Annotated in this window: 49 protein-coding genes, 3 tRNA genes and 2 pseudogenes (1 of these 54 running past the window's edge); 31 read left to right on the top strand and 23 right to left on the bottom strand. The window is 73.6% G+C overall.

From position 1 onward, the window contains the following. Positions 1-214 carry the end of a DUF4429 domain-containing protein gene (locus ABT106_RS04340; RefSeq protein ID WP_351272079.1) on the top strand. The gene continues 623 nt to the left of window position 1, outside the view, so 214 of the gene's 837 nt are visible here — the last part of the coding sequence; the start codon falls outside the window, past its left edge; its stop codon occupies positions 212-214. A 68-nt stretch (positions 215-282) separates the two neighbouring features. On the opposite strand, the gene ABT106_RS04335 is transcribed toward ABT106_RS04340, so the two are convergent. Further along, the gene (locus ABT106_RS04335; RefSeq protein ID WP_351272076.1) at positions 283-1,305 is read right to left on the bottom strand and encodes an aldo/keto reductase; all 1,023 of its coding nucleotides are present in this window, start codon (positions 1,303-1,305) and stop codon (positions 283-285) included. After that, positions 1,302-1,760: a MerR family transcriptional regulator gene (locus ABT106_RS04330; protein WP_351272073.1), complete on the bottom strand. Its 459-nt coding sequence runs from the start codon at positions 1,758-1,760 to the stop codon at positions 1,302-1,304. Before ABT106_RS04330 ends, ABT106_RS04335 begins: the two co-directional genes overlap by 4 nt. 78 nt (positions 1,761-1,838) lie before the next feature. Here ABT106_RS04330 and ABT106_RS04325 point away from each other — a divergent pair, with 78 nt between their 5' ends. Continuing rightward, positions 1,839-2,663, top strand: coding sequence for a serine hydrolase domain-containing protein (locus ABT106_RS04325; protein ID WP_351272168.1), 825 nt, complete (start codon positions 1,839-1,841; stop codon positions 2,661-2,663). A gap of 63 nt (positions 2,664-2,726) precedes the next feature. Here the strand turns inward: ABT106_RS04325 and ABT106_RS04320 are convergent, their stop codons facing one another. Next, positions 2,727-3,380 carry a pirin family protein gene (locus ABT106_RS04320; RefSeq protein WP_351272070.1) on the bottom strand — a complete coding sequence of 218 codons (654 nt, stop codon included), beginning with the start codon at positions 3,378-3,380 and terminating at the stop codon, positions 2,727-2,729. An 81-nt stretch (positions 3,381-3,461) separates the two neighbouring features. Between ABT106_RS04320 and ABT106_RS04315 the strand changes: the two genes are divergently transcribed. From ABT106_RS04315 to ABT106_RS04295, 5 genes are all read left to right on the top strand, one after another. Beyond that, positions 3,462-4,679 carry a PucR family transcriptional regulator gene (locus ABT106_RS04315; RefSeq protein WP_351272067.1) on the top strand — a complete coding sequence of 406 codons (1,218 nt, stop codon included), beginning with the start codon at positions 3,462-3,464 and terminating at the stop codon, positions 4,677-4,679. An 89-nt stretch (positions 4,680-4,768) separates the two neighbouring features. Then, positions 4,769-5,686, top strand: coding sequence for an ACP S-malonyltransferase (locus ABT106_RS04310; protein ID WP_351272064.1), 918 nt, complete (start codon positions 4,769-4,771; stop codon positions 5,684-5,686). 19 nt (positions 5,687-5,705) lie between these two features. Then, positions 5,706-6,710 (top strand): ketoacyl-ACP synthase III, encoded by a 1,005-nt coding sequence (locus ABT106_RS04305; protein WP_351272061.1) that lies wholly within the window; start codon positions 5,706-5,708, stop codon positions 6,708-6,710. 53 nt (positions 6,711-6,763) lie between these two features. Continuing rightward, entirely contained in the window at positions 6,764-7,012 is a 249-nt protein-coding gene (locus tag ABT106_RS04300) for an acyl carrier protein (RefSeq protein ID WP_030009997.1), read from the top strand. Between the two features lie 79 nt (positions 7,013-7,091). Then, on the top strand, positions 7,092-8,381 hold the full coding sequence (locus tag ABT106_RS04295; RefSeq protein WP_351272058.1) for a beta-ketoacyl-[acyl-carrier-protein] synthase family protein: 1,290 nt from the start codon (positions 7,092-7,094) through the stop codon (positions 8,379-8,381). Between the two features lie 66 nt (positions 8,382-8,447). Here the strand turns inward: ABT106_RS04295 and ABT106_RS04290 are convergent, their stop codons facing one another. Beyond that, positions 8,448-8,942: a DUF3145 domain-containing protein gene (locus tag ABT106_RS04290; protein ID WP_033225979.1), complete on the bottom strand. Its 495-nt coding sequence runs from the start codon at positions 8,940-8,942 to the stop codon at positions 8,448-8,450. A 252-nt stretch (positions 8,943-9,194) separates the two neighbouring features. On the opposite strand from ABT106_RS04290, the gene ABT106_RS04285 reads away from it, so the two are divergent. Next, complete coding sequence (locus tag ABT106_RS04285) at positions 9,195-10,091, top strand: SGNH/GDSL hydrolase family protein (protein WP_351272054.1); 897 nt, start codon at positions 9,195-9,197, stop codon at positions 10,089-10,091. Between the two features lie 108 nt (positions 10,092-10,199). Here ABT106_RS04285 and ABT106_RS04280 read toward each other — a convergent pair whose 3' ends face one another. Further along, positions 10,200-12,680 carry a glycoside hydrolase family 3 protein gene (locus tag ABT106_RS04280; RefSeq protein WP_351272051.1) on the bottom strand — a complete coding sequence of 827 codons (2,481 nt, stop codon included), beginning with the start codon at positions 12,678-12,680 and terminating at the stop codon, positions 10,200-10,202. Positions 12,681-12,892: 212 nt separating this feature from the next. Between ABT106_RS04280 and ABT106_RS04275 the strand changes: the two genes are divergently transcribed. Then, complete coding sequence (locus ABT106_RS04275) at positions 12,893-13,483, top strand: TetR/AcrR family transcriptional regulator (protein WP_351272165.1); 591 nt, start codon at positions 12,893-12,895, stop codon at positions 13,481-13,483. A gap of 29 nt (positions 13,484-13,512) precedes the next feature. Here the strand turns inward: ABT106_RS04275 and ABT106_RS04270 are convergent, their stop codons facing one another. Further along, positions 13,513-13,848 (bottom strand): winged helix-turn-helix transcriptional regulator, encoded by a 336-nt coding sequence (locus tag ABT106_RS04270; RefSeq protein WP_351272048.1) that lies wholly within the window; start codon positions 13,846-13,848, stop codon positions 13,513-13,515. Positions 13,849-13,944: 96 nt separating this feature from the next. Between ABT106_RS04270 and ABT106_RS04265 the strand changes: the two genes are divergently transcribed. Continuing rightward, on the top strand, positions 13,945-14,901 hold the full coding sequence (locus ABT106_RS04265; RefSeq protein ID WP_351272045.1) for an imine reductase family protein: 957 nt from the start codon (positions 13,945-13,947) through the stop codon (positions 14,899-14,901). Between the two features lie 9 nt (positions 14,902-14,910). Here ABT106_RS04265 and ABT106_RS04260 read toward each other — a convergent pair whose 3' ends face one another. From ABT106_RS04260 to ABT106_RS04250, 3 genes are all read right to left on the bottom strand, one after another. Beyond that, positions 14,911-15,759, bottom strand: coding sequence for an EI24 domain-containing protein (locus ABT106_RS04260; RefSeq protein ID WP_351272042.1), 849 nt, complete (start codon positions 15,757-15,759; stop codon positions 14,911-14,913). Positions 15,760-15,867: 108 nt separating this feature from the next. Beyond that, on the bottom strand, positions 15,868-16,290 hold the full coding sequence (locus ABT106_RS04255; protein WP_031150783.1) for an organic hydroperoxide resistance protein: 423 nt from the start codon (positions 16,288-16,290) through the stop codon (positions 15,868-15,870). 65 nt (positions 16,291-16,355) lie between these two features. Next, entirely contained in the window at positions 16,356-17,378 is a 1,023-nt protein-coding gene (locus ABT106_RS04250; RefSeq protein ID WP_351272038.1) for an NADP-dependent oxidoreductase, read from the bottom strand. Positions 17,379-17,472: 94 nt separating this feature from the next. Here ABT106_RS04250 and ABT106_RS04245 point away from each other — a divergent pair, with 94 nt between their 5' ends. Next, positions 17,473-17,895: a MarR family winged helix-turn-helix transcriptional regulator gene (locus tag ABT106_RS04245; protein WP_351272035.1), complete on the top strand. Its 423-nt coding sequence runs from the start codon at positions 17,473-17,475 to the stop codon at positions 17,893-17,895. On the opposite strand, the gene ABT106_RS04240 is transcribed toward ABT106_RS04245, so the two are convergent. After that, a complete protein-coding gene (locus ABT106_RS04240) occupies positions 17,892-18,749 on the bottom strand; it encodes an SCO2400 family protein (RefSeq protein ID WP_351272032.1) in 858 nt (285 codons plus the stop codon). The genes ABT106_RS04245 and ABT106_RS04240 overlap by 4 nt on opposite strands. Positions 18,750-18,827: 78 nt before the next feature. Here ABT106_RS04240 and ABT106_RS04235 point away from each other — a divergent pair, with 78 nt between their 5' ends. Then, positions 18,828-19,412, top strand: a complete 585-nt coding sequence (locus tag ABT106_RS04235) for a hypothetical protein (protein WP_351272029.1) — start codon at positions 18,828-18,830, stop codon at positions 19,410-19,412. A 13-nt stretch (positions 19,413-19,425) separates the two neighbouring features. Here the strand turns inward: ABT106_RS04235 and ABT106_RS04230 are convergent, their stop codons facing one another. Next, entirely contained in the window at positions 19,426-20,136 is a 711-nt protein-coding gene (locus ABT106_RS04230) for an esterase/lipase family protein (RefSeq protein ID WP_351272026.1), read from the bottom strand. A 211-nt stretch (positions 20,137-20,347) separates the two neighbouring features. Between ABT106_RS04230 and ABT106_RS04225 the strand changes: the two genes are divergently transcribed. From ABT106_RS04225 to ABT106_RS04215, 3 genes and pseudogenes are all read left to right on the top strand, one after another. Then, on the top strand, positions 20,348-21,385 hold the full coding sequence (locus tag ABT106_RS04225; protein ID WP_351272023.1) for a rod shape-determining protein: 1,038 nt from the start codon (positions 20,348-20,350) through the stop codon (positions 21,383-21,385). Next, positions 21,382-22,982: pseudogene (locus ABT106_RS04220) on the top strand (GAF domain-containing sensor histidine kinase). The gene ABT106_RS04225 and the pseudogene ABT106_RS04220 overlap by 4 nt, the downstream one beginning before the upstream one ends. 102 nt (positions 22,983-23,084) lie before the next feature. Then, positions 23,085-24,443, top strand: a complete 1,359-nt coding sequence (locus ABT106_RS04215) for a carboxyl transferase domain-containing protein (protein WP_351272020.1) — start codon at positions 23,085-23,087, stop codon at positions 24,441-24,443. Between the two features lie 190 nt (positions 24,444-24,633). Here ABT106_RS04215 and ABT106_RS04210 read toward each other — a convergent pair. Then, positions 24,634-25,396 (bottom strand): annotated as a pseudogene (locus tag ABT106_RS04210) (MFS transporter). Positions 25,397-25,610: 214 nt separating this feature from the next. Between ABT106_RS04210 and ABT106_RS04205 the strand changes: the two are divergent. Further along, the gene (locus ABT106_RS04205; RefSeq protein ID WP_351272017.1) at positions 25,611-26,807 is read left to right on the top strand and encodes a carboxylate-amine ligase; all 1,197 of its coding nucleotides are present in this window, start codon (positions 25,611-25,613) and stop codon (positions 26,805-26,807) included. Between the two features lie 582 nt (positions 26,808-27,389). On the opposite strand, the gene ABT106_RS04200 is transcribed toward ABT106_RS04205, so the two are convergent. The 3 genes from ABT106_RS04200 to ABT106_RS04190 all read right to left on the bottom strand — a co-directional run bounded on the left by ABT106_RS04200 (position 27,390) and on the right by ABT106_RS04190 (position 27,799). Beyond that, positions 27,390-27,463 (bottom strand) — tRNA-Ile (locus ABT106_RS04200). A gap of 185 nt (positions 27,464-27,648) precedes the next feature. Beyond that, positions 27,649-27,721: transfer RNA gene (locus ABT106_RS04195), tRNA-Asn, on the bottom strand. A gap of 5 nt (positions 27,722-27,726) precedes the next feature. After that, positions 27,727-27,799, bottom strand: a tRNA-Asn gene (locus ABT106_RS04190). Between the two features lie 145 nt (positions 27,800-27,944). Between ABT106_RS04190 and ABT106_RS04185 the strand changes: the two genes are divergently transcribed. The 4 genes from ABT106_RS04185 (at position 27,945) to ABT106_RS04170 (ending at position 33,750) form a co-directional block, all read left to right on the top strand. After that, positions 27,945-28,247: a YtxH domain-containing protein gene (locus tag ABT106_RS04185; protein ID WP_351272014.1), complete on the top strand. Its 303-nt coding sequence runs from the start codon at positions 27,945-27,947 to the stop codon at positions 28,245-28,247. 194 nt (positions 28,248-28,441) lie between these two features. Further along, complete coding sequence (locus ABT106_RS04180) at positions 28,442-29,893, top strand: FGGY family carbohydrate kinase (RefSeq protein WP_351272011.1); 1,452 nt, start codon at positions 28,442-28,444, stop codon at positions 29,891-29,893. A gap of 204 nt (positions 29,894-30,097) precedes the next feature. Continuing rightward, a complete protein-coding gene (locus tag ABT106_RS04175; protein ID WP_351272008.1) occupies positions 30,098-31,831 on the top strand; it encodes an ABC transporter ATP-binding protein in 1,734 nt (577 codons plus the stop codon). Then, positions 31,828-33,750 carry an ABC transporter ATP-binding protein gene (locus ABT106_RS04170; RefSeq protein ID WP_351272005.1) on the top strand — a complete coding sequence of 641 codons (1,923 nt, stop codon included), beginning with the start codon at positions 31,828-31,830 and terminating at the stop codon, positions 33,748-33,750. The genes ABT106_RS04175 and ABT106_RS04170 overlap by 4 nt, the downstream gene beginning before the upstream one ends. Positions 33,751-33,883: 133 nt before the next feature. Here ABT106_RS04170 and ABT106_RS04165 read toward each other — a convergent pair whose 3' ends face one another. The 4 genes from ABT106_RS04165 to ABT106_RS04150 all read right to left on the bottom strand — a co-directional run bounded on the left by ABT106_RS04165 (position 33,884) and on the right by ABT106_RS04150 (position 39,158). Then, the gene (locus tag ABT106_RS04165) at positions 33,884-35,083 is read right to left on the bottom strand and encodes an RNA polymerase sigma factor (protein WP_502979203.1); all 1,200 of its coding nucleotides are present in this window, start codon (positions 35,081-35,083) and stop codon (positions 33,884-33,886) included. A 226-nt stretch (positions 35,084-35,309) separates the two neighbouring features. Then, positions 35,310-37,388, bottom strand: a complete 2,079-nt coding sequence (locus tag ABT106_RS04160) for a molybdopterin oxidoreductase family protein (protein WP_351272002.1) — start codon at positions 37,386-37,388, stop codon at positions 35,310-35,312. 184 nt (positions 37,389-37,572) lie between these two features. After that, positions 37,573-38,337, bottom strand: a complete 765-nt coding sequence (locus tag ABT106_RS04155) for a glucose 1-dehydrogenase (RefSeq protein WP_351272160.1) — start codon at positions 38,335-38,337, stop codon at positions 37,573-37,575. 74 nt (positions 38,338-38,411) lie between these two features. After that, complete coding sequence (locus ABT106_RS04150; RefSeq protein ID WP_502979202.1) at positions 38,412-39,158, bottom strand: SanA/YdcF family protein; 747 nt, start codon at positions 39,156-39,158, stop codon at positions 38,412-38,414. 200 nt (positions 39,159-39,358) lie between these two features. On the opposite strand from ABT106_RS04150, the gene ABT106_RS04145 reads away from it, so the two are divergent. The 5 genes from ABT106_RS04145 (at position 39,359) to dnaG (ending at position 45,075) form a co-directional block, all read left to right on the top strand. Further along, on the top strand, positions 39,359-39,694 hold the full coding sequence (locus tag ABT106_RS04145; RefSeq protein ID WP_351271999.1) for a hypothetical protein: 336 nt from the start codon (positions 39,359-39,361) through the stop codon (positions 39,692-39,694). Then, positions 39,583-40,323 (top strand): sirohydrochlorin chelatase, encoded by a 741-nt coding sequence (locus ABT106_RS04140; RefSeq protein ID WP_351271996.1) that lies wholly within the window; start codon positions 39,583-39,585, stop codon positions 40,321-40,323. The genes ABT106_RS04145 and ABT106_RS04140 overlap by 112 nt, the downstream gene beginning before the upstream one ends. 110 nt (positions 40,324-40,433) lie before the next feature. Beyond that, positions 40,434-41,762: a deoxyguanosinetriphosphate triphosphohydrolase gene (locus tag ABT106_RS04135; RefSeq protein ID WP_351271993.1), complete on the top strand. Its 1,329-nt coding sequence runs from the start codon at positions 40,434-40,436 to the stop codon at positions 41,760-41,762. A 93-nt stretch (positions 41,763-41,855) separates the two neighbouring features. Further along, entirely contained in the window at positions 41,856-43,130 is a 1,275-nt protein-coding gene (locus ABT106_RS04130) for an NAD(P)/FAD-dependent oxidoreductase (protein ID WP_351271990.1), read from the top strand. Positions 43,131-43,164: 34 nt separating this feature from the next. Further along, complete coding sequence (gene dnaG / locus ABT106_RS04125) at positions 43,165-45,075, top strand: DNA primase (RefSeq protein WP_351271987.1); 1,911 nt, start codon at positions 43,165-43,167, stop codon at positions 45,073-45,075. 7 nt (positions 45,076-45,082) lie between these two features. Here the strand turns inward: dnaG and ABT106_RS04120 are convergent, their stop codons facing one another. After that, positions 45,083-45,535 (bottom strand): gamma-glutamylcyclotransferase family protein, encoded by a 453-nt coding sequence (locus tag ABT106_RS04120; protein WP_351271984.1) that lies wholly within the window; start codon positions 45,533-45,535, stop codon positions 45,083-45,085. Positions 45,536-45,932: 397 nt separating this feature from the next. On the opposite strand from ABT106_RS04120, the gene ABT106_RS04115 reads away from it, so the two are divergent. Beyond that, positions 45,933-46,475, top strand: a complete 543-nt coding sequence (locus tag ABT106_RS04115; RefSeq protein ID WP_351271981.1) for a GVDTG sorting domain-containing protein — start codon at positions 45,933-45,935, stop codon at positions 46,473-46,475. A 253-nt stretch (positions 46,476-46,728) separates the two neighbouring features. Further along, positions 46,729-47,361: a class F sortase gene (locus ABT106_RS04110; RefSeq protein WP_502979207.1), complete on the top strand. Its 633-nt coding sequence runs from the start codon at positions 46,729-46,731 to the stop codon at positions 47,359-47,361. Between the two features lie 34 nt (positions 47,362-47,395). Here the strand turns inward: ABT106_RS04110 and ABT106_RS04105 are convergent, their stop codons facing one another. Next, a complete protein-coding gene (locus ABT106_RS04105) occupies positions 47,396-48,172 on the bottom strand; it encodes a sulfite exporter TauE/SafE family protein (protein WP_351271975.1) in 777 nt (258 codons plus the stop codon). A gap of 414 nt (positions 48,173-48,586) precedes the next feature. Continuing rightward, on the bottom strand, positions 48,587-49,882 hold the full coding sequence (locus ABT106_RS04100; protein WP_351271972.1) for a ferredoxin reductase family protein: 1,296 nt from the start codon (positions 49,880-49,882) through the stop codon (positions 48,587-48,589). Between the two features lie 157 nt (positions 49,883-50,039). Here ABT106_RS04100 and ABT106_RS04095 point away from each other — a divergent pair, with 157 nt between their 5' ends. From ABT106_RS04095 to nirD, 3 genes are read left to right on the top strand one after another with little or no spacing between them, the layout of a single operon-like run. Then, on the top strand, positions 50,040-51,410 hold the full coding sequence (locus ABT106_RS04095) for an NAD(P)/FAD-dependent oxidoreductase (RefSeq protein ID WP_351271969.1): 1,371 nt from the start codon (positions 50,040-50,042) through the stop codon (positions 51,408-51,410). Position 51,411: 1 nt separating this feature from the next. Next, entirely contained in the window at positions 51,412-53,943 is a 2,532-nt protein-coding gene (nirB, locus tag ABT106_RS04090; RefSeq protein ID WP_351271966.1) for a nitrite reductase large subunit NirB, read from the top strand. Further along, positions 53,940-54,272 (top strand): nitrite reductase small subunit NirD, encoded by a 333-nt coding sequence (nirD, locus tag ABT106_RS04085; RefSeq protein ID WP_351271963.1) that lies wholly within the window; start codon positions 53,940-53,942, stop codon positions 54,270-54,272. Before nirB ends, nirD begins: the two co-directional genes overlap by 4 nt. Before the next feature lie 9 nt (positions 54,273-54,281). On the opposite strand, the gene ABT106_RS04080 is transcribed toward nirD, so the two are convergent. Continuing rightward, positions 54,282-54,689: a VOC family protein gene (locus ABT106_RS04080; protein ID WP_351271960.1), complete on the bottom strand. Its 408-nt coding sequence runs from the start codon at positions 54,687-54,689 to the stop codon at positions 54,282-54,284. 606 nt (positions 54,690-55,295) lie between these two features. On the opposite strand from ABT106_RS04080, the gene ABT106_RS04075 reads away from it, so the two are divergent. Continuing rightward, entirely contained in the window at positions 55,296-56,456 is a 1,161-nt protein-coding gene (locus tag ABT106_RS04075) for an alkaline phosphatase PhoX (protein WP_351271957.1), read from the top strand. Positions 56,457-56,555: the final 99 nt, after the last annotated feature.

Raw genomic sequence — 56,555 nt, 5'->3', positions numbered from 1 at the left:
CTTCGGCGTGGGCTGCGGGGCGGTGCACGAGTCCCTGCCGTTCGCCGCGGCCGTCCTCGCCGCGCTGCCCGGCCGCACCCCGGTCGCCTCGGTGCCCCGGTCCGGCTCCGGCGACGACCGGCTGCGCCACCTGAGCGAGCTGTACGGCGCGGGCCTGCTCACGGACGCCGAGTACGCGGCGCTGCGGGAGCGGTTCGCGGCCGAGTCCCGGTAGGACCACCGGCCCGGGCCGGGGTTCCCGGCCGCGATGACCCCGGTACGGGCCGCGGCCGCGCCGGCCCCTCAGCCCTCGCGGGCCGCCGAGGTGGAGCTCATGTCCGGGTAGCGGTCCCCCGCGACCCGGCCGGCGATCGGCTCCAGCAGCGCCAGCTCCGCCTGCGTCAGGGTGATCCGCGTCGCCGCCGCGTTCTCCGCGAGCCGTTCCGGCTTGCGGGTGCCCGGGATCGGCACCACGGTCAGCCCGTGCACGGCCGCCCGCCCCTGCACCCAGGCCAGGGCGATCTGCGCCGGGGTGGCCCCGTGCGTCCGGGCGATCTCCCGTACCGGGGCCAGCAGTTCCGCGTTGGCCTTCGCGTTGTCGCCGGTGAACCGCGGCTGGTGGACGCGGAAGTCGCCCGCCGGCAGGTCCGTGCCCGCGTCGGCGAAGGCGCCGGTGAGGAACCCGCGCCCGAGCGGGGAGTACGGGACGAAGGCCACGCCCAGCTCGGCGGCCGCGCCGACCGCGCTGCGTTCCACGTCCCGGCTGAACAGCGACCACTCCGACTGGAGCGCCGCGATCGGGTGCACGGCGTGCGCCTCGCGCAGCTCCGCGCCGGTGACCTCGCTGAGTCCGAGGTGGCGCACCTTGCCCTCGCTCACGAGTTCCGCCATGGCGCCCACCGACTCGGCGAGCGGCACGGCCGGGTCACGGCGGTGCATGTAGTACAGGTCGATGACGTCCACGCCGAGCCGGCGCAGGCTGTCCTCGACGGCCCGGCGCGCGTAGGCCCGGTCGTTGCGGATGCCCCGGTAGTGCGGGTCGTCGGTGCGCTCTATGGCGAACTTGGTCGCCAGGGTGATCCCGTCCCGGTGCGCGGCCACGAACGGCGCGAGGAACTCCTCGTTGCGCCCGCGACCGTATACGTCCGCGGTGTCGATGAGGGTGACGCCGGCGTCCAGCGCCGCTTCCAGGGTCGCCCGGGCCGCCGCCTCGTCGGTGTCGCCGTAGAACTCGCTCATGCCCATGCAGCCGAGGCCCTGGACGCCGACCTGCGGGCCTCCCTTGCCGAGTGCGACCCGGTCGATGGTGGTGCCGTGTTCTGTCATGGCCGTACCTTCCCCGCGACCGCGTTCACCGGAGTCGCGTTCATCGGGGCGGAGTCCGCCGGCACCGCGTGGTGCGGGGCCGGCTTCGCCGCGTACATGTCGATCTTGTAGTCCAGAACCGCGAGCGCGTCCGTCAGCTCCGTGATCCGCGTCCGCACCTCGCGCCGCGTCCGCTCCAGCAGCTCGCGCCGCTCGTCGACCGTGTGCCCGCCCTCGCGGACCAGCCCGGCGTAGCGGACCATGTCCGCCACCGACATCCCCGTGGCGCGCAGCTTGCCCACGAAGGCCAGCCAGTCGAGGTCCTTGTCGCTGAAGCGGCGCTGGCCCGAGTGGGAGCGGTCCACGTGCGGCATCAGGCCGATCCGCTCGTACCAGCGCAGCGTGTGCTGGGTCAGACCGGTCCGGGCCTCGACCTCGCTGATCGTGTACCGCGTCTGCGTCAGGCTCTGGCTCATGCCTCCACGCTAAAACCTTGGAGTGCACTCCAAGCAAGTAGGCTCGGCCGCATGGAGAGCGTGGAGGCCGTGAACAGCATGGAAAGCCTGCGGATCATCGAGAGCTGGCCGGTGCCGGCCGCGGCGGCGGCCGTCGTCCGGGCCGACGGGAGCCTGGCCGGGGCGCACGGCCCCCTCGACCACCGCTTCCCCCTGGCCTCGGTCACCAAGCCGCTCACCGCGTACGCCGCGCTCGTGGCGTACGAGGAGGGGGCGGTGGAGCTGGACGAGCCGGCCGGGCCCGAGGGCTCGACGGTCCGTCACCTGCTCGCGCACACCAGCGGCCTGGCCTTCGACGAGCACCGCGCGACGGCCCCGCCCGGGCAGCGCCGACTGTACTCGAACGCCGGCTTCGAGGTCCTCGGCGACCACATCGCGAAGGCCACCGGCATCCCCTTCGCGCAGTACCTGCACGAGGCGGTCTTCGAGCCGCTGGGCATGGCGTCGAGCACCCTGGAGGGTTCGCCCGCCAAGGACGGCGTGTCCACCGTCGCCGACCTCGTCCGGTTCGCGGCGGAGCTGCAGGCCCCCCGGCTGCTCGACGTCCGCACGGTCGCCGCGGCCACCTCCGTGGTCCACCCCGGCCTCAAGGGCGTCCTGCCGGGCTACGGGCACCAGTCCCCCAACGACTGGGGCCTCGGTCTGGAGATCCGCGACGGGAAGTCCCCGCACTGGACGGGCGCCACCTCCTCGCCCCGCACCTTCGGGCACTTCGGCCAGTCCGGCACCTTCCTGTGGGTGGACCCGGACGCGGGCGCCGCGTGCGTGGCGCTGACCGACCGCGCCTTCGGACCGTGGGCCGTGTCGGCCTGGCCCGCGTTCACCGACGGGGTCCTCGCCGAGCTCGCCGCGGCCCGCGCGTAGCCCGTCCCCGCCCGCCTCTGCCCGTCCCCGCCCGTCCCTGTCGGGTCTCGCCGGTCCCGGCCGCTACGGCAGTTCCAGGATCAGCAGCTCCCCCGGGGATCCGGCGGTGACCTCCAGGCCCCGCTCCGCCGTGATCCGCACCGAGTCCCCCGGCCCCAGCTCCTCGCCGTCCAGCCGCAGGTCCCCGCGCACCACGTGCAGGTAGACCCGCCCCGCCGCCGGTACGGCCACCCGCTCGCCCGCGCCGGGCCGCCGGACGTGCAGGACGGCTCCGGCCGCGGGGAGCGCGTACGGGGTCCCGTCGGCGAGGCCCCGGACCAGCTCGTACGAGGGCGTGCCGCCCGCGGCGAGCGGCGCGAGCCAGAGCTGTACGAAGCGCAGCCGCCGCGCGCCGTCGTTGCGCTCCGCGTGCCGGACCCCGGCGCCGGCGCTGAGCCGCTGGACGTCCCCGGGCCCGGCCAGGCCCTTCTCGCCGGTGCTGTCCTGGTGGGTCAGCTCGCCCTCGGCCACCCAGGTCACGATCTCGGTGTGGCTGTGCGGATGCTCGTCGAATCCGGCGCCCGGGGCGAGGGTCTCCTCGTTGCAGGCCAGGACGGGGCCGAAGCGCAGGTTGTCCGGGTCGTAGAAGGACCCGAAGGAGAAGGCGTGCCGGGTGGTGATTCCGGCGGGCGCGTCCCCGCCCTCGTACCGGTCGGCGCCGCGGCGTACATCGATCATGAGGGCCACGGTAGCCCCCGGGCGCGGGCCCGGCACGGGACCGGACTCCGCTCGGCCCCGCCGATAAGGCAGTCTTGTCACGTGCCTCAACCCGAACGTGAGCATTCCCCCGCGACCCATCCCGCGCATCCCGTACCCGCCCACCCGCACGTAGCGACCCTGCGGCGGCTGGAGAAGTCCTCCGGCCGGCTCGCGGCCAACGCGATCGCGCGGATGGACGAGACCCTGCCGTGGTACCGGGCGATGCCCCCGGAGAACCGGTCGTGGATCGGCCTGGTCGCACAGGCCGGCATCGCCGCGTTCACCGAGTGGTTCCGGCACCCGGAGACCCCGCAGGCGATCTCCACCGATGTCTTCGGGACGGCTCCGCGCGAGCTGACCCGGGCGATCACGCTGCGCCAGACCGTCGAGATGGTCCGCACCACGATCGAGGTCATGGAGACCGCGATCGAGGAGGTGGCGGCCCCGGGCGACGAGTCGATCCTGCGCGAGGCGCTGCTCGTGTACGCCCGGGAGATCGCCTTCGCGACGGCTCAGGTGTACGCGCAGGCCGCCGAGGCGCGCGGGGCGTGGGACGCCCGGCTGGAGTCCCTCGTGGTCAACGCGGTGCTGTCCGGCGAGGCCGACGAGGGCGCGCTGTCGCGGGCGGCGGCGCTGGGCTGGAACTCGCCCGAGTACGTGTGCGTGGTGCTCGGCACCGCTCCGGAGGGCGACAGCGAGCTGACCGTCGAGGCGATCAGGCGCGCGGCCCGCCACCACAAGCTCCAGGTCCTCACCGGGGTCCTCGGCGACCGGCTCGTCGTCATCGCGGGCGGCAGCGACAACCCGATGCAGGTGGCGAAGTCCCTGATCGGCCCGTTCGCGGCCGGTCCGGTGGTGGCCGGCCCGGTGGTGCCGGACCTGCTGAACGCGACGAAGTCCGCGCAGGCCGCGGCGGCCGGGCTGAAGGCCTGCACGGCGTGGCAGGACGCCCCGCGCCCGGTCCTGGCGGACGATCTCCTTCCAGAGCGGGCGATCGCCTCCGATCCCGCCGCGCGCGAGCAGTTGGTGGAGGAGATCTACAGACCGCTGGAGGAAGCGGGGTCGGCGCTGCTGGAGACGCTGAGCGTCTACCTGGAGCAGGCGAGCAGCCTGGAAGGAGCGGCCCGGATGCTGTTCGTGCACCCCAACACGGTGCGCTACCGGCTCCGACGTGTGACCGATGTCACCGGATGGTCACCCTCCGATGTCCGTTCCGCGTTCACCCTGCGGATCGCCCTGATCCTCGGGCGTCTGGCCGACGGCGATCCTCAGTCCTAGACTTTTGTCGGACATCAACAATTACCCCGACGGTTCTTCGTCCCTGTCCCCACGGGCGGCGGGGGCCTCCAACAAGAGAGAGTGTGAGGGTGCTCGTACTCGTCGCTCCCGGCCAAGGCGCTCAGACGCCCGGCTTCCTGACTCCCTGGCTCGACCTGCCCGGCGCCGCTGACCGCGTCGCCGCCTGGTCGGACGCCATCGGGCTCGACCTTGCCCACTACGGCACGACCGCCGACGCCGACGAGATCCGCGACACGGCCGTGGCCCAGCCGCTGCTCGTCGCCGCGGGTCTGCTGTCCGCCGCCGCGCTCGGCTCCCGTACGGCCTTCGGTGCCGTCGCGGGCCACAGCGTCGGCGAGATCACCGCCGCCGCGTACGCGGGCGTGCTGTCCGAGACGGACGCGCTGCAGCTGGTCCGCACCCGCGGACTGGCGATGGCCGAAGCCTCCGCCGTCACCGAGACCGGCATGGCCGCGGTCCTCGGCGGCGACCAGGACGTGGTCCTCGCCCATCTGGAGAAGCTGGGCCTGACCCCGGCCAACATCAACGGCGCGGGCCAGATCGTCGCCGCCGGCACCACGGAGCAGATCGCCGCCCTGGTGGCGGAGAAGCCCGAAGGTTCCATGAAGGTCGTCGCCCTCAAGGTCGCGGGCGCCTTCCACACGCACCACATGGCTCCCGCGGTCGCCACGCTGGCGAAGGCCTCCGAGGCCCTCTCCCCGGCGGACCCGGAGCTGACGTACGTGTCGAACAAGGACGGCCTCGTCGTCACCAAGGGCGCCGACGTCGTCGCCCGCCTGGTCGGCCAGGTCGCCAACCCGGTCCGCTGGGACCTGTGCATGGAGACGTTCGCCGAGCTGGGCGTCACCGGGATCGTCGAACTGTGCCCCGGCGGCACGCTGACGGGTCTGGCCAAGCGCGCGCTCAAGGGTGTGCCGAGCGTGGCGCTGAAGACCCCGGACGATCTCGACAAGGCCGCGGCGCTCGTCGCCGAGCAGTCGGTCTGAGAGAAGGAGCCCACACAGCATGTCCAAGATCAAGCCGGCCAAGGGCTCCCCGTACGCCCGCATCCTCGGGGTCGGCGGCTACCGCCCGACCCGCGTGGTGCCCAACGAGGTCATCCTGGAGACGATCGACTCGTCCGACGAGTGGATCCGCTCCCGCTCCGGCATCGCGACCCGGCACTGGGCCTCGCCCCAGGAGACCGTCGCCACGATGTCGGTGGAGGCTTCGGGCAAGGCCCTGGCCGACGCCGGTGTCTCCCCCGAGCAGATCGGGGCCGTGATCGTCTCGACGGTCTCGCACTTCAAGCAGACCCCGGCGATCGCGACCGAGATCGCCCACCGGATCGGCGCGGGCAAGCCGGCCGCGTTCGACATCTCCGCCGGCTGCGCCGGTTTCGGCTACGGCCTGACCCTGGCCAAGGGCCTGGTGGTGGAGGGCTCGGCGCGGTACGTCCTCGTCATCGGCGTGGAGCGGCTCTCGGACCTGACCGACCTGGAGGACCGCGCGACGGCCTTCCTGTTCGGCGACGGCGCCGGCGCCGTCGTCGTCGGCCCCTCGGACGAGCCGGCCATCGGCCCCACGGTGTGGGGTTCGGAGGGCGACAAGTCCGACACCATCAAGCAGACCGTGCCGTGGGACGAGTACCTCGGCAAGGGCGGCGGCGAGAAGTTCCCGGCCATCACGCAGGAGGGCCAGGCGGTCTTCCGCTGGGCCGTCTTCGAGATGGCCAAGGTGGCCCAGCAGGCGCTCGACGCCGCCGGAATCACCGCGGACGACCTGGACGTCTTCATTCCGCACCAGGCAAACATGCGGATCATCGACTCGATGGTGAAGACTCTGAAGCTGCCGGAGCACGTCACGGTCGCCCGTGACGTGGAGACCACCGGCAACACCTCGGCCGCCTCGATCCCGCTCGCTATGGAGCGGCTCCTGGCGACCGGAGCGGCGAAGAGCGGCGACACCGCGCTCGTCATCGGCTTCGGGGCGGGACTCGTCTACGCCGCGACGGTCGTTACCCTCCCCTAGGACCGGGATGCGCATTCCGGTCCGTACACCCAGTTACTGAGAAGGAGCGCCACATGGCCGCCACCCAGGAAGAAATCGTCGAAGGACTCGCGGAGATCGTCAACGAGATCGCCGGCATCCCCACCGAGGACGTCGCCATCGAGAAGTCGTTCACCGACGACCTCGACGTCGACTCCCTGTCCATGGTCGAGGTCGTCGTCGCCGCCGAAGAGCGCTTCGACGTGAAGATCCCGGACGAGGACGTCAAGAACCTCAAGACGGTCGGCGACGCCGCCGACTACATCCTGAAGCACCAGGCCTGAGCCTGACGAGCGTTTGTCGCCACCTGGCGGTGGCGCCGTGACAATTCAGCACCCCCTGAGACGTGGAGAAAGAATTCCTGTGAGCCCGACCAATCGCACCGTGGTCGTCACCGGTATCGGCGCAACCACTCCGCTGGGTGGCGACAGCGCTTCGACCTGGGAAGGTCTGCTCGCCGGCCGTTCGGGCGTGAAGCCCCTGGAGGGCGAGCGCTTCGCCGAACTCCCGGTCCGCATCGCCGCCCGTGCCGCCGTGGACCCGAGTGAGGTCCTGCCCCGGCCGCTGGCCCGCAAGCTCGACCGCTCGGCGCAGTTCGCCGTCATCGCGGCCCGCGAGGCGTGGGCCGACGCCGGTTTCACCGCTCCGGCGGGCACCGAGGCCGCGGACGGCGAGGACGCCGGCCCGGCCGTCGTTCCCGAGCGCCTGGGTACCGTGATCGCCTCCGGCATCGGTGGCGTGACGACCCTGCTCGACCAGTACGACGTACTCAAGGAGAAGGGCGTGCGCCGGGTTTCCCCGCACACCGTTCCCATGCTCATGCCGAACGGCCCGTCGGCCAACGTCGGCCTGGAGGTCAACGCCCGCGCGGGCGTGCACACCCCGGTCAGCGCCTGCGCCTCCGGTGCCGAAGCCATCGGCTACGCCGTCGAGATGATCCGTACCGGCCGCGCCGACGTGGTCGTCGCCGGCGGTACCGAGGCGGCGATCCACCCGCTGCCGATCGCCGCGTTCGCCAACATGATGGCGATGTCCAAGAACAACGAGCACCCCGAGCAGGCTTCCCGCCCGTACGACAAGGGCCGTGACGGCTTCGTCCTCGGCGAGGGCGCGGGCGTCGTGATCCTGGAGTCCGCCGAGCACGCCGCCGCGCGCGGCGCCCGGGTCTACTGCGAGGTGCTGGGCCAGGGCCTGTCCGCGGACAGCCACCACATCGCGCAGCCGGAGCCGACCGGCCGCGGTGTCGCGGCCGCGGTGCAGAACCTGCTCGACAACACGGGCCTGGACCCGGCCGAGCTGGTCCACCTGAACGCGCACGCCACGTCCACCCCGCAGGGTGACACGGCCGAGCTGAAGGCGCTGCGCAAGGTGCTGGGCGACGACCTCGACCACATCGCGATCTCCGCCACCAAGTCGATGACCGGTCACCTGCTGGGCGGTGCGGGCGGCATCGAGACCGTCGCGACCGTGCTGGCGCTGTACAACCGGCTGGCCCCGCCGACGATCAACATCGACGATCTGGACGACGACATCGACGCGGACATCGTGCGCGGCGAGCCGCGCAAGCTGCCGGCCGACGGCCCGATCTCCGCGATCAACAACTCCTTCGGCTTCGGCGGGCACAACGTCACCCTGGCGTTCCGCACCGTCTAGTACGGCCGGACAGGAAAGGCCCGCCCGGGGATCCCGGGCGGGCCTTTCGCGTGCCGGCCGCGGCCGCTAGACGACCTGGTGGAGCCAGCGGACCGGGGCGCCCTCGCCCGCGTACCGGAAGGGCTCCAGTTCGTCGTCCCAGGGCTTGCCGAGCAGCTTGGCGATCTCCGCCTCGAGGTCGGTCTCGCCGTGCGCGGACCGGGCGAGGGCGGCGCGCAGCCGGTCCTCGGGGATCAGGATGTCCCCGTGCATGCCGGTGACGGCGTGGAAGATGCCGAGTTCCGGGGTGGAGCTGTAGCGCTCCCCCTCGGCGGTCGGACAGGGTTCCGCGGTCACTTCGAAGCGCAGCAGGTGCCAGCCGCGCAGGGCGGAGGCGAGTTTCGAGGCGGTGCCGGCTTCGGCCTGCCAGGAGAACTCGGCTCTCCAGGTACCGGGGGAGGCGGGCTGCCTGATCCAGTCGAGGTTCACCCGCACCCCGAGTACGCCCGCAACAGCCCATTCCACGTGCGGGCAGAGCGCGCGCGGCGCGGAATGCACGTACAGAACTCCACGTGTCGTCACCGGGACCTCCAGTCTGGGACGAGGTCGGGAATAAAACTCCAGAAAACGGACAGTATGTGACGTGATGTAATGTAACGGAAATTTTTTGACATTGCGCTACGGAACCTGCGGCCGAAACACCACGGGAAAAAGCTACCGTGCGTCAGGGGTCGCGGTGTGACGTACGGTCGCTCCAAGGCCGGTCATCACAGAGCATTCACCCAGCAGGACGTCCCCGTACGACGAAGGGGGCGACGAGGAGGGACCCCACCCATGCGCACCACCGCTCCGCGCCGCCGCGCGCGCCGGACCTTCGCGGGCGCGGCGGCGGTGGCGGTCCTGCTGGGCGGGGCGGTGGGCGGGTGCGGCCCGGGCGGGTCGCGGGACGGGGGCGAGCGCGGGGCGCAGTCGGCGCCGCGCTGGAACACGGCGCCCGCCTCGGTCGCGGCCGTGGGCGACTCCATCACGCGCGGTTTCGACGCCTGTTCGGTCCTGGCGGACTGCCCGGAGGTGTCCTGGGCCACCGGGAACGACCCCGCGGTCCGCTCGCTGGCCACCCGGCTGCTCGGGGAGGCCCAGGCGCCCGCCCGCAGCTGGAACCACGCGGTGACGGGCTCCCGGATGGCGGACCTGCCGGGGCAGCTCGCGGAAGCCGCCGTGAACAGGCCCGGGCTGGTCACGGTCATGGTCGGCTCCAACGACGCCTGCCGTCCGACCGTTTCGTCGATGACGCCGGTGGCGGACTTCCGGTCCGGTTTCGAGCAGGCGCTCGCCGGGTTGCGGGCCGCGTCGCCCGCCTCCCAGGTGTACGTCTCCAGCGTGCCGGACCTCCAGCGGCTGTGGGAGCAGGGCAAGGATCTCCCGATGGTCCGCCAGGTCTGGAAGCTGGGCATCTGTCAGTCGATGCTCGCCGACCCGCTGTCGGCGGGCTCGGGGGCGACCACCCGGCGCGAACAGGTGCGGGCGCGGGTGGTCGAGTACAACGAGGTGCTGCGCGAGGTCTGCGCGAAGGACCCGCTGTGCCGTTACGACGGCGGAGCGGTGTTCCAGTACCCCTTCGACGCGCAGCAGTTGAGCCGCTGGGACTGGTTCCACCCGGGCCGGGAGGGTCAGGCGCGGCTCGCGGAACTGGCGCACCGCCAGGTGACGGCGGCCGATCCGCCGCGTTGACGCGGGAGGACCGGGAGCGGGTGTCAGGGCCCGCTCCCGGTCCGGTTCTTGGGTGTTTTCCGGCCAATCCGGACTAGTGGTGTCCCGCCGGTGTGTCGGGCCGGTGCGTCACGCGACGTCGATCGTGGCCGTCAGCCGGGTGTCGCCGTGCGCGTGGCTCGCGCGGACCTCGTAGGCGCCGCCGATCCGCCGCCAGCCGCGGGCGGGCTCGTCCCAGATCTCGAAGGCCCGGGCGGGCAGGCCGATCTCGGCCTCGACGCTCTCGCCGGGGCCCGCCTCGACGCCCGCGAAGGCGGCCAGCCAGCTCGCCGGACGCTCCACGGCCGCGCTCGGCGCGCCGCCGTCCGAGCCCTCCCGGGGCGCCAGGTAGATCTGGACGACCTCGCGGCCGGGCCGGGTGCCGGTGTTGGTGACGCGGACCCGGACGGTGTCGGCGGTGGCCTCCAGCGACTCGTACGCCCAGTCCGTGTAGCCGAGGCCGTGCCCGAAGGGGTAGGCGGGGACGATGCCCTCCTTCTCGTACGCCCGGTAGCCGACGAAGAGCCCCTCGCGGTACTCCAGGCGGCCGTCGACGGGCAGCACCTCGGTGACGGGCGCGTCGGCGAACCGGGCCGGCCAGGTGGTGGGCAGGCGCCCGCCGGGCTCCGTGTCGCCGAGGAGCACGTCGGCCAGCGCGGCCCCGCCCTCCTGGCCCGGGAACCAGGTCAGCAGGACGGCGGCCACGTCCTCGCGCCACGGCAGCTCGACCGGGGAGCCCGCGTTGACGACGACCACGGTGTTCGGGTTGGCGGCGGCGACCGCGCGGACCAGGTCGTCCTGGCGGCCCGGGAGGGCGAGGTCACGGCGGTCGAAGCCCTCGGACTCCACGCGCTCGGTGGTGGCGACGACCACGACGGCGGTGTCGGCGGCGCGCGCGGCCGCCACGGCCTCGGCGATGAGCTCGTCGGCGTCGCGCTGCGGGGCGAGGTGGAGCAGCGAGAACATGATCGCCTTGAGGGGCAGCGCGGTCATGTCGGGGACCTGGTAGGTCAGCGACACCTCGACGGGCTCCCCCTCGGTCAGGGTGGCGCGGCCGCGCTCGCTGGGGGCGCCGAAGAACGCCTCGAACGGGTCGGCCTCGTCGCCCATCTCCTGGACGCCCTCCCAGAGCGTCTCGCCGCCGACGGCGAGGGTGAAGGCGCCGAGCCCGCGGGTGCCGAAGGCGTGGTCGCCGCTCTCGCGCGGCAGGAACGTACCGGTGACCTCGATGCTCGCCATCGTGTCGTACGCGGCGCCCGCGGGCAGGTCCTCGCCGATCCACTGGACCTGGCCGGACGGCAGGCTGCCCTCGCCGAGGACGGCGCCGGAGGCGTCGCGGCAGACGGCGCGCAGCCCGAAGCCCTGGTCGGCGGGGACGAGTTCCTCGGAGGGGTCGGCGCCGACCGCGAAGGTCAGCGCCCCCTGCGGGAGCGCGGCGGTGAGGCCGTCCAGCGGGGAGACGATCCGCTCGGGGAAGACGGTGGCGGAACCGCCGCCGAGGACCCGGGCGTCGCGGGCGGCGGCCCCCATGAGGGCCACGGTGCGTCCGGCGGAGGTGTCGAGCGGGAGGGCGCCGTCCTCGTTGCGCACGAGCACGAAACCGCGGGCGGCGAGCTCCCGGGCCAGGGCCTGGCCGTCGATGCCGGACGGCGGCTCGGCGACCGCGGCGGGGGCGCCCTCAAGGATGCCGACGCGGGCGGCGAGGCGCAGGACGTTGCGGACGGCCGCGTCGACGGAGGACTCGGGGACCTCCCCGGCGCGCACGGCCTCGGCGAGGGCGGCTCCGTAGACGGTGGCGGGGCCGGGCATGGCCACGTCGAGGCCGCCCTCGATGTCACCGGTCGTGGAACGGGCCGCCATCCAGTCGGAGACGTTGTAGCCGTCGAAGCCCCACTCGGCGCGCAGGACCTCGTTGACCAGGTACCGGTTCTCGGTCATCGAGGTGCCGTTGACCCGGTTGTAGGAGGTCATGATGCCCCAGGGGTGGGCGTTGGCGACGATCGCCTCGAACGGGGCCAGGTACAGCTCGCGCAGCGGGCGCGGGTCGATGACGCAGTCGACGGTGAACCGCTCGGTCTCGGCCTCGTTTCCGGCGAAGTGCTTGACGGTGGTGCCGACACCGCCGTCCTGGACGCCGTTCACGTAGCCGCTGCCGACCGCCCCGGTCAGGTAGGGGTCCTCGGAGTAGCACTCGAAGTGACGGCCGCCGAGCGGGGAGCGGTGCAGGTTCACGGTGGGCGCGAGGAGGACGTGGACGCCCTTGCGACGCGCCTCCTGGGCGAGCAGCCGGCCGGCGCGGCGGGCGAGCGCGGGGTCCCAGGCGGCGGCGAGCGCGGTCGGGGAGGGCAGAGCGACGGAGGGGTCGTCGGCGGTCCAGCGCACGCCGCGCACCCCGATGGGGCCGTCGGACATGACCAGGGACTTCAGCCCGATCTCTGGGACGGCGGGCAGGGACCACATGTCCTGGCCGGCCAGGAGCCCGGCCTTGGTGTCGAGGTCCAGCTTGTCGAGCGCCGCCTCTACGGCGTCTTCGCGGGCCTGGTCGTCGCGGACCTGATCGGCATCGGTCACGGCCGTGCCTCCTCGTTGAGTGCGTTGGGAGCGTGGGGTGCGGTGCGTGCGGTTGTGCGGTGCGTGCGGTTGTGCGGTGCGTGCGGTCGTGCGGTGCGTCGCCCCCATCGTGGACCCGATGCCTGGTGAACGGTAGGGTTCGTGATGCATTCGTGACATCGGGATGCCGTACGGTCCTGCTGGCGGCTGTGAACGAGGAGAGGGACCGGGCGATGGCCAGGGCGAGGAGCGAGGAACGGCGCGGGGACATCGTCCGCGCGGCCGTCGAGGTGATCGCGGAGCGCGGCTACCGGGGCGCGTCGCTGGCCTCGGTGGCCGAGCGCGTGGGCCTGACCCAGCAGGGGCTGCTGCACTACTTCCCGACGAAGGACGCCCTGCTCGTCGCGGTCCTGGAGGAGCGCGACCGGTGGGACACCGGCGGTGGCTCGCGCGCCGCGGCCGGGCCCTGGCGCCTGGACCTGCTCGCGTCGCTGGTGGAGTACAACGCCATGCGCCCGGGCATCGTGCAGACCTTCTCGGCGCTGCTGGGCGAGAGCGTGACCGACGGGCACCCGGCGCGGGAGTTCTTCACCGAGCGCTACGCACAGGTCCGCTCCGAGATGGCCGCGGTGCTGCGCGCCGAGTACGGCGAGCGGCTCCCCTCGGGCCTGACCCCGGATCAGGTCGCGCCCCTGCTCACCGCGGTGATGGACGGCCTGCAGTACCAGTGGCTGCTGGCCCCGGAGTCGGTGGACATGCCCGCCGCGTTCCGCTCGTTCCTGGCCCTGCTCGGCGCCCCGGAACCCGGCCGCCGGCCCGGCTGACCCGCCCGGCCGGCCCGCGCGCGGCCCCGCTACGCCGAGTCGGCCAGCAGGTGCTTGGCGCCCCACTGCCCCAGCGCCTCCAGCGCGGCGTTCAGGTCCTGGCCGAGCGGCGTCAGCGAGTACTCCACGCGCGGCGGGACCTCGTCGTACACCTCGCGGTGGACGATGCCGTCGGCCTCCAGCTCGCGCAGCTGGGCGGCGAGCACCTTCTCCGACACCCCCGGGACCAGCCGCCGCAGTTCACCGAAGCGGCGCGGGCACTGCTCCAGCTCCCACAGGAGCGAGACCTTCCACTTGCCGTCGATCACGGACATCGCCGCGGCGATCCCGCAGTGATCCGCGCCGGGCCTTCGCGTCACCGCCATCGCGCACCCCTCCCACCTGTTCGCTCACCTCGGGGTAACCACCCACCCCGAAGTGCGTACTTGAGCGTCTCACGGCCTGCCACCAGGCTAAACGTCATGACCGACAACCACACGACGAAGCACCCGCTCACCCTGCTCGGCCTCGGCGACATGGGTACCGCCCTCGCCCGCACCTGGCTCGCCGCCGGGCACCCCCTCACCGTCTGGAACCGCACCGCCGCCAAAGCCGGGGCCCTCGCCGCCGACGGCGCGACCGTCGCCGCCGATCCCGCCGGGGCCGTCGCCGCGAACGGCCTGGTCGTCCTCTGCCTGCTGGACGACGCAAGCATCGACGACGTCCTGAAGGACGTGGACCTCACCGGCCGGGACCTGGTCAACCTCACCACCGGCACGCCCGCCGAGGGCCGCGCCCGGGCCGCATGGGCCGCGGAGCGCGGGGCCCGGTTCGTGGACGGCGGGATCATGGCCACCCCGACGATGATCGGCGTCCCCGAAGCCGGGGGCTACGTCTTCTACAGCGGCTCGCGGGCCCTCTTCGACACCCACCGGGCGGCCCTGGAGGTCCCGGCCGGCGCCCGCTTCGTCGGGGAGGACCCCGGGCACGCCGCCCTGCACGACGTGGCGCTGCTGAGCGCGATGTACGGGATGTTCGCCGGGATCTCGCACGCCTACGCGCTGATCGAGGGCGAGGACATCGCCCCGAACGACCTGGCGCCGCTGCTGTCCGAATGGCTGGGCGCGATGGGCTTCTTCGTCGGCAACGCCGGCGAACGGCTCACCTCGCGGGACCTCACCACGGGGGTGGTGTCCAACCTGGCCATGCAGGTCGCGGCCAGCGGCACCCTGCTGCGCACCGCCGGGGAGCAGGGCGTCAGCGCCGAGCTGATCGCCCCGTACCTGGACCTGATGCGGCGCCGGCTGGACGCCGACCCGGCCGCCCACGGCGGCGAGGACACGGTCGGCGCCATCGCCCTGCTGCGCTCCGGGGTCCGTACGCCCCAGGGGGCGTCGTCACACTCGTTCCTGCCGTGCGGCCGTACGAAACGACCTTGACGACACCCCCTAGTAGACCGGCGGCGGTCCGAAACCGGTCGCGGGGGCTGCGGGCGGCGCCGGCGGGGCCGCGGGCGGCGCCGGCGCACCGGCCGGCCGGTCCCCCGGGGCGTCGGCGCCGGAGTCGCCCATCAGGTCCCGCGCCATCAGCGTGGCCCCGGCCACCGCGCCGGGCATGAGGAACACCGCGACGAGCGGCACCAGGAACGACAGCACCAGCGGCACCCCGAACCCGAGCACCATCATCCGCCGCGCCCGGAGCATGACGAGCCGCTCCGCCAGGTCCACCTTGCGGCGCTGAAGGGCGACGGCGGTGAGTTCCTGGGTCAGGAAGTAGCCGGAGACGCAGAAACCGAGGATCGGGACCACCGTCTGCCCGATGACCGGGACGAAGCCCAGGGCGAAGAGCAGGATGCCGTACAGCAGGACGCGGCCGAGCACCTTGACGCTGTCCCGGGCCGAGATCCACAGCTCCAGCCAGAGCGGGAGGCCGGACTCGGGCACGTCGCCGCCCTCGCTGCGGTCGACCTGCTCCGAGAGGGACTCGTAGAAGGGCTGGCCGATCAGCAGGGTCACGGCGGTGAAGGTGACGACCGCGAGGAACAGGCCGAGGCAGAAGACCAGGCCGGTCAGGAAGCCGCGGAAGAGTCCGGACCAGGGTGCGGTCCAGTCGTCGGCGAACGGCGTCGCCCACACCGACAGGTCGTCGGCGCCGTAGGAGAGCCCGATGAGGGCCGCGGTGTAGAGGACGAGCGACACCAGTCCGGGCAGCAGCCCGAAACCGAGCCACCTGCCGTGCCCGAACACCCATCGCTGGCCGGCCAGCAGATACCGGAAACCCCCCGCAAGATCACGCATGGGGGTCAGTTTACGGCGAAGGCCGCACCCCCGAACGGGGGTGCGGCCTTCAGGCGTGCGTGCGCCGGTTCAGGCGTGCGCGGGGTGCGATCAGCGGGAGCCGCCGGCTCAGACGGCGAGCTCGACGGTGATGTTGCCGCGGGTCGCCTTGGAGTACGGGCAGACCTGGTGGGCCTTCTCGATGAGGTCCTTCGCGGTGGCGGCGTCCACGTTCGGGATCACGGCGGAGATCTTGACGATCAGGCCGAATCCGTCGTCGTTCTTGCCGATGCCGACCTCGGCGGTCACGGTGGAACCGGAGATGTCGGCGTTCTCGTTCTTCGCCACGACGCCCAGGGCGCCCTGGAAGCAGGCGCTGTAGCCGGCGGCGAACAGCTGCTCCGGGTTGGTGCCGGCGCCGCTGCCGCCGAGCTCCTTCGGCGGGTTCACGACGACGTCGAGCTGCCCGTCGCTGGTGGCGACGCGGCCGTCACGGCCGTTCTCGGCGGTGGCGACAGCGGTGTACGCGACATCGGACTGCTGGATGGACATGTAGGAAAATCCTCCTGGTGATCGTCGCGACTCGCGCCCACGGCCCGCGACGGTGTGGAGTGAGCCTAACCGGTGAAAGAAACGATCATCTTTCCGGTGTTCTCTCCGCGCAGCATGCCGAGGAAGGCGGAGGTGGCGTTCTCGACGCCCTCGACGACCGTCTCGTCGTAGCGCAGCTCGCCCGAGGCCAGCCAGCCGGCCACGTCCTGGACGAACTGCTGCTGGAGTCCGGCGTGGTCCCCGACGAGGATGCCCTGGAGCCGCAGCCGCTTGCCGATGACCTGCATCAGGTTGCGCGGGCCGGGTGCGGCCTCGGTGTCGTTGTAGCCGGCGATCGCACCGCACAGGGTGGCGCGGCCGTGCACCTTGAGGGAGGAGATCGCGGCTTCGAGGTGGTCGCCACCGACGTTGTCGAAGTAGACGTCGATGCCCTCGGGGGCGGCGGCGCGCAGCTGCCCGGCCACGGGACCGTTCTTGTAGTTGAAGGCGGCGTCGAAACCGTACTTCTCCGTGAGGAGGGTCACCTTCTCGTCCGAGCCGGCGGAGCCGATCACCCGGGAGGCGCCCCTGATCTTCGCGAACTGGCCGACGAGGCCGCCGACCGCACCCGCCGCGCCGGAGACGAAGACGGCGTCGCCCTCCTTGAAGGAGGCCACCTCGAAGAGGCCCGCGTAGGCGGTCAGGCCCGGCATGCCGAGCACGCCGAGGTAGGCGGAGAGCGGGGCGAGGGCCGCGTCGACCTTGGTGGCGTGCTTCGCGTCGACGTCGGCGTACTCGCGCCAGCCCAGGTGGTGCAGGACGTGGTCACCGACCGCGAAGCCCTCGGCGGCGGAGGCGACGACCTCGCCGACGGCGCCGCCCTGCATCGGCTCGTCGAGCTGGAAGGGCGGTACGTAGGACTTCACGTCGTTCATCCGGCCGCGCATGTACGGGTCGACCGACATGTGGAGGTTGCGCACGAGGATCCGGCCGGCCGCGGGCTCGGCGGACACCGGAACCTCGCGCAGGGCGAAGTCCTCGGCGACGGGCCAGCCCTGCGGGCGACGGACGAGGTGCCACTCACGGCTGACGGCGGGGATCTCGGTCATGGGGACTCCTGGGTGCGGAAGAAATGCTTCACAACGTGAAACAACCATGCGCCTGGATATTTCATGTTGTCAAGTAAATGGGTACGCTGGTCCCATGCCCAGTCGTCGCGCAGACCCAGTGACCCTCGAGGTCGTCGAACTCATCGGCGACGTCGTGGCCCGCTACCACATGGAGTACGAGCACGTGGCCGCGAGCCACCAGCTCACGGGCGCCCAGGCCCGGGTCCTGAATCTGCTGGCCCTGGAACCGCTGCCGATGCGCCGGATCGCCCAGAAGCTGCGGTGCGAACCCTCGAACGTGACCGGCATCGTCGACCGGCTGGAGACCCGCGGCCTGGTCGAGCGCCGCCCGGACCCGGCGGACCGCAGGGTCAAGCTGGCCGCCCCCACCGAGGAGGGCCTCCAGACCGCCGACCGGCTGCGCGAGTCCCTCGACTTCGCGCGCGAACCCCTGGCGGGGCTGTCGGCACAGGAACGGACGGCCCTGCGGGACCTGCTCAAGCGGATGCTGGGCTAATCCCACCAGCAGGGATCCCAGAAGTGACACGGCGTCGGCGTCGGCTTCGGGGGCTTGGTCCGCGCCGGCGTCGGGGACGGCTTGGCCGACGCGGAGGGCTTCGGCGGCTTCGTGCTCCCGGAGGCGCTGGGCGACGGCGTCAGGGACGTTCCCGGCTTTACGGTGACCCCCGCGTCGGGAGTCCCGGAGGACGGGCCCGTCGGGGCGGGCGCGGGCGCCGACGACGCCGGACCCGGCTTCGCCGCGCTCACGGAGGACGCCGCGGGACCGGCCGCCTTCGTCCCCCCGCCGGCGGCCTTCGCCGGGGCGGCGGCCTTGCCCGGCGCCCCGGACGGGGGCGCCGCGGCCGTCGGCGCGCTCGGGGCGGGCGCGGGCACGCCGGGCGCCGAGTCGTCGGTCAGCACCACGGTGGAGGCACGGTCGGCGCGCTCCCCGTCGGTGGCCACCCGGACCGCCACGAGCGCGCCGCCGGTCGCGAGCAGCAGCCCGAGCCCGACGTTCAGCACGGTCCGGCGGCGCCTGCGGTGCGCGGAGCGGCGGCGTGCGCCGGGGCGGCGCTCGTTCGGGACCGCCAGGACGACGACGGAGTCGGCGTGGGCTCCGACGGAGTCGGCGTGGGCTCCGCCGGAGTCGGCGTGGGCTCCGCCGGAGTCGGCGTGGGCTCCGACGGGCACGTGCGGCCCGCCGGAACCCCAGGCGGGGGCCGGGGCCGGAACCGCGGCGAAGGGATCGGAGGCTCCCGGGGCGCCCGGCGGTACGGGGGCGGCGGGGACGAGGTATTCGGCCGGGGTTCCGCACCCGGCGCACGCCAGTGCGCCGTTGAGGTGCCTCCGGCAGGCGTGGCAGTAGTTCATGGCGCCCGCAGGCTATGCGGTCACCGGTCACATCCGTAACGCGGGAACGTAAGGATCTTGTGTGGAATCGTGGCCTCCATGACAGCGACCCCGCCCGGACGCCCTGGGCCCTTCGGGCCGGGAGCCTTCCAGCTCGTGCTGCTGCGCCGGATGGCCGACTTCCAGCCCGACCTCGCCGACCGGGCCCGGCACCGGCTGGGCGCCTCGCTGGCGGAGCAGCGCGAGGCCAACAAGCGCTGGCAGGCCATGATCCGCTCGCCCCGCTCCCGCGGAGCCCTGGCCCGGTACCGCTCGGTGCTGGGCCCGGCGGAGTCCGCCGAGCGCCGGAGGATCGGCGATCTGGAGTGCGAGGCCCTGCTGTGGCCGGTGTCGCTCTGGCCGGACCTGCGGTTCGAGGTGCTGGCCGCGCCGGACGGGGCGGTGTGGAACGAGTGGCTGGTCCGGGCCCCGGGCGCGGCCGGTCCCGTACTGGAGTCGGCGGACGACCTGCTGCCCTGGTCGGCGACGGTGGACGAGGTGGCGCGCGCCTTCGCGCCGGCGCGGCCGATGGAGGGCACCGCGCCGACCCGCTGGCGCCTCGCGTTCACCGCCGGGGGCCGTCCCTGCGTGGCGGAGTTCACGTACGGCCTGCTCCAGCGGGTCGGGTTCGCCGACGCCCCCTGAAGGCGCCCTCGGCCTAGGAGGCGAGAAAGGCCCGTACGCCCGCCGAGGTGGCGTCGTCGCCCAGCAGGTCGTTGTGCTCGATGCAGCCGACCGTCGTGTTGGCGGCCCCGGTGAGCGGGACGCTGTCGTCCGGGTTGACGACCTCGTCGCACGGGGACCAGAACGTCGCGTACTTCACCGCGCCCGGGGTCTCGTCCCCGGCGTTCAGGTTCTTCACCACGTACGAGCCGGGCGTCATGTCCCGGCACGCCTGGTCCCACAGGGCGCAGGCCCAGGCGGTGGAGGTGCCCCGGTTGGGGCCGGCCAGCGAGACCCAGTGGCCGACGGTGGCGGCGCCGCCGCCGAACTTCACGTACCAGCGGCTCACCAGCGAGCCGAAGGAGTGCGCGACGACGTCGACGCGGGCGGCGCCGGTCTGCCGGCGGACCTCCTCGACGTACGCGCCGAGCCGGCCGGCGAGGACCTCGTTGACGGACCGGTGCGTGTCGTAACCCCACGAGAACAGCTCCGAGTCGGCGTACCCGGCGGCCCGCAGGTCCTCGCGCAGGGAGCCCCAGACGCCCGGGTCGGCGTTGTAACCGTGGACGAAGACCACCGGATTGCGCGATGATGCCTGGTCAGCGGTGCTCCCGGTGCCCCGGTCGGCCGCATGGGCCGCGAAGGGCGCCAGCAGCGCCAGGCAGAGCGTCAGAAGTGCCAGCAGTCTCTGGCGGGCCGTCAGCATCAGGTCCCCCTTTACCTTGTTACGCGCGAGTAGTGCGTGCGGTGCGCGCATGGTGCTGTCTGTCGGTACAGAAATCCACCCCCGTGCGGGCACCCGGCACCCCCGGCCGGAGCAGCCCAACAGGCGGTTCACCCCATATGCCCGGGATGATATGAGAAGCGACCGGCGGTCCGCCGGTCATCTTGCGTCAGCGCTCTCGGGAGGATCTGCCGTGACCGTCAGTCTTGAGCAGTTGCGCCGCTGCCACGTCGCCGTCGACCTGGGCGCGGCCAGGACCCGCGTGTACGTCAAGGGCGCCGGCCTCGTCGTCGACGAGCCCAGCGTCGCGGCGGTGAACACGCGCACCGGCGCGCTCATCGCCGTCGGCACCTTCGCCGAGCGGATGACGGGCCGTACGCCCGACTACATCCGGGTCGTACGCCCCGTCTCCGGCGGCACCGTCGTCGACATCGAGATGGCGCAGCGGATGCTGCGTCACCTCCTCGGCGAGAAGCTGCGGCGCGCCCTGCGCCGCAAGCCCCGGCTGCGCGCCGCGGCCTGCACCCCGCACGACGCGGACCCGCTGGCCCAGCGGGCGACCGTGGAGACCCTGGTCGGACTCGGCGCCCGGCGCGTCGAGCTGGTCGACACCCTGATCGCCGCGGCCGTCGGCTGCGGCCTGCCCGTGGAGCAGCCGACCGCGACGATGATCATGGTGTGCGGGGCGGCGGCCACCCAGGTGGCCGTCCTCTCCCTCGGCTCGATCGTCACCGCCGAGCGCATCCCGGTCGGCGGCGAGGCCATCGACCACGCGATCGTCCAGCACCTGCGCCACGCGCACGAGCTGATGCTGCCCAGCCAGGCGGTCCGGCCGCTCCAGCTGGCCCTGCACGGCAACGGAATCACCGCCGAGGGACCGGCCTCCACCCTGATCCACGGCCGCGACGTGGCCACCGGTCTGGCCCGCTCCGTCCAGGTGGACACCGCCGCCGTGCGCGACGCGATCTTCACCCCGCTGACCGCCGTCCTCGACGGCATCGGCAAGGTCCTGCGGGACTGCCCGCCGGACCTGGTCGCGGACCTGACGGACCGGGGGATCATGATGGTGGGTGGCAGCGCCCTGCTGCCGGGTCTGGACCAGATGCTGCGCGACGCGACCGGGATGCCCGTCGCCATCGCGGAGCGGCCGGACGTGTGCGCCGTGCTCGGTCTCGGCGCGATGCTCGAAGGGAAGATCGCGCCCATGGTTCTCAACCCGCTGGCCGGATGACGCACGCGGGACGGCAGCCCGCCCCGGGCCGGGACCCCGCCCGCGCCCCGGGCCGGGACGGGGAACAGCCCAGCCTGCCCGTCCTGCTGGAGGCGGTGCTCAGCGTCGGCTCCGAGCTGGAGCTGCACGCCACCCTCCAGCACATCGTGGACTCGGCGACCGGACTGTGCGGGGCCCGGTACGGGGCGCTCGGGGTCATCGACCCCGAGCGCGTCCGGCTGACCGGGCTGTTCACGTCCGGGATGACCGAGGCGGAAAGGGCCGCCGTCCCCCGCCTGCCGGACGGCCGCTCCGGCCTGCTCGGAATCCTGATCAGCGACCCGCGCCCGCTGCTGCTCGACGACCTCACCCGGGACCCCCGGTCGGCCGGCTTCCCGCCCGGCCATCCGCCGATGCGCGGCTTCCTGGGCGTTCCGATCCGGGTGCACACCGAGGTCTTCGGGAACCTCTACCTGACCGAGAAGCAGGGGGGCGGCTCCTTCACCGACGATGACCTCGCCCTGCTGCGCGTCCTGGCCTCGCAGGCGGGCATAGCGATCGGCAACGCCCGGCTGTACGAGACCGTGCGCCGCCGGGAGCGCTGGATCGAGGGCGCGGCCGCCGTGACCACGACCCTGCTGGCCGGACGCCCCGCGGCGGACGCGCTGATGTGCGTGGCCGAACGGGCCCGGCTGCTGGCGGACGCGGCGGCCGGCGTCGTGCTCCAGCCCACCCCCGAGGGCGGCATGGAGATCGTCGCCGCCTCCACCCAGGGCGAACCCGGGGACCTGGTGGGAACGGCCATCGCGCCCGGCTCCCGGTCCTGGAACAACTCCTCGGCGGCGAGGCGGTCTTCATAGAGGACTCGGCGACGGACCCCCGCATGACCACCCACGTCCGGGAGCGCTTCGGCCCCAGCATGATGCTGCCGCTGCAGAGCGGTGGGCAGCTGATCGGCACCCTGGCCCTGCCCCGGGACCGTGGCGGGCCGGCGTACGACGCGGTGGACCGGCTGCTGGCGTCGCAGTTCGCCTCCCAGGCGGCGCTGGCCCTCGTCCTCGCGGACGCCCAGCACGACCGGGAGCAACTGGCGGTCTACGAGGACCGCGACCGGATCGCCCGGGACCTGCACGACCTGGTGGTCCAGCGGCTGTTCGCGACGGAGATGATGCTGGAGAGCACCCGCAGGAGGTCCTCGAACGCACCGGCCGGGGACACCGTGGGCGACGAACTGGCCCGGGCCGTCGACGAACTGGACTCCACCATCCAGGAGGTCCGCACCGCCATCTTCGCCCTCCAGCAGCCGCCGACCGACGCCCCGACGACCTTCCGGGGGCGGGTCCTGCGCGAGACGGGCGGCGCGGCGGTCCTGCTGGGCTTCCAGCCGTCGGTGCACTTCGCGGGGCCGCTGGACGCCCTGCTGCCGGAGCCGGTGGCGGGCGCTCTGCTCTCCGTCCTGCGCGGCGCCCTCGCCGCGGCGCACCGCCGCAGCGAGGTCGCCTCCATCGAGGTGGAGGTGGACGCGACCCCGTCCCGGGTCCGCCTGACCGTCTCGGACGACGGCCGTACGGAATCGGCGGCGCGGGGCACGACGGTGACCTGGGAGTCACCGCTCTAGAGCGTCCCGGGCGGTCCCGGGCCGTGCCGGGCGGCCCGGGACGGCCCGGCACCGTGCCCGCCGGCCGGGCGGGCCGTTGCCGGCACCGCCTAGGGTGGCCCCGTGACGACGACCCGCCTCTCGGCCCGCGCGGCCATCGCCTCCCTCGCCGACGCCGGCAGCTTCGCCGAACTCCCCCCACCCCCGGGGCAGTCGACGCCCGACGGGCCGCTGGCCTGGACCGGGTACGACGACTCCCGTGCCCGCGCCGCGCGGCGGACCGGCGAGGCGGAGTCCGTCGTCACCGGCGCCGCCCGCTTCGGGGGCGTGGAAGCCGCCGTGATCTCCTTCGAGTTCGGCTTCCTCGGCGGCTCCCTGGGCCAGCGCACCGGCGACCGGCTCGAAGCCGCCTACGCGCACGCCCGCGCGCACCGCCTGCCCCTGGTCTCCCTGATCGCGACCGGCGGCTCCCGCATGCAGGAGGGCATGCTCGCCCTGACCCAACTGCAGCGCGTGGCCCGCCAGTGCGTTCTGACCCGGGCCGCCGGGCTCCCCCAGCTGGCCGTCCTGCGCGATCCGACCACCGGCGGCGGCTGGGCCACCCTCGGGGCCGGGGCCGACGTGGTCCTCGCGCTCCCGGGGGCGCAGGTCGGCTTCGCGGGCTCCCGGGTCCGGCCGGCGGACGCGGACCCGGCGGCCTACACGGCCGAGGGGCAGTACGCCGCCGGGCACGTCGACGCCGTCGTGCCCCCGGCGGAGCTGCCCGGGACCCTCGCCGACTGGCTGCGCGTGCTGACCGCGCCCCGCCCCGGGGGGCCCGTCGAGCCGCCGGCCGCGCTGGGCGGCGTACACGACGGGACCCCGCCGGAGACCGGCTGGGACGCCGTCCGCCAGGCCCGTCACCCGGACCGGCCGCGCGCCGGGGCGTACCTGGACGCGTACTTCGCGCTGCGCCTGCCGCTCTCCGGTGACCGGGCCGGCGGCACCGACCCCGGGATGCTGTGCGGCTTCGGGCTGCGGGAGGGCCGCGCGGTCGCGTACGCCGCCCAGTGCGGGACCGCCACCCGCCCGGCCGGCTACCGGACGGCCGCCCGCGTCATCCGCCTCGCGGACCGGCTCGGCATCCCGGTGCTCACCCTGGTGGACACCCCGGGCGCGGCCAACGACGCCGCCGCCGAGCACGCGGGCGCCGGGCCCGCCATCGCGGACGTCTTCGCGGCACTGGCCTCGGCCGCGGTGCCCGTCACCACCCTGCTGATCGGCGAGGGCGGTTCGGGCGGCGCCCTCGCGCTGGCCGCGCCCGGCCGTACGTGGGTCACCCCCGACAGCTACTTCTCGGTGATCGCCCCCGAGCTGGCGGCGGCCATCCTCAAGCGGCCCCCGGAGGCCGCCCCCGCCACCGCGGACCAGCTCCGCATCCGCCCCCAGGACCTGGTGGCCCTGGGCGTGGCACGCGGCGTGGTCGCGCCCCGGACCGGCTGAACGGACGGCCCCGTCGTAGCCGGAGACGACCAGGCCCTCGATGGTGTCCACCAGCGGATGGTTCTGCGGCAGCTTGGACGGGGCGCCCAGCGTGGGGCAGTCGTCGAAGTCCCCGGGCAGCGTCTTGCGCGCCGTGCGCAGCCCCGGCAACACGATCGCAACGAACCCGCCGGGCTCCCTTCACAGGCGGCTACGCCTGCGGTGACCTGGCGTCGTAGCGGGCGAAGCCGCGCCAGCGCAGCGCGAGCAGGGCCAGCACCAGGACGCACGCGAGCCCGCCGCCCGTGATCGCCACGGTCGGCGAGGTCAGGTCGGCGACGGAGCCGGCGACGAAGTCCCCGAGCCGGGGGCCGCCCGCGACGACCACGATGAACACGCCCTGGAGCCGCCCCCGCATCTCGTCCGGGGCCGCGGCCTGCATCATCGTGGAGCGGAACACCATGGAGATGGTGTCGGCCCACCCCGCCAGGGCGAGGAAGAGATCGCCCCCAGGGCGGGGGCCGCAACCATCAGCCCGACCGTCTTGGCGTCGCCGCCGAACCACAGGACCGCGATGGCCGGGAACAGTGCCTTCGGCTGGGCGAGCACCATCGCGGCCAGGTCGGAGAAGAAGGTCATCCGGATGTTGGGCCGGGTCCCGAGGAAGCGCAGGCCGTCCAGGACGGACGCCCGCCCGCGAAAGTGCGCCGGTCGAGGGTGTCGGCGATGGCTCCGCCGTACAGGCCGAAGGCGACGAGCGGGACGAGCGAGAAGAGGCCGACCAGCCCGACGGAGAAGCTGGAGCCGGTGATGTCGTAGACCTGGAGCGAGATCGCGAGGGCGGTCATCGCCTGCCCGACCCAGGAGATCATGCTGCCGGTCCACAGCCGCCGGTAGTCCGGAGAGGTGCGCAGGGGAGTCAGGTCGGCGAATATCCGGGGCCGGGTGCGCTTGGGTGCGGTCGTACGGTTCACAGCGGATGGCAACCACCGCCCGGCCGCGCACCCCAGGCGATTTCCCGCGCTTCACACACCGGTCACAGTCGCCCCACTCGGCTCCGCAATCCCGGCGCCGACGGATGCTTGCCGCTAACACGCCACTATCACCGGACATTTGACCGAATCGACGTGCGCTCCTCACCTCGTGTTCGGCTCATGATGAAAAGACTCGTATGTCCAGGGAGGCGCAGTGATCGAACCTGGCAACAGCACCACGAGCGACAGCACCGCGCGTACCGGCGCCGCGCACCACACGGTGCGCCCCGCCGTCCCCCCGGCCGGCCCGCCCGCCGTCCCCCTCACCCTCGGAGTCGAGGAGGAGTTCCTGCTCGTCGACGCCCGCACGTTCCGATTGGTCCCCGCCGCCGAGCTCGTCCTCGCCACGGCCGGCGGGCTGCCCGGCGAGCTGCACCCCGAGGGCACCCGCTACCAGGTGGAGCTGTCCACCCCCATCGCCCACTCGGCGGCCGCGCTGCGCGGGGAACTCGCCGCCCTGCGCCGCACCCTCGCCCGCGCGGCCCGCGCCCACGGCTGCCGGCTGCTGGCCTCGCCCTCTCCGGTCCTGGCCGTGGAGGGGCCGCTGCGCCTGACCGACGACGAGCCGCGCCAGCGCGAGCAGCACCACCGCTTCGGCTCGCTCACCGAGACCCTCGTCAGCTGCGGCCGTCACGTCCACGTCGGCACGCTCGACGTGGACACGGCGGTGGCCGTGTCCAACCGGGTCCGGCCCTGGCTGCCCACGCTGATCGCGCTGGCCGCCAACTCGCCGTTCTGGGGCGGCCGCGACACCGGCCACGCCAGCTGGCGTGCGATGGCCTGGGCGGGCTGGCCCTCGGCGGGGCTGCCACCGCACTACACGTCCACCGCGCACTTCCGGCGCTCGGTGCGGACGCTCCTGGACTCCGGGGCGGCCCTGGACACCAAGATGGTCTACTGGGACCTCCGCCCCTCGGGGCACTGGCCGACCCTCGAGATCCGGGCGCCGGACATGTCCCCCGACATCGACGCGGCCATCCTCCAGGCCGAGCTGGCCCGGGCCCTGGTCGCCACGGCCCTGCGGGAGATCGCGGAGCGGCGCCCCGAACCGGCGGTGCGGGACGACGTACTGCGCCTGGCGCGCTGGCGGGCGGCCCACGACGGGCTGGAGGGGTTCGGCCTCGATCCCTACTCGGGCGCGGAACTCCCGGCGGCCGACCTCGCGGAGGCCCTGCTGGACCTGGTCGCCCCGGAACTGGCGGCCGTGGGCGACCTGGACCACGCGGCGAAGACCCTGGCGGGCCTCCTGCGCGACGGCTCGGGCGCCCACCGCCAACGCGCGGCCTTCGCCCGCCGCCAGGACCTGACGGACGTACTGCGGCACTTGGCGGACGAGACGGAGAACTTCTAGCGCCGCGAGGAGGTGAACCCTTCCGGTCACAGCACCGGCCACCGGGCTGCCCACGCACCGCCCGCAAGGCGTAATACAGAAGGAGGAGGGTTCGCATACTGGACGCACGCGGGGGTTCCGACACCCCGGCGAGGTGTCGGAACTGTCGTCATACGCCCCGCAGGAACTACGGGACGGTCCTCGGCCATACGCCGACTCGCCCTTGACGCCAGCAAGGAGTCAGGCACGAATCTCCGAACGACGTCCTGCGACGCCAGCTCCTGAGAGGCGAGAAGCCCCCCGCCGACCCGACTGGCGCCCGCCGAACCGGATCCCTGATGTTCATCATCGACGCCGGGCTAGCGGCCCCCGGAGACAAGCTGCGGCACCACCAGTCGCGACTCAAGGGCACGGGACGTTCGCATCCCGGCTTCCCGAGGGACCGGACGCTCCCTCAGCGTGAGGGGTGGAGGAGCCAGGCGAGGGGCTCCGAGGGGGATTCGGAGGGGATCCGTTCACCCCACCCCGGCCGCCTGATGGCACGAAAGCCCCCGGACACGCCAAAGCCGCAGGTGAGATCGTTTCTTCACCTGCGGCTCGCAGTGGGGCGGGTGGGACTCGAACCCACGGCCGACGGATTATGAGTCCGCTGCTCTAACCGGCTGAGCTACCGCCCCTTCACGGCGTGGCGCGTACACATGTGCGCGCCGTCTGCCGCAGCATAGCCGCTCATACGATCTCCTGCCTCGGATGCGTCGCATGATCGGCTTCGCCTGTTCAGAGAGACCGCGCTGAGGGCTGCCCGGTTCCAGAAGAGGGCAAAAAAAGAAGAGGACCCCACCCGGGGCCCTCTTCTTCCTTGCTCCCCCGGCTGGACTCGAACCAGCAACCCTCCGGTTAACAGCCGAATGCTCTGCCAATTGAGCTACAGGGGACCGCGCTCCCCCGACTGGACTCGAACCAGTAACCTGCCGATTAACAGTCGGCTGCTCTGCCAATTGAGCTACAGGGGATTGCTGCGGTGCATCGAACAGCCCACCTCCGGCCTTGCCGGGGGGCGACCGTCCGTTGCGAGACATAGATTAGCGCAAGCAGGGGGGTGCTCCGCCAATCGGTATCGCCAGCGGGCCGGGCTCCCCACGACGAAGGGTGGCAGGCATGCGGTACAAGGTCACGTTCGTGGTCGGACTGGCCCTGGGCTACGTACTCGGGACGAGGGCCGGGCGCGAGCGGTACGAGCAGCTGAGGAAGTCCGCGCGGGAAGTCGCCCAGCACCCGGTGGTGCGCAACGCCGCCGAGACCGCGGGGCACAACGGCCGCGAGTTCGCCGGAAAAGCCTTCGCGGCGGTGAGCCAGAAGGTCGGCGACGCCGTCCCGGAGGGCCTGGCCGAGCGGGTGCGCGGCCTGCGCGACCGGGTCGGCGGCGGCGCCGAGGACGACTGGGGCACCAGCAACACCTGACCCCGTCGCGGACCCCGCGGCAGCCCGCCGGGCCTCCGCGGGGTCTTTCGCGTGGTCTTCGCGGATCTTCCCGGGGCCTCCCGGGGCCTCCCGGGGCCTCCCGGGGCCTCCCGGGGCCTTCCCGGGGCCTTCCCGGGCCCTTCGCGGGGTCCGCGGCGGTGGAGTCCGGCCGCGCGTGCGGCAGAATCCTCCGCATGGGGATAGTCGCCGGGCTGGACAGCTCTTCCACCTTCACTCGTATCGTCGTCTGCGACGCCGATACGGGCGCCGTACTGCGCCAGGGGTACGCACCCCACCCACAGCCCACGGGGGAACCCGACGGCGCGAACCCCCACGAGACCGATCCGCAGGCCTGGCTCCTCTCGCTCGGCGAGGCCGCCGGCGGCGGGCTCCTCGAAGGCGTGCAGGCCATAGGGGTCTCCGCGCAGCAGCACGGTCTGCTGCCCCTGGACGCGCAGGGCGGTCTCGTACGCTCCGCGCTGGTCGGCAACGACAAGCGCGGCCAGGTGGCCGCCGCCGACCTCATCGACTCGCTCGGCGGCCGGCAGGCCTGGTCCGAGGCGGTGGGCGCGGTCCCGCACTCCGCGCAGCCGATAGCCAAGCTGGCCTGGCTGGCCCGCACCGATCCCGACGCGGCCCGCCGGATCGCCGTACTGATGTCCCCGCACGACTGGCTGGTCTGGCAGCTGCTGGGCCGGCCGGCCCGGCGGACCACCGACCGGGGCGGCGCCTCCGGGACCGGCTACTGGTCGGCGGCCACCGGTTCCTGGCGCCCCGACCTGGTCGACCTGGCGCTCGGACACCAGGCGCTGCTGCCCGAGGTGCTCGGGCCGGCCGATGCCGCCGGGACGACGCCGGAGGGGCTGCTGATCTCCGCCGGCACCGGCGAGACGATGGCCGCCGCACTCGGCCTCGGCCTCGCCCCCGGCGACGCCGTGGTCTCCCTGGGCGCCTCCGGCTCGGTGATGGCCGTGCACCGCGAGGCGCTGGCGGAGCCGGGCGGTCTGATCACTTCCCTGGCCGACGCCAGCGGCCTGCACCTGCCGGTGGTGAACACCTCCAACGCGGTACGGGCCCTGCGCGGTACGGCGGAGCTGCTGGGCACCGACCTGGCGGGGCTCTCCGCGCTCGCGCTGAAGTCGACGCCGGGCGCGCACGGCCTCGTACTCCTGCCGTACCTGGAGGGAGAGCGGACGCCGAACCTGCCGCACACCGCCGGGACCCTGTCCGGGCTCCGCCGGGACTCGATGAAGGCGGAGCACCTGGCCAGGGCCTCCTTCGAGGGCATGCTGTGCGGGCTGGTGGACGCCCTCGACGTGCTGCGCTCGCGCGGTGTCGGGATCCGCCGGGTGTTCCTGCTCGGCGCGGCGGCCGAGCTGCCCGCCGTGCAGGCGTTCGCGCCGGGCCTCTTCGGGACGCAGGTCGTGGTCCCCGCCCCGGCCGACTACGCGGCGCTCGGCGCGGCCCGCCAGGCGGCCTGGGCGCTCGGCGCGGCGCGGGGCACGCTGGCCCCGCACACCCCGCCGGTCTGGCCCGCCCCGTCCGCGCAGGTCTTCGAGCCGGGCGAGGACTTCCCGGCCTGGCAGGCGGTGCGGCAGCAGTACATCGCGACGCGGGATCAGATCCACCCCGGCGCGTTCGCCTAGGCGCGGACGGGCGGCGCCGGCGGGCGGCGCGGACGGGTTCGGAGACGGCGTGGACGGGCGGCGCCGGCGGGTTCCGGCCCGAGGCGCGGGGCGTACGGCGGCCTACTCCTTTTGACCGGCCTTTGCGAAATCCGGTGGGGATCGGGCCACCGGTTGGCTCAAGATGGGGTGAACCCCCTCGATCTTGCCGACCGGAGCCTGCGCGTGCTCATACGACTTCTGCGGACCCATCTGGGGCCGTACCGGAAACCCATCGCTCTGCTGGTCCTGCTCCAGCTGTTGCAGACCAGTGCGAGCCTCTACCTGCCGACCCTGAACGCGGACATCATCGACAACGGTGTCGTCAACGGGGACACCGGCTACATCCTGCGCTTCGGCGCCCTGATGCTGGCCGTCTCGCTCGTCCAGCTCGTCTGCAACGTCGGCGCCGTCTACTACGGCGCCCGTACCGCGGCCGCCTTCGGCCGCGACGTCCGCGCCGCGATCTTCGACCGGGTGCAGAGCTTCTCCGCGCGGGAGCTCGGCCAGTTCGGCGCCCCGTCCCTGATCACCCGTACGACCAATGACGTCCAGCAGGTCCAGATGCTGGTGCTGATGACCTTCACGCTGATGGTCTCGGCGCCGATCATGTGCGTCGGCGGCATCGCCATGGCGCTCTCCCTCGACGTGAAGCTCTCCGGGGTCCTGCTCGCCGTGGTCCCCGTGCTCGGTCTGGCGGTCGGCGCGATCGTCTTCCGCACGCGGCCGCTGTTCCGGCAGATGCAGGAGCGCCTGGACACGGTGAACCGGGTGCTGCGCGAGCAGATCACCGGCAACCGGGTGATCCGCGCCTTCGTCCGCGACGACTACGAGAAGGAGCGCTTCCGGGAGGCCAACGCGGACCTGACCGGCGTTTCGCTCGCCGCCGGCAAGCTCCTGGCGCTGATGTTCCCCACCGTCATCGTGGTCGTGAACATCTCCAGCGTCGCCGTCATCTGGTTCGGCGCGATGCGCGTCGACAGCGGCGACATGCAGATCGGCCAGCTGACGGCCTTCCTCGCCTACCTGATGCAGATCGTCATGTCCGTGATGATGGCCACCTTCATGTTCATGATGGTGCCCCGGGCCGAAGTGTGCGCCGAGCGCATCCAGGAGGTCCTGGACACCGACTCCAGCGTCGTCCCGCCCGTGGACCCGGTACGCGCACTCGCCCGGCACGGACAGCTCGAACTGCGCGGCGCCGACTTCCGCTACCCGGGCGCCGAGGTGCCCGTGCTGCGCGGGGTGGACCTGGTGGCCCGCCCCGGCGAGATCACCGCGGTGATCGGCTCCACCGGCAGCGGCAAGTCCACCCTGCTGGGCCTGGTCCCGCGGCTCTTCGACGCGACCGGCGGCGAGGTGCTCGTCGACGGGGAGGACGTACGACGGCTCGATCCGGAACTGCTGGCCAAGACGGTCGGCATGGTCCCGCAGAAGCCGTACCTGTTCTCCGGAACCGTCGCCTCCAATCTGCGCTACGGGCGCCCCGACGCGACCGACGAGGAGCTGTGGCAGGCCCTTGAGGTGGCGCAGGCCAGGGACTTCGTGTCCGAGCTGGAGGGCGGCCTGGAGGCTCCCGTCAACCAGGGCGGGACCAACGTGTCCGGCGGGCAGCGCCAGCGCCTGGCCATCGCCCGCACCCTGGTGCAGCGCCCGGAGATCTACCTCTTCGACGACTCGTTCTCGGCACTCGACTACGCCACGGACGCGGCCCTGCGCGCGGCGCTCGCCCGCGAGACGCAGGACGCGACCGTGGTCATCGTCGCCCAGCGGGTCTCCACGATCCGCGACGCGGACCGGATCGTCGTCCTGGACGAGGGCCAGGTGGTGGGCGAGGGGCGGCACCACGAACTGATGGCCGGCAATGAGACCTACCGGGAGATCGTGCTCTCCCAGCTGACGGAGGCGGAGGCCGCATGAGCGGGCCCGGAGGACGGATGATGATGGGACCGGCCCAGCGGTCCATGGACTTCAAGGGCTCGGGCCGGCGCCTGCTGGGCCAGCTCGCGCAGGACCGGGCCAAACTGTGGGGCATGGTCGGCGCGGTCGTCGGCAGCGTCGGCTGCGCGGTCGTCGGGCCGAAGATACTCGGCGACGCCACCGACCTGGTGTTCGCGGGGATCGTGGGGCGGCGGATGCCGTCCGGGATCACCAAGGAACAGGCCCTGGAGCGGATGCGCGCCGACGGGGAAGGCGGCATGGCCGACATGCTGTCCGGCACCGCCTTCACCCCCGGGCAGGGCATCGACTTCGGTGCCGTCGGGGTCGTGGCGATCTGGGCGCTGGTGGTGTTCACCCTGGCCGGGCTGCTGATGCTGGTCGCGACGCGGCTGTCGAACCACGTCATGAACGGCACCGTGTACCGGATGCGCGAGGAGCTGCAGGCGAAGCTGTCGCGGCTGCCGCTGTCGTACTTCGACCAGCAGAAGCGCGGTGAGGTGCTCAGCCGTGCGACGAACGACATCGACAACATCGGGCAGACGCTCCAGCAGACGATGGGGCAGCTGCTCAACTCGCTGCTGACCATCGTGGGCGTGCTCGCGATGATGTTCTGGATCTCGCCGCTGCTGGCGCTGGTCGCGCTGGGGACCGTACCGGTGTCGATTTTCGTCGCGGCGAAGATCGGCAAGAGGTCGCAGCCGCAGTTCGTGGCGCAGTGGAAGACCACGGGCACGCTCAACGCCCACGTCGAGGAGATGTACTCGGGCCACACGCTGGTCAAGGTCTTCGGCCGGCAGAAGGAGTCGGCGGCGCTGTTCGCCGAGCAGAACGAGGAGCTGTACCGGGCCACCTTCAAGGCGCAGCTGGTCAGCGGGATCATGCAGCCGGTGATGTTCTTCATCTCGAACATCAACTACGTGCTGATCGCCGTCGTCGGCGGTCTGCGGGTGGCTTCGGGCACCCTGTCGATCGGTGACGTGCAGGCCTTCATCCAGTACTCGCGCCAGTTCTCGATGCCGCTGACGCAGGTCGCCTCGATGGCGAACCTGGTGCAGTCGGGCGTCGCCTCGGCGGAGCGGGTGTACGAGCTGCTCGACGCGCCGGAGCAGGAGGCCGACGCGGTGGTGCCGGAGCGGCCGGAGCGGCTGCGCGGGCAGGTCACGCTCGACAAGGTGGCCTTCCGCTACGAGCCGGACAAGCCGCTGATCGAGAACCTCTCGCTGACGGTCGAGCCGGGCCACACGGTCGCGATCGTCGGCCCGACGGGCGCCGGCAAGACCACGCTGGTCAATCTGCTGATGCGGTTCTACGAGGTCACGGGCGGCGAGATCGCGCTCGACGGCGTGGACATAGCGAAGATGACCCGCGAGGAACTGCGCGGGGGCATCGGCATGGTGCTCCAGGACACCTGGCTGTTCGGCGGCACCATCGCGGACAATATCGCGTACGGCGCCTCGCGCGAGGTCACGCGCGGCGAGATCGAGGACGCGGCGAAGGCGGCCCACGCGGACCGCTTCATCCGCACCCTGCCGGACGGCTACGACACGGTGCTGGACGACGAGGGCGCGGGCGTCAGCGCGGGCGAGAAGCAGCTGATCACCATCGCCCGGGCGTTCCTGTCGGACCCGGTGATCCTGGTGCTCGACGAGGCGACGAGCTCGGTGGACACCCGGACCGAGGTGCTGATCCAGAAGGCGATGTCGCGGCTCGCGCACGGCCGTACGTCCTTCGTGATCGCGCACCGGCTGTCCACGATCCGCGACGCGGACGTGATCCTGGTGATGGAGAGCGGATCGATCGTGGAACAGGGCACGCACGAGGAGCTGCTCGCCTCGGACGGCGCCTACGCGCGGCTGTACGCGGCGCAGTTCGCGCAGGCGGTCGCGGAGGTCGACTAGCGGGCATCGAGGGGCGGGCATCGAGGGGCGGACACCGACGGGCGGGGCGGCCGACGGGGGGCGGCCGGTCCCCGCGGCCGGCCAGCCGGCCCACCCGCCACGGGAGCGGGGGCGGGAGCGGGCCGGTCGCGGATCAGTCCAGGTAGCCCCGGAGCTGGTCGGCGAAGGCGTGGTCGCGCAGCTTGTTGAGGGTCTTGGACTCGATCTGACGGATCCGCTCGCGCGTCACGCCGAAGATCCGCCCGATCTCCTCCAGCGTGCGGGGGCGGCCGTCGGCGAGCCCGTACCGCAGCTGGACGACCTTGCGTTCGCGCTCACCCAGGGTGGAGAGCACCGCTTCGAGGTGTTCGCGCAGCAGGAAGAACGCGGCGGACTCCACGGGTGAGGCGGCGTCGCCGTCCTCGATGAGGTCGCCGAGGGCGACATCGTCCTCCTCGCCCACCGGGGAGTGCAGGGAGATCGGCTCCTGCGCGAGGCGCAGCACCTCCATGACCCGTTCGGGGGTCAGTTCCAGGTGGGTGGCGACCTCTTCGGCGGTGGGCTCGTACCCGCGTTCCTGGAGCATGCGGCGCTGGACGCGGACGACCCGGTTGATCAGCTCCACGACGTGGACCGGCACGCGGATGGTCCGGGCCTGGTCGGCGAGGGCCCGGGACATCGCCTGCCGGATCCACCAGGTGGCGTAGGTGGAGAACTTGTAGCCGCGGGCGTAGTCGAACTTCTCGACGGCCCGGATGAGTCCGAGGTTCCCCTCCTGGACGAGGTCGAGCATGGTGAGGCCGCGGCCCACGTACCGCTTCGCGACGGAGACGACGAGCCGCAGGTTCGACTCGATGAGACGGCGCTTGGCCATCCGGCCCATGACGACGAGCTTGTCGAGATCGAGGGCGAGCCGGGAGTCGAGGTCCGGGGTGCTGCCCAGCTTCTCCTCGGCGAACAGTCCGGCTTCCACGCGCCGGGCGAGGTCGACCTCTTCGGCGGCGGTGAGGAGCGGGATCCTGCCTATCTCGCGCAGGTACTGCCGGAACAGGTCGGCGGACGGGCCCGCGCCGCTGTTGGCGTCGCCTGCGCCGCTGCGCCTGCGCGGTGCCGGCACCGGCTCGTGCGGCTCCGGTACACCGGGCTCCTCGTCCGTCTCGTCCGCTTCGGCCGCCTCGTTCTGCGCTTCGTCCGCGACCTCGTCCGCCGCTTCGTCCACGACGTCGGCCTCTGCCTCGGCCTCATCGGCCTCCGAGGACTCGCTCACGTTCACGGTCAAGGGCTGGGTCTGCACGGGGGCGGCCTCCAGGGCTCCGAGGACGGGGGCACCGCACCTCAGTGTGGCGTACGGCACATCACCGCCACGAGGGGCGTGCGAGCACTTTCTGGGTCCGGTACGTGACCGGATGGTTACCCCCCGGCGGCAACCCCGATGCGGATCGGACTCATGTCCGAGAGGATCGCCGCCACGCCTCGCGCGAAACGCGCGTGCCGTTGCGCTGCCCGGACCCGCGGCACTCGGCCACCCCGAAACCCGCTCCGGAGCAGGGGAGTTGAAGGCCGTCGGCATCGCCCTGGGGTCAGGCGGGCTCGACGCGGACCGCGCAGACCTTGAACTCGGGCATCCCGGATACGGGGTCCAGGGCCGGGTTGGTGAGGGTGTTGGCGCGGCCCTCGCCGGGCCAGTGGAACGGCATGAAGACCGTGTCGGCGCGGATCGCGTCGGTGATGCGCGCCGGGGCGACCGCCCGGCCGCGGCGCGAGGTCACCGCCAGCGGCGTGCCGTCGGTGACGCCGAGGCGGGCCGCGAGGCGTGGATGCAGCTCGACGAAGGGCCCGGGGGCTGCGGCGTTGAGCTCGTCGACCCGGCGGGTCTGGGCGCCGGACTGGTACTGGGCGACGACCCGGCCGGTCGTGAGGTGGAGCGGGTAGAGGGCGTCGGGGACCTCGGCGGCGTCGCGGTGGGAGACGGCGACGAAGCGGGCGCGGCCGTCGTCGGTGGCGAAGGAGTCGAGGAAGAGGCGAGGCGTGCCGGCGGCGCCTTCGGGGCAGGGCCAGAAGACGCCCTGCTCGGCCTCGATCCGGGCGTAGGTGATGCCCGAGTAGTCGGCCGGGCCTCCCGCCGAGGCGCGGCGCAGTTCGTCGAAGACCTCCTCGGGGGCGGTGGGGAAGCCCTTCTCGACGCCGAGCCGGGAGGCCAGCCCGTGCAGGACCTCCAGGTCGGTGCGGACCCCGGGTGGCGGGGTGAGGGCGCGGCGGCGGAGCAGGACGCGGCCCTCCAGGCTGGTGGTGGTACCGGTCTCCTCCGCCCACTGGGTGACCGGGAGGACCACGTCGGCGAGGGCGGCGGTCTCGGAGAGGACCACGTCGGCGACGGCGAGGAAGTCCAGGGAGCGGATGCGGTCCTCGATGTGGGCGGCGCGGGGGGCGGAGACCACCGGGTTGGAGCCCATCAGGAGCAGGGCCTTCACGTCGGTGCCGAGGGCGTCGAGGAGTTCGTAGGCGCTGCGGCCGGGGCCGGGGAGGCTGTCGGGATCGACGCCCCAGACTCCCGCGACGTGGGCGCGCGCCGCCGGGTCGGTGAGCTTGCGGTAGCCGGGGAGCTGGTCGGCCTTCTGGCCGTGCTCGCGGCCGCCCTGGCCGTTGCCCTGGCCGGTGAGACAGCCGTACCCGGACAGCGGGCGGCCGGCCCGGCCGGTGGCCAGGCACAGGTTGATCCAGGCCCCGACGGTGTCGGTGCCCTTGGACTGCTGTTCCGGACCCCGGGCCGTGAGGACCATGGCGGAGGAGGGCGCGCAGAACAGGGCGGCCGCCTCGCGGAGCTTGGGGACGGGGACGCCCGTGACGCGTTCGACGTGCTCGGGCCAGTGCGCCATCACGGCGGCGCGGGCCTCCTCCCAGCCGGTGGTACGGGCGGCGATGAACGCCTCGTCCGTACGGCCCTCCGCGACCACCAGGTGCAGCAGGCCCAGCGCCAGCGCGAGGTCGGTCCCCGGGCGGGGCGCCAGGTGGAGGTCGGCCTGCTCGGCGGTGCGCGTGCGGCGGGGGTCGACGACGATCAGGGTGCCGCCGTTCTCCTTGAGTTCGGTGAGGTAGCGCAGCGCCGGGGGCATGGTCTCGGCCAGGTTGGAGCCGACGAGGATCACGCAGCCGGTGCGCGGGACGTCCTCCAGGGGGAAGGGCAGACCGCGGTCGAGGCCGAAGGCCCGCTGGTGGGCGGCGGCGGCCGAGGACATGCAGAAGCGGCCGTTGTAGTCGATCTGCGAGGTGCGCAGGGCGACGCGCGCGAACTTGCCGAGCGCGTACGCCTTCTCGTTGGTGAGCCCGCCCCCTCCGAACACCCCGACCGCGTCGCGGCCGTGGGTCCGGCGGGTGCGGGCCAGGCCCTCGGCGACTGTGGCGAGGGCCTCCTCCCAGGTGGCCGGTTCCAGCCGCCCGGCGTGGGTGCGGACGAGCGGCTCGGTCAGGCGCACCCGGGAGGACAGCACGGCGGGGGCGGTGCGGCCCTTGCCGCACAGCGCGCCCCGGTTGACCGGGAAGTCCGCCCGCTCCTCGACCGCTACGCCCGTGCCGCCGGGCTCGGGGCGGAGGTTCATCCCGCACTGGAGCGCGCAGTACGGGCAGTGCGTGGCGGTGACGGGGGCTTCCGGGAGGTGCATGCCCTCCAGCCTGCGTCGGCGGTGTTACACGGACCCCCGCCCACGGTTACACCTCCCCTACGGCCGCCTCAGCGCCGTCCGCCGGGCGCGGTGAGGCCCGGTGGCCCGGGCGCACGGGGCCATCGCCCGTACCGGCGTACGCGGCACCGGCCATACCGGCGTACGGGGCACCGGCCGCGCGGGACTACTGGCCCGTGAGGTACTTCACGGTCAGGCCGGCCGTCCAGCCGCCGTCCACGGCGAGTTCGGCGCCCGTCATGTACCCGGCGGCGTCCGAGAGCAGGAACGCGACCGCCGCCGCGATCTCCTCGGGGACGCCGACGCGGCCCATCGGTGTCCCGGGGTAGTTGCCCTCGCCTGCCTGGATGCCGACCGGGGCGGTCATCGGGGTCAGGGTCATGCCGGGGTGGACGGAGTTCACCCGGATCCGTGCCTCCGCGAGTTCGACCGCGCCGATCTTCGACAGCCCGCGCACGGCCCACTTGGAAGCCCCGTACCCGGCGGTGAGCGCGAGGCCGGTCAGGCCGGCGGCGGAGGAGATGTTGACGATGGATCCGCCGCCGCCGGCGCGCAGCAGCGGTATCGCGGCCTTGATGCCGATGAACACGCCGACCAGGTTGATCTCGACGACCCGGCGGAAGTGCTCGACGCTCTCGTGCTCCAGGAACTGGCCGGTGGATATGCCGGCGTTGTTCACGAGCCCGTCGATGCGGCCGAACTCGGCGACCGCGTGGTCCAGCGCCGCCTGCCAGTCGGCCTCGCTGGTGACGTCGTGCCGCACGAACCGCGCCGCCCCGCCGAGCTTCGCGGCGGTCGCCGCGCCCTCCGCCTCCAGCACGTCGGTGATCAGCACCCTGCCCCCGCCGTCCACGACGGCCCGCGCGATGGCGGCGCCCAGGCCGCGTGCTCCACCGGTGACGACGACGGCCTTGCCGCCCAGATCCACCACGGTCACGGTTCCCCCTCTGATGCTCGAACAGGCCAACCGACATATGACTAATCGGCATACCCGCCGGTCGCGCGTCAGTCTGCCAGAGCGGCCAGAGCCCGCGACACCCCCTGCTCCTTCGGCCCGAGGAACCGCGGCTCGGGCTTGAAGGCCGCGTCCAGTGCCGCCTTGCCCGCCGCGAAGACCTCGCGGGTGCCGCCGTAGTACCAGGTGGCGTCGTGCTCGTCGTCGACCCCGACCCCGTACGACTCCACCCCCGCGGCCTCGCACAAGGCCACGGCCCTGCGTATGTGGAAGCCCTGGCTGATCAGCACGGCCCGCTCGACCCCGAATATCTCCGTGGCCCGGACGCACGAGTCCCACGTGTCGAAGCCGGCGAAGTCGCTGACGATCCGGTCCCCCGGCACCCCCTTGCCGGTGAGGTACCCGCGCATCGCGCCGGGCTCGTCGTACTCGGTGCGGCTGTTGTCCCCCGTGATCAGGACGACCTTGACCCGGCCCGCCCGGTACAGCTCGGCGGCGGCGTCCAGCCGGTTGGCCAGGTAGGGCGTGGGCCGCCCGTTCCACAGGCCCGCCCCGAAGACCACCGCCACCTCGGCGGCGGGAGCGTCCGCCGTGCTCCGCAGCCGGTCCGCGGCCGTCGCGTGCGTCCACGCCGAGGGCAGCAGGGCCAGGACGCACCCCGCCATCACCGTCTGGACGGCCCGCCTCCGCACCCGCACCCCGCGCGGCAGCCGCACCGCGGGCAGCCGCACCGCCCCCGCCCGCACCGCCCCCGCAGACCGCCCCGCCAGCGCCCGCACCCAGCCCTGCGTTCCCATGACCGCCCCCCATCGCGCTCGCCCCGCGGCGCTCGACCCCTTGCGTTCAACATCGTTCGCACGGATTGACGAACCGACCCCGCTCCCCAGTTCCAGCTCCCCCACCTTTCACCCGTACGAATGAGCGAGTGAGCAGCCGGAAAAGAGAGCCGACACCCCGGCGCAACGCGACGGCAACCTCCGGCGCGCAGGATCGGTCCATGACGGAGCCGGTGCACCCTTCCGACATCACCCTGTCCCTCCCCTTCGGCAGCGCCGCCGAGCTGCTCACCCGGATCACCGCCCAACTCGGCACGCAGCTCAGCGGGCTGCGCCCGCCGCGCGCCCGTCACCCCGGAGCCCACCCATGCAGCACCGGCAACACCAGCGGCACGAGCAACACCAGCGGCACGAGCGGTACGAGCAGCCACCCACCCTCGTCGCCGTGGCCCACGGCAGCCGCGATCCGCGCGCCCCGCGCGCCGTCGAAGCCCTCCTCGAGCGGGTCCGCGAGCTCCGCCCGCGCCTCGACGTACGGCTCGGGCACCTCGAACTGAACCCGCCGCTGCTCGCCGACACCCTGCGCGCGGCCTCCGACCGGGCCGGCCGGCGGGCGTCCGACGGCGCCTCGGGCGGGGCGGTGCTCGTCCCGCTGCTCCTCGGACGCGGCTACCACGTCAAACGGGACCTCCCCGCGGCCGCCGCCCGCTTCCCCCGCCTCCGGGTGAGCGTCGCCGCCCCCCTCGGCCCGCACCCGCTGCTCGTCGAGGCCCTCCGCGACAGGCTCCGCGAAGCCGGCTGGACCCCCGGCACGGCCGTGGTGCTGGCCGCCGCCGGATCGCGCGACCCCGACGCGGCCGCCGACACCCGCGCCGCCGCCGCCCTGCTCTCCGAGCGCCTCGGCGGGGTGGCCGTCGTCACGGCCTACGCCTCCGCCGCTTCCCCCACCGTCCCCGAGGCGGTGCGCGCCCTCGCCGCCCGCGGCCACCACCGGCCCGCCATCGCCTCGTACTTCACCGCCCCCGGTCACTTCGCCACCCGCAGCGCCGCCGCCGCTCCCGGCCCGGCCGCCGCCCCGCTCGGCGCCCACCCGGCCCTGGCCCGCCTCGTCCTCCAGCGCTACGACGAGGCCCTCGCCCGGCGGGAGAGCCTGGGCGAGACCCGGTTCCAGCCGGCCTCCGCGTAAGGACCCCGCAAGGACGCCGCAGGGTCCCCGTAAGGCGCCCGTAAGCAGCCCACGGGGGCCGCGCCCGGTCGTATTGCTCGGATTGTCAGGTCTCCGGTTAACGTCTCACCATGGAAGGCACCGCGCACGCTCCCGCAGACCCGACCGACCCCCGCGAGCCCTACGATCCCGCCGCCACCGAGCGCTGGGCCACCGAGCCAGACAAACGCCCCGGCCGGACCGCCTTCCAGCGTGACCGTGCCCGCGTACTGCACTCCGCCGCGCTGCGCCGGCTCGCCGGGAAGACGCAGGTCGTCACGCCCGGCACCCGCTCGTACGACTGGGACGCGAGCCCCCGCACCCGCCTGACCCACTCGCTGGAGTGCGCCCAGGTCGGCCGGGAGCTCGGCGCGGCCCTGGGCTGCGACCCCGACCTGGTCGAGGCCGCCTGCCTCTCCCACGACATGGGCCACCCGCCCTTCGGCCACAACGGCGAGGAAGCGCTCAACGAGTTCGCCAAGGACTGCGGCGGCTTCGAGGGCAACGCCCAGTCCCTGCGGCTGCTGACCCGCCTGGAGCCCAAGCGGTTCGTGCCCGACGCGGACGGCGAGCTGGTCAGCGTCGGCCTGAACCTCACCCGGGCCTGCCTGGACGCCGCCACCAAGTACCCGTGGGCCCGCGGCGACCACCCCACCGACCCCGGCTCGGTGAAGTTCGGGGCGTACGAGGACGACCTGCCGGTCTTCGAGTGGCTGCGCCTCGGCGCGCCCGCGGACCGCAAGTGCTTCGAGGCGCAGGTCATGGACTGGGCGGACGACGTCGCGTACTCGGTGCACGACTTCGAGGACGGCCTGCACGCCGGCCACCTCGATCCGAACCTGCTGCACGCCGAGCCCGAGCGGACCGCGATCTGGCGGGTCGCCATCGGCCGCTACGTCCCGGCGGACACCGACCCCGAAGAGCTGCGCGAGGCGCTGGACCGGCTGATGGAGCAGGAGTGGTGGCCGCACGGGTACGACGGCTCGGCCGTGGCCCAGGCCCGGCTGAAGGACGCCACCAGCCAGCTGATCGGCCGGTTCTGCCAAGCGGCCGAGGGCGCCACCCGCGAGGCGTACGGCCCGGGCCGCCTCACCCGGTACGGGGCGGGTCTGGTGGTCCCGCGCGAGGCGCGCAACGAGTGCGCGGTGCTGAAGGCGGTCGCCGACCTGTACGTGATGCAGCGCGACGAACAGGAGCGGATCCGGGCCGACCAGCGCGTCGTCCTGGCCGAACTAGCCGACGCGCTGAGCCGGCGCGCGCCCGAGGGGCTGGACCCGCAGTTCCGGGCCATCTTCGACACGGCCCCGGACGACCGGGCGAGGAAACGCGCGGTCGTCGATCAGATCGCCTGCCTCACGGACGCCGCCGCCCGCTCCCTGCACGGCCGCCTCACCGGGCGCACGCGACGCGCCGAAGGGTGAGCCTATCGGGCCACTCCCCCTTCACGCGGCAGGCTCAGTGCGGGACGCTCGCATGTGGCCGCACGTGACGAACAGGTAATGAGGAGGCATCAGGTGGTCGACGCACACCAGACGTTCATCATCGTCGGCGGAGGGCTGGCCGGGGCAAAGGCGGCCGAGACGCTGCGGGCGGAGGGGTTCACCGGCCGGGTGATCCTGATCGGCGACGAGCACGACCGCCCGTACGAACGCCCCCCGCTGTCCAAGGGGTTCCTGGTGGGCAAGGAGGAGCGCGACAGCGTCTTCGTGCACGAGCCGTCCTGGTACGCGAGCGCCGACGTCGAGCTGCACCTCGGCCAGCCCGCCGTGCACCTGGACCGCGAGAACAAGTCGGTGCGCCTGGGCGACGGCACCCTGCTGCACTACGACAAGCTGCTGCTGGCCACGGGCTCCGAGCCGCGCCGCCTCGACCTCCCCGGCACGGACCTGGTGGGCGTGCACCACCTGCGCCGCCTGGCCCACGCCGAGCGGCTGCGCGGCGTCCTGGCCGCCCTCGGCCGGGACAACGGCCACCTGCTGATCGCGGGCGCCGGCTGGATCGGCCTGGAGGTCGCCGCCGCGGCGCGCGGGTACGGGGCCGAGGTCACCGTGGTCGAGGCGGAGGCCACCCCGCTGCACTCGGTGCTCGGCCCGGAGATCGGCCGGCTGTTCGCGGACCTGCACGCCGGGCACGGGGTGCGCTTCCACTTCGGCGCCCGGCTGACGGAGATCGTGGGCCAGGACGGCATGGTGCTGGCCGCCCGCACCGACGACGGGGAGGAGCACCCGGCGCACGCGGTCCTCTCGGCGATCGGGGCGGCGCCCCGGACGGCCCTCGCCGAGACGTCCGGGCTCGCCCTCGTGGACCGGGCGCACGGCGGCGGGATCGCCGTGGACGCCTCCCTGCGCACCTCGGACCCGGACGTCTTCGCGGCCGGGGACGTGGCCGCCGCCCACCACCCGGTGCTCGGGACGCGGCTGCGCGTCGAGCACTGGGCCAACGCCCTCCACGGCGGCCCGGCCGCGGCGCGGGCGATGCTGGGGCGGGAGGTCAGCTACGACCGGGTGCCGTACTTCTTCTCCGACCAGTACGACGTGGGCCTGGAGTACTCGGGGTACGCGCCGGCCGGCGGCTACGACCAGGTGCTGATCCGCGGCAACGTGGGCAAGCGGGAGTTCATCGCCTTCTGGCTCTCGGACGGACGGGTGCTCGCCGGTATGAACGTCAACGTGTGGGATGTCACCGAGCACATCCAGGCCCTCATCAGGTCCAAGGCCCCGGTGGACCGCGAAAAGCTCGCGGACCCGTCGGTTCCGCTCGCGTCCCTGGTCACGGCGGAGGGGGCCTGACAGGTTTGCCGCCGCCCGGCCGTAGACTTCACGGGTGGCAGGACGGATCAACGACGACGACGTGAAGGCGGTACGGGACGCGGTCCCGATCGACGCCGTCGTCTCCGAATACCTCCAGCTGCGCAACGCGGGCGGCGGCAACCTCAAGGGCCTCTGCCCCTTCCACGACGAAAAATCCCCGTCCTTCCAGGTCAGCCCCAGTAAGGGGCTCTACCACTGCTTCGGCTGCCAGGCGGGCGGGGACATCCTCGACTTCATCATGAAGATCGATCACCTCTCCTTCTCGGAGTCGGTCGAGCGCCTGGCCGGCCAGGCCGGCATCGTCCTGCGGTACGAGGAGGGCGGCTACACCGCCGGCACCAGCGGCCGCGGCGAGCGCATCCGCCTGGTCGAGGCGCACAAGGCCGCCGCCGCGTTCTACGTGGACCAGCTGGACTCCCCCGAGGCGGAGATCGGCCGCAAGTTCCTGGCGGAGCGCGGCTTCGACCAGGCCGCGGCCGCCCACTTCAGCGTGGGCTACAGCCCGTCCGGCTGGGACCACCTGACCCGCTTCCTGCGCGGCAAGGGCTTCAGCGACAAGGAACTGATCACCTCCGGGCTCGCCCAGGACAGCCGCAGCGGCAAGCCGATCGACCGCTTCCGAGGCCGGCTGATGTGGCCCATCCGCGACATCACGGGCGAGGTCGTCGGCTTCGGCGCGCGCAAGCTCCGCGACGACGACAACGGTCCCAAGTACCTGAACACGCCGGAGACGGCGATCTACAAGAAGTCCCAGGTGCTGTACGGCATCGACCTGGCGAAGAAGGAGATTGCGAAGACCTCCCGGGCCGTCGTCGTCGAGGGCTACACCGACGTCATGGCCTGCCACATGGCCGGGGTCACCACCGCGGTAGCCACCTGTGGCACCGCCTTCGGCGGGGAGCACATCAAGATCCTGCGCCGCCTGCTGATGGACAACGCCACCGCCGAGGTGATCTTCACCTTCGACGGCGACGCGGCCGGCCAGAAGGCCGCGCTGCGGGCGTTCGAGGACGACCAGAAGTTCGCCGCCGAGACCTCCATCGCGATCACCCCCGGCGGCATGGACCCCTGCGACCTGCGCCTGGCGCAGGGGGACGGGGCGGTGGCCTCGCTGGTCGAGACCCGTACCCCGCTCTTCGAGTTCGCGCTGCGGCACATCGTGTCGCGGCACAACCTGGAGAACCCGGCGGGCCGGGCGGCCGCCCTCGACGAGGCGGCGCCGGTCGTCGCCCACATCAAGAACATCGCGATCCAGCACGAGTCGGCGGTCCAGCTGGCGGGCATGCTGGGCATCCGCGACGAGGCGTTCGTCGTCAAGCGGGTCGCACAGCTGGCCCGCTGGGCCCGCGACCGCGGCGGCCAGTCGCAGCAGCAGGGGCGCGGCGGGGGCGGACGCCCGTCCTACGACGCGGGCCCCGCGCAGCCCGAGCGGCCCGCCGGCGGCCCCGCGCTGAACCTGCGCAGCCCCGCCCACCGCACCGAGCGCGAGCTGCTGAAGCTGGCCCTCCAGCGCCCCGCCCTGGTTTCCCCGGCCTTCGACGCGTACGGGATGGACGAGTTCACCGCCCCGCCGTACGCGGCCGTGCGCCAGGCCATCCTGGACGCGGGCGGCGCCTCGCTGGGCACCGAGGACTACCTGGCCAAGGTCCGCGAGGCCGCCCCGAACGACACCGTCCGCGCGCTCGTCACGGAACTCGCGGTCGAGGCGATCCACGCGAAGACCGTGGACGAGATCTACGCGGGCGTCCAGCTGGTGCAGGTGCGCCTGCGCGCCGTGGACCGCCGGGTCCACGAGATCCAGGGCACGATGTCCCGGCTCGGCCCGCAGGCCCCGCCGGAGCAACTGGCCGCGGTCCAGGAGGAGCTGTGGGTCCTCCAGCAGTACGGCCGCCGGCTGCGCAACCGCGGCGCCGAGGGCCTGTGACCGGGGCCTACGCCCCCCGGCGGCCGAGCCAGTCGCCGCCGGGTATCTCCGTGCCGGACGCGCGCAGGTCGCGGGCGAGCAGGGGCGCGGCCAGGTAGACCCAGGCCCGGGCGGCGCTGCCGTCGGGGCGGAGCACCTCGCGGGCGAGCCGGTCGTAGAGGTTGCCCGGGCGGCCCGGGCCCGCGTACTCCTCCAGCCGGTCCAGCGCGGCCAGCAGTTCCGGGTACGCGCCGGGGGCCGGCGTGATCAGCTCCCCGAGGACGGCCGAGCCGGGGCGGTGGACGGCGTACGGGTACCCGGGACCGTCGTAGAGCGCCGCGTCGGGCAGCCGGGCGGGCTCCTCGCGGGCCGTGCGGCCGCGCAGGAACAGGTCGTGGTTGACCTCCCCCGGGCGCAGCGTTCCGTAGACGAAGAACGGCAGCGGGGCGGGCGGTTCCCCGGGCCGGACGGCCGATGTCACGCGGGCACTCCCTCGGGTGGGGCGACTGGTCCGCAGGCCCGGCCGGAAGGCCCGGCTTCCCTGCGCGCCTCCACCGTACGCACGGCCGTTTCCCACCCTCCCGGCGCCCGTGACCCGGGACGTCCGGCGTCGGGCTCCCCCGCTCCCTCCGGCCCCCGCTCCCTCCGGCCCCCGGTCCGGCCTCCGTGCCGCCTGCGCACCGGTCGTCACGGTCACCCGGTCGCCCGGGTCACCCGGACGGCGCGGGTGGCACCGATGGCCGCACCCGCCCGCCTGAGCTGCGAAAACACCCCGTACGAGGGGGAGCGGCGGACCGAACTGACGGGACATCAGCAGGCGCGGCCGGGCCGGGCCGGGTTACCTCGGGAACACGACCCCGTGTCTCCAGGAGAATCCCATGCGCCGACGTACCGCTCACGCGCTGACCGCCACCGCGCTGACCGCAGCCGCGTTCACCGGCCCGGTCGCCGGCGCGGTCGCGGCCGCGGACCTCGGCATCATCAGCTTCGCCCCCGGTGACTTCGCGCCGCTGGAGGTGTGGCCCAAGTCCGCGGCCCCCGGCGCCACCGTCACCGTCAACACCACCGCGTGCGGCCACGGCAGCCACGCGGAGGGCGACGCCAGCACGGTCGGCGGCGGCCGGTTCAAGCTGGTCCCGGGCACCCACAAGGAGGTGGTCGTGGGCCAGTTCCAGGTCACCCGCGGCACCCGGCCCGGCACCTACGGCATCGGCGCCACCTGCGCGAACGGCAAGTTCGCCACCGGCGACCTGGTCGTCACCGAACGCGGGCCGCAGGGCCCCGTCCACACCGGGGTGGGCGGTGGCACGACCACCACCGCCGACCCCGCCACGATCGCGGCGGGAACGGCCGTACTGGCCGCGACCGCCGTCGGCGGTATCTGGCTCCTGCGTCGCCGGGCGAGCGGCACGCGGAGCTGACGGACGCCCACCGCGGCTCCGGCCGCGGTCCGACCGGTACCGTCCCCCGTCGCCCGCCCCGCGAGGTCCCCCCCGTTCGCGGGGCCGGGCGACGGCCAGTCACCCCGAAACGGAAGCCGAGGGGGTACGCATGGGTGGCGATGTCCGGAGCTCCCGGAGCTCCCCGGGCGGCCCGGCGCAGAACCGACGGCCCTGGCCCGCGGCCGGCCGCGCCCCTGCGGCCACCCCTGGATCCGCTCCGGCGGGCCGCGGCATCGCCCGCACCCCCCGTACCCCCACCGCCCGCCACGGCGGGCTCGTCGCCCTCGCCGCCTGCGTCGGCATCTGGCTCGTCACCAGCGGCTCCCGCGAACCCGTGGGGCCGCCGCTGCCCTCCCCCGCCGAGGCGCTGAGCGCCGCCAGCGCGTCCGGGCCCGGCATCGCCCCGCTCCCCGGCTCCCCGCCCGCCCGGATCCGGATCCCCTCCATCCGGGTCGACGCGCCGCTGACCGGGCTCGGCCTCCAGGCGGGCGGCAGCCTCGAAGTACCGCCGCCGGACCGGCGGGACCTGGCCGGGTGGTACCGCGAGGGCACCACCCCGGGCGCCACCGGCACCGCCGTGATCGCCGGGCACGTGGACGACGCGGTCGGCCCCGGGGTCTTCTACCACCTGGGCGCGCTGCGCCGCGGGGCCGCCATCGAGGTCCCGCGCGCGGACGGCCGTACGGCGGTGTTCACGGTCCACGCGGTCGGGGTGTACGACGCCAAGGGCTTCCCCGACTCCCTCGTGTACGGCCCGTCCGCGCGCGCCGAGCTCCGGGTGATCACCTGCGGCGGCGGCTTCTCCCCGCGCACGGGCTACCGGGGCAACGTGGTCGTCTTCGCCCACCTCACGGGGACCTACTAGCCGCTGCCGGGCCGGCGGTTCCGGCGGCCCGCGCTCAGCCCCACTGCTCGAAGCCGAGGCGGATCACCAGCGCCCCCACCACCGTGAGGAGCACGCCGCGGACGAAGGCGCTGCCCTTCTTGAGCGCCATGCTCGCGCCGATCATGCCGCCGGCCAGGTTGAACAGGGCCATCAGCGCGGCCAGCTGCCACAGCACCCGGCCCTGGTAGGCGAACATCGCGAGCGCCCCGGCGTTCGTGCACACGTTGACGATCTTGGCGGTGGCGGAGGCGGACACCAGGTCGAGGTGGAGCAGCGCGGTGAGGGCCAGCACCAGGAAGGTGCCGGTGCCGGGCCCGATGAGCCCGTCGTAGAAGCCGATGCCGAGACCGGCCAGTGCGATGGCCAGCAGGACCCGCTGCCGGGAGACGGGCGAGGCGGACGGGGCGGCGCCGAAGCCGGGCTTGAAGATCACGACGGCGGCGACGACCACGAGGACCGCCATGATCAGCGGACGCATGGCGTCCTTGTCGATGCCGCCCGCCAGCGCGGCGCCGCCCATCGAGCCGGCGAGCGCGGCGAGGCCGATCCGTACGGCGAGCTTGACGTTCACCGGGGCCTTGCGCACGTACGTCACCGCCGCGCCCGCGGTACCGACGATGGCCACCGCCTTGTTGGTGCCGAGCACTGTGGCGGGATGGGCCTGGGGCAGGCCGAGCAGCAGGGCCGGCAGCAGGAGCAGACCGCCGCCGCCGACCACCGCGTCGATCCATCCGGCGGCGGCCGCGGCCACGCACAGCACGATGATCATCGTTGTTGATATGTCAGGCACGGACCCGACCCTACGGAGCGGTTGGGTGCAGGGGCCATCAATCCCCGGAAACTTGCGCGAACGTTGAGGTTCGCCCGGCCGGCGCCCGGTCCGGGGCCACCGGCGCGGCCGGGTCCACGGCCGCCGTGAGCGCGGTCGCGGCGAGCACGCTGGCCAGCCCCAGCCCCGCCGCCAGCCGCCGCGCGGGCGGTACGGCGGCCGCGACCGACCTCCACGCCGACGGCTTCCGGTGCCGGGCCGGGGCGGGACCCGGCTGGGCACCCCCGGCCGGGGGTGCGTACAGGGGTGCGTAAGGCGGTGCGGACGGCGGCGCGGGCACGGACAGGGCGATGTGCAGCGGGTGGCGCATGGCGCGGCGGCCTCTCGGACGGCGGGGCGGAAGAACGCGGGGCGGCAGACGGCGTGCGGCCGGGCTCAGAAGGCGAAGCACTCGGAGTGGATGTGGCCGGCCGGCACCCCGGCCCGCAGCAGCGCGGTCCGCACCGCCCCGGCCATCCCCGGTGGCCCGCACAGGTACACGTCGTGCGCGGCGAGGTCCGGCACCAGCGCGGCCAGCGCCTGCGGGGCGAGCGGGTCGTAGGCGGCGCCGGACGGCCCCAGCAGGTAGTGCAGCCCGGCCTGCCGGTCGGCGGCGATGGCCTCCAGCTCACCGCGCAGGACGAGGTGTTCCTCGGCACCGGCCCGGTAGAGCAGGGTGAGGTCCCCGGGGCCGCCGGGCAGGGTCTCGAACAGGGCCCGGATCGGGGTGATGCCGACCCCGCCCGCGATCAGCAGCACCTTGGCCCGGGTCCGCCGGGCGGCGGTGAGCGCCCCGAACGGCCCGGTGGCCAGGACCCGCGTGCCGGGGCGCAGCCTGCGGATGCGGCGGGAGTGGCCGCCGAGGCCCTTGACGGTGATCCGGAGGGTGTCGTCGCGGACCGGCGCGGACAGCGAGAACGGCAGCGCGGTGTGCCAGAGCCTGCGCCGGAGGAACCGCCAGCGCAGGAACTGCCCCGGCTCGGCACGCAGTTCGGTCAGGTGCTCCCCGGAGACGGTGACGGAGACGACGCCGGGCCCCTCGACCCGTACCTCGGCGACCCGCAGCGCGTGCCGCAGGGCCTGCCGTACGGGGACCACGGCGCGGTACCAGACCAGCAGGACGGCGACGGCGGTGTGGGCGAGGGCCCAGAACCAGGCGACGGGGGCGACGTCGGGCCCGGCGAGCTGGTGGCCGAAGGCGAGGGCGGCGGCGAGGTAGACCAGCAGGTGCACCCCGCGCCAGGTCTCGTGCGACACCCGGCGGCGCAGCGCCCGGGCGGAGGTCACGCCGACCGCGGCCAGGAGGACGGTCCCGGCCGCGGCGGCGGCGAGCGCGGGGTAGCCGAGCAGGTCCCGGACGGCGGACACGACGTCGACCCCCTCGTGGACGGCGTAACCGAGCAGGGCGAAGAGCCCGTGCCCGAAGCAGAGGAGCAGGACGTGCTTGCCGCCGGCGGCGTGCCAGCGGGCGAGCCGGTCGGCGCCGACGCCGTGCTCCACGGCCGGTACCCGGGCCATGAGGAACAGCAGCACCAGCACCCCGTACCCGGCGAGCAGACCGGTCAGGTGGGCGGCCGTGGCGAACAGCGCGTCGGGCCGGGCCGACGGACGCACCTGCGCGGCCCAGAGCACGGTCACGACCCCCGCCCCGCCCAGCATCCCGCCCCTGACCCGCACCACCGCATCTCGCATGCGGGTCACGCTAAGCGCCCGGACGGGCACGCGGATGATCCTTAAGGCGGCCTTGAGGGAAGCCTCACCGGCCCTTAACCCCTGCGCTGAGGTGGGCGTTCCGTCCGGGTAACAACGGCGATGCGGCGGGGAAACAGCGTCCCCGCACGCTCGTGGCATGACCTCGGAGCAGCGTGTGGTGGTGATCGGCGGCGGCCTGGCGGGCCTGCGGCTGGCGCAGCGGATGAGCGGCCCGGACGCGGCGGTGACCGTGCTCGGCGAGGAGACGCACGTCCCGTACAACCGGGTGCTGCTCGCCGAGGTCCTCGCGGGCCGGTACGCGCCGGAGGTGACGGCCCTGCCCGCACCCGGCCCGGGGCTGCGGCGGGGCGTCCGGGCGGTCCGCATCGACCGCGCGGAGCGGGCGGTGCACTGCGACGACGGGAGCGTGGAGCGGTACGACACCCTGGTGCTGGCCACGGGTTCGAACCCGGTGCTGCCGCCACTGCGCGGACTGTTCGTACCGGACGGGCGGGAACTGCCGGACGGGGTGCACCCGTTCCGCACGATGGACGACTGCCTGGCCCTGTCTGCGGCCGTCAAACCAGGCGTGCGCGCGGTGGTCATCGGCGGCGGCCTGCTGGGGGTCTCGGCGGCCCGGGCGCTGGCGGCGCGGGGCGCGCAGGTGGTCCTGGCCCAGCAGGCGCAGCGGCTGATGGAGCGCCAGCTCGACGCGGACGCCTCGGCGCTGCTCCACGCCCACCTGACCGCGCTGGGCGTGGAGATCCACACGGAGTGCCGGGTGCGCGGCCTGAGCACGACCGGCCCGCCGGACGGCTCCCGCCGGGTCACCGGGGCCGAACTCGCCGACGGCTACCGGCTGGAGGCCGACCTCGTCGTGCTGGCCTGCGGGGTCCGCCCCCGTACCGGTCTGGCGGTGGCCGCCGGGCTCGACGTCCGCACGGGCGTCGTCGTCGACGACCGGCTGCGCACCAGCGACCCCCGCGTCCACGCCATCGGCGACTGCGCCGAGCACGCCGGCCGGGTGTACGGCCTGGCGGGCGCGGCCCTGGAGCAGGCCGACGCGCTGGCCGCGATCCTCACCGGCCCGGCCCCGCACCGGCGCGCGGCCGGCCCGCCCGCCGCCGGGTTCACCAGCGCACCGGAGGCCGCCCCGCGCGGAGCCGCCCCGGAGGCCGCCGCCACCGCCGGACCGGCCGCCCCCGACGACCGCCCCGGCGCGGCGGCCCCGTACACCGGCACCCGGGCCCTCACCCGGCTCACGCTCGGCGGAGCCGGCCACCGCACGCTCGACCTCGCCGCCTTCGGCGAGACCACCCCGCTCCCCGGCGACGACGTGGTCCGCCTCGCGGACGCCACCCGCCGGACCTACCGGCAGGTCGTCGTCCGCGGCGACCGCCTCGTCGGCGGGGTCCTGCTCGGCGAGCTCTCCAGCGTGGGCGCCCTCGCCCGCGGCTGGGAGGGCGGCGAGCCCCTGCACGACCCCGCCGACCTGTTCCGCCTGCTCACCGACGACGGAGGCCACTGACATGACCGAGCCCCTGCCCACCCTCGTGCTCATCGGGCACGGCATGGTCGGCCAGCGCTACCTCGAAGCCCTCGCCGAGCGGGGCGTCACCGCTACCCACCGGGTCACCGTGCTCTGCGAGGAGCCCCGCCCGGCCTACGACCGGGTGCACCTCACCTCGTACTTCTCCGGCAGCACCCCCGAGGACCTGTCCGTGACGCCGTCCGGCTTCATGGCGGAGCACGGCATCGCCCTGCACCTCGACGACCCCGCCGAGTCCGTCGACCGGGAGGCCCGCACCGTCACCTCCCGCTCCGGCCGTGTCTTCCCGTACGACGTCCTGGTCCTGGCGACCGGAAGCCACCCGTTCGTGCCGCCGGTCCCCGGCAAGGACGCGCCCGGCTGCTTCGTCTACCGCACCATCGAGGACCTCCTCGCCATCGAGGAGTACGCCAAGACCCGCACCCACGGCGCGGTCGTCGGCGGCGGACTCCTCGGGCTGGAGGCGGCCGGCGCCCTGCAGGGCCTCGGACTCACCGCCCGGATCGTCGAGTTCGCCCCGCGCCTGATGCCCGTCCAGATCGACGAGGGCGGCGGCGCGGCCCTGCTGCGCACCATCGAGTCCATGGGCCTCACCGTCCACACCGGCGTCGGCACCCAGGAGGTGCTGACCGGCGCGGACGGCAGCGTCAGCGGAATGCTGCTCTCCGACGGCTCCCGCGTGGACACCGAACTCGTTGTCTTCTCCGCGGGCGTCCGCCCCCGCGACCAGCTGGCCCGCGCCGCCGGACTGGACGTGGGCGAGCGCGGCGGCATCGCCGTCGACGCCCGCTGCCGCACCTCCGACCCGCGCGTGTACGCCATCGGCGAGTGCGCGCTCGCCGTCGACGGCCGGGTGTACGGCCTGGTCGCCCCCGGCTACGAGATGGCCGAGACCGCCGCCGACGACCTGCTGGGCCGCGAGAAGGAGTTCACCGGAGCCGACCTCTCCACCAAGCTCAAGCTCCTCGGCGTCGACGTGGCCTCTTTCGGCGACGCCCACGGCGCCGCCCCCGGCAGCCTCGACGTGGTCTGGTCCGACTCCCGCTCCGGCGTCTACAAGAAGCTGGTCGTCTCCCCCGACGGGGTGCTCCTCGGCGGGGTCCTGGTCGGCGACGCCGACTCGTACGGGCTGCTGCGTCCCCTCACCGGCAGCGTGCCGCCCGTCCCCCCCGAGCAGCTGGTCCTGCCCGCCGGCCTCGGGGCGCCCGTCGCGCTCGGCCCGTCCGCGCTCCCCGACCACGCGGTGATCTGCTCCTGCCACAACGTCACCAAGCGGGCCATCGCCGCCTGCGCCACCGTCCCCGAGGTCAAGAAGTGCACCAAGGCGGGCACCGGCTGCGGCAGCTGCCTCAAGGTGATCGGGCAGCTGCTGCCGCCCGCGGCCGACCCGGGCCTGTGCGGCTGCTTCCCGCACACCCGCACCGAGCTGTACGAGATCGTCCGCACCCGGCGGCTGACGTCGTACGCGGAGCTGCTGGACGGCCACGGCCGCCCGGAGGCCCGCGGCGGCGACGGCTGCGAGGTGTGCAAGCCCGCCGTCGGCTCGATCATCGCCTCGCTCGCCCCGGTCCTCGGGGCCAGTGGCTACGTCCTCGACGGGGAACAGGCCGCCCTCCAGGACACGAACGACCACTTCCTCGCCAACATCCAGCGCAACGGCTCCTATTCGGTCGTCCCGCGCATCCCCGGCGGCGAGATCACCCCGGACCGGCTGATCGTGATCGGCGAGGTGGCCCGGGACTTCGGCCTCTACACGAAGATCACCGGCGGGCAGCGGATCGACCTCTTCGGCGCGAGCGTGGACCAGCTCCCGCTGATCTGGGCCCGGCTCGTCGACGCCGGCTTCGAGTCCGGGCACGCGTACGGGAAGGCGCTGCGGACGGTGAAGTCCTGCGTGGGACAGACCTGGTGCCGCTACGGGGTCCAGGACAGCGTGCGCATGGCCATCGGCCTGGAGCTGCGCTACCGGGGCCTGCGGGCGCCGCACAAGCTGAAGTCGGCGGTCTCCGGCTGCGCCCGCGAATGCGCGGAGGCACAGAGCAAGGACTTCGGGGTGATCGCGACGGCGAGCGGCTGGAACCTCTACGTCGGCGGCAACGGCGGGGCCACCCCGCGCCACGCCGACCTGCTGGCCCAGGACCTGTCGGACGCCGAGCTGATCCGCCTCGTCGACCGGTTCCTGATGTTCTACATCCGCACCGCCGACCGGCTGGAGCGGACCTCCACCTGGCTGGAGCGGATGGAAGGGGGTCTGGAGCACCTGCGGGACGTGGTCGTGCACGATTCCCTCGGGCTGTGCGCGGAGCTGGAGTCCCTGATGGCCGGCCACGTCGCGCACTACCGCGACGAGTGGGCCGAGACCCTGTCGGACCCGGAGCGGATGCGCCGGTTCGTGTCCTTCGTCAACGCGCCCGGGGCCCCCGACCCGACCGTGAAGTTCGTGCCCGAACGCGACCAGGTCAAGCCGGACCTGGCCGTCCTGACCCTTCAGCCGCTGGGAGGCGCCCGATGACCGTCGAACTGGAGCTGGAGGACGGATGGCTGGCGGTGTGCGAGCTGTCGGCGCTCCTCCCCGGCCGGGGCGTCGCCGCCCTGCTGCCCGACGGGAGCCAGGCCGCGGTGTTCCTCGACCGCGCGGGGCGCCCGTACGCCATCGGCAACCAGGACCCCTTCACCGGGGCGCACGTGCTGTCGCGGGGGCTGCTGGGGTGCGCGGCCGGGCGGCCGTTCGTGGCCTCGCCGCTGCTCAAGCAGCGCTTCGACCTGGAGTCGGGGCGCTGCCTGGACGACGAGGAGGTCGCGGTCCGGACCTACCGGGTGCGGACCGCCGCCACCTCGTGAGGGCGGTGCTCAGCCCTGGACCGCCGCCGGGTCCATCCACATGATCTCCCAGGTGTGACCGTCGAGGTCGTCGAAGGCCCGGCCGTACATGAAGCCGAGGTCCTGGGCCGGACGGGACTCGGTGCCCCCGGCGGCGACGGCCGCGTCGACGAGCGCGTCGACCGCGGCGCGGCTCTCGGAGCTGAGACAGAGCAGGACCTCGGAGGTCTTGGTGGCGTCCGCGATCTCCTTGTGGGTGAAGTCCTTGTAGCGGGCCTCGGTCAGGAGCATCGCCACGATCGTGTCGCTGATCACCATCGAGGCGCAGTTCTCGTCGCTGAACTGGGCGTTGAAGCCGTAGCCGAGCTCGCCCCAGAAGGCCATGCTGGCGTCCAGGTCCTTGACCGGCAGGTTGACGAAGATCATGGTGGCGGACATCTCGGTCCCTCTTCCCTCGGGTGAAGCTCGCACCGTGCGGCGCTTTCGAGAGGTAGACCGGGGGACGCCGGAAAACTCATCGCTCTTGGCAAAAAACCCGTACGGCTTCTTGGACAGGCACGAATCCGCAGGTCAGGAGCGTCCGGTCCAGGCGCGCACACCACCCGGACGGCTCAAGCGCGGCGTGCGGGGCGCGGGCCCCGCACGGAAGGGCCGGCGGAGGGCCCGCGCAGGGCCGCAGGGGTCCCCGCCGGTCGCCGCGTGCCACGTGCGGGGCGAAACCCCGGGCGCCGGATTCGGCCGGAACCCGCCCCTCGGCGCGCCCGGCGGCGGAGGCCGGCGGGCGGGGTGCGACTGGGCGTACGCACACCGAATCGTCCGGCGCCCGGTGAACGGCGCCGCCGGCGAGAAGCGGAAAACCTTCCGGAAAGAGCCCCCGGCACCCTGAAATTCCTTCAGGTGAATGGCGCACGGTCATTGACCTCGCGCCGGTCGCTCGCGCGTCATGAGGAATTGACGTCACGTCAACTCAGCTCTCCTAGGTTCCTCGACGCGTGCGACCCCGCGTCCGACCGGACGCGGGGCCTTCCTCCCACAGGAGTGACCGTGGAACGTCGTACCTTTCTGCGCGGCGCAGTCATAGGCTCGTCTGCCGCCGCCTTCGGCGGCACCCTGATGCACGGGGCGGCCTACGCGGCCCCCGCCCAGCCGGGGGCCGGGCCGTACGGGGCGCTCGGCGCGGCCGACGCCAACGGGCTCCAGCTCCCCGCCGGCTTCAGCAGCCGGGTGATCGCCCGGTCCGGCCAGAACGTCGGCTCCACCACCTACAAGTGGCACAGCGCGCCCGACGGCGGCGCCTGTTTCGCGGACGGCACGGGCTGGATCTACGTGTCGAACTCGGAGATCAACCCGAGCGGCGGCGCCAGCGCGGTGCGGTTCGGCGCGGCGGGCACGATCACCGGCGCCTACCGGATCCTGTCGAACACCCGGCAGAACTGCGCGGGCGGCAAGACCCCCTGGAACACCTGGCTGTCCTGCGAGGAGGTCACCCGCGGCTACGTGTACGAGACCGACCCGTACGGGGTGAACGCGGCCGTCCAGCGCCCGGCGATGGGCCAGTTCAAGCACGAGGCGGCCGCCGCCGACCCGGTCCGCAAGGTGATCTACCTGACGGAGGACGAGTCGGACGGCTGCTTCTACCGCTTCGTCCCGACCACCTGGGGCAGCCTCTCCGCCGGCACCCTGCAGGTCCTGAAGGCGTCCACGGCCACCTCCGGCTCGTTCACCTGGGCCAACGTCCCGGACCGCGACGGCTCCCCGACCGCCACGCGCAGCCAGGTCTCGGGCGCGAAGAAGTTCAGCGGCGGCGAGGGCTGCCACTACGCCAACGACACCGTGTGGTTCACGACCAAGGGCGACAACCGGGTCTGGCAGCTGAACCTCGCCACCAGCACCTACGAGCTGGCCTACGACGACTCCCTGGTCCCCGGCGGCGCGGCCCCGCTGACGGGCGTGGACAACGTCACCGGGTCCTCGTACGGGGACCTGTACGTGGCCGAGGACGGCGGCAGCATGGAGGTCTGCGTGATCACGCCCGACGACGTGGTCGCCCCGTTCCTGCGGATCACGGGACAGTCCTCCTCGGAGATCACCGGCCCGGCCTTCTCCCCCGACGGCACCCGGCTCTACTTCAGCAGCCAGCGCGGGACGAGCGGCAGCTCGTCGGGTGGAATCACGTACGAGGTCACCGGCCCCTTCCGCACCTGACCCCGGCCCCGGCCCCTGGCCCCCGGCCCCGCTCCCGGCCTCCGGACGCGCGTCCGGAGGCCGGGGGCGGTTCACGACGCCACCGCGCCGCCCATCAGC

The sequence above is a fragment of the Streptomyces sp. NPDC002044 genome, assembly GCF_040296725.1.
GTDB classification, from domain to species: Bacteria; Actinomycetota; Actinomycetes; order Streptomycetales; family Streptomycetaceae; genus Streptomyces; species Streptomyces antarcticus.
The sequence above is the reverse complement of the archived record's forward strand: the minus strand, read 5'-3'. Positions and strand labels throughout refer to the sequence as shown.

What these genes read in the sequence shown, in the direction of transcription:
- ABT106_RS04335 (WP_351272076.1), bottom strand. Translation starts at nt 1,305, where the DNA reads ATGACAGAACACGGCACCACCATCGACCGGGTCGCACTCGGCAAGGGA.
- ABT106_RS04330 (WP_351272073.1), bottom strand. Translation starts at nt 1,760, where the DNA reads ATGAGCCAGAGCCTGACGCAGACGCGGTACACGATCAGCGAGGTCGAG.
- ABT106_RS04325 (WP_351272168.1), top strand. Translation starts at nt 1,839, where the DNA reads ATGGAAAGCCTGCGGATCATCGAGAGCTGGCCGGTGCCGGCCGCGGCG.
- ABT106_RS04320 (WP_351272070.1), bottom strand. Translation starts at nt 3,380, where the DNA reads ATGATCGATGTACGCCGCGGCGCCGACCGGTACGAGGGCGGGGACGCG.
- ABT106_RS04305 (WP_351272061.1), top strand. Translation starts at nt 5,706, where the DNA reads ATGTCCAAGATCAAGCCGGCCAAGGGCTCCCCGTACGCCCGCATCCTC.
- ABT106_RS04300 (WP_030009997.1), top strand. Translation starts at nt 6,764, where the DNA reads ATGGCCGCCACCCAGGAAGAAATCGTCGAAGGACTCGCGGAGATCGTC.
- ABT106_RS04285 (WP_351272054.1), top strand. Translation starts at nt 9,195, where the DNA reads ATGCGCACCACCGCTCCGCGCCGCCGCGCGCGCCGGACCTTCGCGGGC.
- ABT106_RS04275 (WP_351272165.1), top strand. Translation starts at nt 12,893, where the DNA reads ATGGCCAGGGCGAGGAGCGAGGAACGGCGCGGGGACATCGTCCGCGCG.
- ABT106_RS04270 (WP_351272048.1), bottom strand. Translation starts at nt 13,848, where the DNA reads ATGGCGGTGACGCGAAGGCCCGGCGCGGATCACTGCGGGATCGCCGCG.
- ABT106_RS04265 (WP_351272045.1), top strand. Translation starts at nt 13,945, where the DNA reads ATGACCGACAACCACACGACGAAGCACCCGCTCACCCTGCTCGGCCTC.
- ABT106_RS04260 (WP_351272042.1), bottom strand. Translation starts at nt 15,759, where the DNA reads ATGCGTGATCTTGCGGGGGGTTTCCGGTATCTGCTGGCCGGCCAGCGA.
- ABT106_RS04255 (WP_031150783.1), bottom strand. Translation starts at nt 16,290, where the DNA reads ATGTCCATCCAGCAGTCCGATGTCGCGTACACCGCTGTCGCCACCGCC.
- ABT106_RS04250 (WP_351272038.1), bottom strand. Translation starts at nt 17,378, where the DNA reads ATGACCGAGATCCCCGCCGTCAGCCGTGAGTGGCACCTCGTCCGTCGC.
- ABT106_RS04245 (WP_351272035.1), top strand. Translation starts at nt 17,473, where the DNA reads ATGCCCAGTCGTCGCGCAGACCCAGTGACCCTCGAGGTCGTCGAACTC.
- ABT106_RS04240 (WP_351272032.1), bottom strand. Translation starts at nt 18,749, where the DNA reads ATGAACTACTGCCACGCCTGCCGGAGGCACCTCAACGGCGCACTGGCG.
- ABT106_RS04235 (WP_351272029.1), top strand. Translation starts at nt 18,828, where the DNA reads ATGACAGCGACCCCGCCCGGACGCCCTGGGCCCTTCGGGCCGGGAGCC.
- ABT106_RS04230 (WP_351272026.1), bottom strand. Translation starts at nt 20,136, where the DNA reads ATGCTGACGGCCCGCCAGAGACTGCTGGCACTTCTGACGCTCTGCCTG.
- ABT106_RS04185 (WP_351272014.1), top strand. Translation starts at nt 27,945, where the DNA reads ATGCGGTACAAGGTCACGTTCGTGGTCGGACTGGCCCTGGGCTACGTA.
- ABT106_RS04180 (WP_351272011.1), top strand. Translation starts at nt 28,442, where the DNA reads ATGGGGATAGTCGCCGGGCTGGACAGCTCTTCCACCTTCACTCGTATC.
- ABT106_RS04170 (WP_351272005.1), top strand. Translation starts at nt 31,828, where the DNA reads ATGAGCGGGCCCGGAGGACGGATGATGATGGGACCGGCCCAGCGGTCC.
- ABT106_RS04160 (WP_351272002.1), bottom strand. Translation starts at nt 37,388, where the DNA reads ATGCACCTCCCGGAAGCCCCCGTCACCGCCACGCACTGCCCGTACTGC.
- ABT106_RS04150 (WP_502979202.1), bottom strand. Translation starts at nt 39,158, where the DNA reads ATGGGAACGCAGGGCTGGGTGCGGGCGCTGGCGGGGCGGTCTGCGGGG.
- ABT106_RS04145 (WP_351271999.1), top strand. Translation starts at nt 39,359, where the DNA reads ATGACGGAGCCGGTGCACCCTTCCGACATCACCCTGTCCCTCCCCTTC.
- ABT106_RS04135 (WP_351271993.1), top strand. Translation starts at nt 40,434, where the DNA reads ATGGAAGGCACCGCGCACGCTCCCGCAGACCCGACCGACCCCCGCGAG.
- ABT106_RS04115 (WP_351271981.1), top strand. Translation starts at nt 45,933, where the DNA reads ATGCGCCGACGTACCGCTCACGCGCTGACCGCCACCGCGCTGACCGCA.
- ABT106_RS04100 (WP_351271972.1), bottom strand. Translation starts at nt 49,882, where the DNA reads ATGCGAGATGCGGTGGTGCGGGTCAGGGGCGGGATGCTGGGCGGGGCG.
- ABT106_RS04095 (WP_351271969.1), top strand. Translation starts at nt 50,040, where the DNA reads ATGACCTCGGAGCAGCGTGTGGTGGTGATCGGCGGCGGCCTGGCGGGC.
- nirB (WP_351271966.1), top strand. Translation starts at nt 51,412, where the DNA reads ATGACCGAGCCCCTGCCCACCCTCGTGCTCATCGGGCACGGCATGGTC.
- nirD (WP_351271963.1), top strand. Translation starts at nt 53,940, where the DNA reads ATGACCGTCGAACTGGAGCTGGAGGACGGATGGCTGGCGGTGTGCGAG.
- ABT106_RS04080 (WP_351271960.1), bottom strand. Translation starts at nt 54,689, where the DNA reads ATGTCCGCCACCATGATCTTCGTCAACCTGCCGGTCAAGGACCTGGAC.